This window comes from Pseudonocardia asaccharolytica DSM 44247 = NBRC 16224 (assembly GCF_000423625.1).
GTDB lineage: Bacteria > Actinomycetota > Actinomycetes > Mycobacteriales > Pseudonocardiaceae > Pseudonocardia > Pseudonocardia asaccharolytica.
Genome location: NZ_AUII01000008.1, coordinates 1 through 56,899 on the forward strand (window position 1 = coordinate 1; position 56,899 = coordinate 56,899).

Genomic DNA, 56,899 nt, shown 5'->3' on the forward strand with positions numbered 1-56,899 from the left:
ACGACCGCTTCGACCTGCTCGTCGGTGACCGTGCGCGGAGCACCGGGCCGCGGCTCGTCGGACAGGCCGTCCAGGCGCGCCTCCACGAAGCGGCGCCGCCACTTGCCCACCGTCTGCGGCCACACCCCGAGATCGGCGGCCACGTCCTGATTGGACCCACCGTCCGCGCAGGCCAACACGATGCGCGATCGCAGCGCCAGCGCCTGCGACGACTTCGCCCGCCGCGACCAGCGCACCAGAGTCGCCCGTTCGTCGTCGGTCAAGGTCACCGCGGCCACCGGCCGTCCCGTGCGTGCCACGACGCCCATACTAGACATCATCAACGAATTTCAGGCGCAAGACACTAGCGTCGCAACGCAGTCGGGCAGCGCCGCCGCGCCCGAGAACGTCCGAGTACCGCTGGGAGCATGCATGGCCGAACGGTCGTTTGCCGCTGAGGTCGGAAAGCTGCGGCACGGGGCAGGCACGACGCTGCACGTGGAGGGGATCCTCGCGGTCACGAAGGCGTTGCTGCAGTCCGGCGTCGCCTACGTGGGCGGCTATCAGGGCGCGCCGATCTCGCACCTGATGGACGTGCTCGGCGACGCCCGCGAGATCCTCGACGAGCTCGGGGTCTACTTCGAGAACAGCGCCTCGGAGGCCACCGCCGCCGCGATGCTGGCCGCCTCGGTGCACCAGCCGCTGCGCGGGGCGGTGACCTGGAAGTCGCCGGTGGGCACCAACGTCGCCTCCGACGCGCTGGCGAACCTGTCCAGCGGCGGGGTCACCGGCGGCGCGCTGGTCATCCTCGGGGAGGACTACGGCGAGGGCTCGTCCATCATGCAGGAGCGCTCGCACGCGTTCGCGATGAAGTCGCAGATGTGGCTGCTGGACCCGCGCCCGAACCTGACCGCGATCGTCGAGGCCGTCCAGGCCGGCTTCGAGCTGTCCGAGGCGAGCAACACCCCGGTGTTTTTGGAGCTGCGGCTGCGCTCGTGTCACCTGCACGGCTCGTTCGTGGCCACCGACAACCGGCGCCCGCCGCTGACCGTGGCCGAGGCCGCCGCACGGCCGGTGCGCGACGTGGACCGGATCGTGCTGCCGCCGGCCTCGTTCCGGCACGAGCGGGAGAAGCTGCAGCACCGCTGGCCGGCCGCGGTCCGGTTCATCACCGAACGTGGGCTCAACGAGGTGTTCGGTAACGGGCGGGCCGACGTCGGGATCATCGTGCAGGGCGGCCTGTACAACACGCTCAACCGCTCGCTGGAGCTGCTGGGCTGCTCGGACCCGTTCGGCCGCACCCGGGTCCCGCTGTATGTCATGAACGTGACCTACCCCGTGGTCGACTCCGAGATCCTCGAGTTTTGCCGGGACAAGCGCGCGGTCCTGATGGTCGAGGAGGGCCAGCCCGACTACCTCGAGCAGAACCTCAACGCCATCCTGCGCCGCGCGGACATGCCCACCGCCCTGCACGGCAAGGACATGCTCCCCGCCGGGGGGGGGGAGTACACCTCCCAGGCCGTCACCCGGGGTCTGCACACCTTCCTGCGCCGGTATCTGCCCGACGCGGTCACCGGCGAGCCCGCGCTGCTGCGCGACACCGACGACACCCACAGCCCGTTCGCCACGGCGGTGGAGCCGGGCGTGGTGCGGCCGCGCCCGCCCGGGCTGTGCACCGGCTGCCCGGAGCGGCCGATCTTCAGCGGTCTGAAGCTGGCCGAGCGGCAGACCGGCCGCCACCACGTCAGCGCCGACATCGGCTGCCACCTGTTCGCGATCAACGCCCCGTTCGACCTGGGGGCGACGACGATGGGCTACGGGCTCGGCTCCGCCGGTGCGGCCGCGTTGAGCTCGCCGGATTCGCAGCGGCGCACGATCGCGGTCATGGGGGACGGCGGGTTCTGGCACAACGGCCTGACCAGCGGGGTCGGCAACGCGGTGTTCAACCGCAGCGACCAGCTGCTGGTCGTGGTGGACAACGACTATGCCGCCGCCACCGGTGGCCAGGACGTCCCGTCCTCGCGCGCGGCGAGCCCGACGCGGTCGACCCGGCATCCCATCGAGACCGCGGTCCGCGGGGTCGGCGTCGAGTGGGCGCGCACCATCGACGACACCTGCGACGTCGCGGGAGTCCGGGACGCCTTCGTGCAGGCGCTGACCGACGAGGCGACCGGCCCGAAGGTGCTGGTGATGCAGAGCGAGTGCCAGCTCAACCGGCAGCGCCGGGTCAACCCCGAGCGGGCCAAGGCGATCAAGGAGGGCAAGCGGGTGGTCCGCGAGCGGTTCGGGGTCGATCCCGAGACCTGCACCGGGGACCACGCCTGCATCCGCATCTCCGGTTGCCCGTCGTTGACGATCACCGACAACCCCGATCCGATGCGCACCGATCCCATCGCGACCGTGACCGACAGCTGCGTGGGCTGCGGCGTTTGCGGGGCCAACGCGCATGCCGCCGTGCTGTGCCCGTCGTTCTACCGCACCGACGTCGTGCACAACCCCACCCGCCGCGACCGGTTCCTGGCGAAGGCCCGGTCCTGGTGGATCGGGGTCGCTGGCCGCGGCCTCGAGCGCCGCGCCGCACGCTTCGAGCCCCCAGGGGCTCAGACCGCAGGAGTCGAGCCCGCCCGCGTCGAGGTGGCCGCATGACTCGCTCGCTGACCGGCTCCGCCTCGGCCGGGCCGTCCTGGTACTCCGGGCGGCGCCCGCTGACCCTGGCGATCCTCGCGATGGGCGGGGAGGGCGGCGGCGTGCTCGCCGACTGGGTCGTGGCGCTCGCCGAGCGCGCGGGCCACCGCGCCCAGAGCACCTCGGTCGCGGGGGTGGCCCAGCGCACCGGGGCGACCGTCTACTACGTGGAGCTGTTCCCGCCCGCCGGACCCGACGACGGCCCGGCCGGCGGGCCCGCCGACCAGGGCCGGCCCGAACCTGTGCTGAGCCTGTTCCCCACCCCGGGTGAGGTGGACGTGGTCATCGCCTCCGAGCTGATGGAGGCCGGCCGGGCGGTCCAGCGCGGGTTCGCCACCCCGGACCGGACCACGCTGATCGCCTCCACCCACCGCGTCTACGCCATCGACGAGAAGATGGCCCCGGGCGACGGCCGGACCGATTCCGCGGCGCTGCTCGACGGGGCGCGACGCGGTTCGCGGCGGCTGGTCGCGGCGGACTTCGCGGACATCGCCGCGCAGGCGCGCAGCGTGATCAGCGCGGCGCTGTTCGGCGCGCTGGCCGGGGCCGGGGTGCTCCCGTTCGATCGGGAGCGGTTCGAGGCGCAGATCCGCGCGTTCGGCAAGGCCGTGGAGCCGTCGCTGCGCGCCTTCGCCGGCGGGTATGCGGCCGCCGCCGAACAGCCACCCCCGACGCCGCGCAACTCCCAGCAGGCGGTGGTGGACATCGCGATCGGGCCGCGGCCGCGCACCGCCGAGGAACGCAAGGCCGAACAGGAGGCGCGCCGCAGCCGGATCGCCGCCGCCGACCCCGCGGCGCTGGTGGGTCCGGCGCTGCGCCCGCTCGCCCGGCGGGTGGGCGAGCTGCCCGGCGCGGCCCGCTCCATGGCCCTGTACGGGCTGGTGCGCACCGCGCTCTACCAGGACCTCGGCTACGCCGAGCGGTACCTGCAGCGGGTCGCGCGGATCGCCGGGCGCGATCCCGACCCCGACGGCACCGCGGCCCTGACCACGGAGGCGGCCCGGCATGTCGGGCTGTGGATGTGCTACCAGGACACCATCCAGGTGGCCCACCAGAAGGTCCGGGCGGCGCGGATGGCCCGCATCCGGACCGAGGCGGGTGCCGAACCCGACCAGCTCGTCGCGGTCCGGGAGTTCCTGCACCCACAGATCGACGAGATCACCGACACCCTGCCGACCCGGCTGGGCGCCGCCCTGCGCCGCTCGCGGCCGTTCCAGCGGCTCGTGCGCGCCGCCACCGGCCAGGGCATGATCCTCAACACCAGCTCGATCGTCGGCTACTCGCTGCTGACGACGATGGCCCGCGCGCGGCCGCTGCGGCCCCGCTCGCTGCGGTTCGGGCGCGAGCAGGCCGCGATCGAGCAGTGGCTGGATGTGGCGGCCGCCGCCGAGCCCGACCTGGCCTGCGAGATCCTGCGCTGCCAGGGTGTGTTGAAGGGCTACGGCGCCACCTACGCGCACGGCAACGACAGCTTTGCCGCGTTGCTGCGGGCCGCGCGGGCGCTGGCCGGCACCCCGGGCGCGGCCGCAACGCTGGCCGGGCTGCGCGCGGCGGCGCTGGCCGACGAGGACGGCGCCACCCTGCGCGCCCGGCTGGCGGAGGCGGGCCTGGGCTGACTGTGAGGATGGTCAAGCCGGCCCGGTGATGGTGGGCTGGTGGTGACAGCAGCGGGTGTGACCCGTGGTCTGACTGGCGTGATGCCCTTGAGCGGACTTGTCCGCCTGCTGTTGTCGGCACCGGCCCGGCCCCGCCCCGGCCGGGATCCGATTCCCGACCCACGAACCCTCAAGGAGCCACCATGACCGTCCCCCGCACCTCCGTGCTCGGCGCCGTGCTGGACGCGGCCCGCTCCGGCGCGGTCGAGGTCATTGACCTGACCACGCCCCTGCAGGCCTCCACGCCGATCCTGCAGCTGCCCGAGCCGTTCGCGAACACCAGCCGGTTCCGGCTGGAGCAGCTGTCCCGCTTCGACGACCGCGGTCCGGGCTGGTACTGGAACGACATCCACACCGGCGAGCACACCGGCACGCACCTCGACGCGCCGGTCCACTGGATCACCGGCCGCGACGGCCTGGACGTGTCGCAGGCGCCGATGAGCACGCTGGTCTCCGCCGCGGCGGTGATCGACATGACCGCGGAGGCCGAGAAGGACCCCGACTTCGTGCTGGAGGTCGAGCACCTCCGTACCTGGGAGGCCGAGCACGGGCCGCTGCCCGCCGGCGGCTGGCTGCTCTACCGCACCGGATGGGACGCCCGCGGCGGTGACCCCACCGCGTTCGCCAACGCCGACGCCAACGGGCCGCACACCCCGGGGATCTCCCCCGAGTGCGCCCGGTGGCTGGCCGAACAGTCCCCGCTGACCGGGCTCGGGGTCGAGACCGTGGGCATCGACGCGGGCGCCGCGATGGGCTTCGAACCGCCCTTCCCCTGCCACCACTTCCTGCTGGGCGCCGGCAAGTGGGGCCTGACCAGCCTGCGCAACGTCGGCCTGCTGCCGCCCACCGGCGCCCTGCTCATCGTCTGCCCGCTGCCCATCGTCTCGGGCTCGGGCAGCCCCACCCGGGTGCTCGCGCTGGTCGAGCGGTGACCGGCCCGGCCGCGGACACCGTCGACGCGGTCGTCGTCGGCGCCGGGATCAACGGGATGGCCGCCGCCGCACGGCTGGCGAAGGCCGGATGGTCGGTCGCGCTGGTCGAGGCGCACGAGCGGATCGGCGGGTTCATCGACTCCGCGGAGCGCACGACACCCGGATACGTGCACGACACCTGGTCCTCGTGGCACCCGCTGTTCGTCACCGGCCCCGCCTACGCCGAGTTCGGGCCCGACCTGCACCGCCACGGCCTGGAGTACGCCAACTCCGACGGCCTGTTGACGGCCACGGTGTCGCGCGACGGCACCGTGACCCTCGCGCACCGCGACGTCGAGGCGACCGTCGCGGGTTTCGCCGAACCCGCCGACCGCGACGCCTACCGCGCCGCGCTGGCCCGGTTCGGCGCGCACGCCGCCCAGATCGGGGGCCTGCTGGGCGCCGAGCTGCGGTCGCGCGACGTGCTCGCGCCGCTGTGGGGCCTGGCCCGCACCGGCGGCCGCGCCGGGCTGGAGACCTACGCCCGCGACGTCGCCACGTCCGGGCGGGCCTGGCTGCGCGCGCATTTCCGCGGGCCGGAGGTGGACCGCTTGTGGGCGCCGTGGCTGCTGCACGCCGGGCTCGCGCCCGACAGCGCCTCCGGGGGACTGATGGTGCCGATCTTCGCCGCGACGTTGCACGCCGCGGGGCTGCCTGTGGTCGTGGGCGGCGCGGGGAACTTCGTCGGGGCCTGGGAGCGGCTGCTGGATGAGCTGGGCGTGCGGGTGAACACCGGTCGACGGGTCGAGCGGATCACGCTGCGCGACGGCGCGGCCGCCGGGGTGGCGGGGGAGGGCTGGAGCCTCGCCGCCGAGCGGGCGGTGCTGGCGTCGGTCACCCCGCCCGCCCTGTACGGGGAGCTGCTCCCGCCCGCGGCCGCTCCGGCGCCGGTGCGCGACGAGGCGGCGCGCTTCCGGCCGGGCCGGGCGGCGATGCAGGTGCACGTGGCGCTGTCCGGGCCGGTGCCATGGCGCGATCCCGCGCTGGCCGCGGTGCCGCTGATCCACGTGTCCGACGGGTCGGCTTCCACCGCGATCGCCTGCGCCGAGGCCGAGGCCGGGCTGCTCCCGCGGTCGCCCACCGTCGTCGTCGGCCAGCAGCACGTGCTCGATCCCTCCCGCGTCCCCCCGGGGGCGGCGGCGCTGTGGCTGCAGCTGCAGGAGGTGCCGTTCGCGCCCGTCGGCGACGCCGCCGGAGAGCTCGACACCTCCCGCGGCTGGGACGCCGCGTTGGCCACGGGCTACGCCGAGCGCGTGCTCGACAGAGTCGCCGCGCACGCGCCGGGCCTGCGCGAGCTCGTCGTGGGCCTGGACGTGATCACTCCGCGCGAGCTGGCCGAGTACAACCCCAACGCGCTCGCCGGGGACCCGTACGGCGGCTCGGCCGAGCTGGACCAGAACTTCCTGTGGCGCCCGCTGGCGGCCTCGCCCGGTCACGCGACGCCGGTGCCGCGGTTGTGGCACATCGGCGCGTCCACCCACCCCGGCCCGGGGCTGGGCGGTGCGTCCGGACACCTGGTCGCGGGCCGGTTGCTCGCACCCGCCCGCGGCGAGCGGCTGCGCCGGGTGCTGTCACGGCGCTGACCTCGCCCCAGAATGTGGACGCCCTAGAGTGAGGACGTGATCGCCGACGAGGACCAGGACGGGCCGGGCGCCGCCGCGCAGCCCGGCCGGCTGATCCTCACCGTCTACGGCCTCTACGCCCGCCGTCACGACGGCTGGCTGCCCATCGCCGGCGTCGTCCGGCTGCTGGGCGAGATCGGGGCGAACGTGCAGGCCGCGCGGTCGGCCACCCATCGGCTCAAGCGGCGCGGCCTGCTCATCGCGCAGCGCCGGGGCGAGGCGGCGGGGTATGTCCTCTCGGACGCCGCGCGCGGCATCCTCGCCGAGGGCGACGTGCGCATCTTCGGCCATCGTCGCGCCGAGGTCGACGAGGGCTGGCTGCTCGTCGTGTTCTCCGTGCCCGACGCCGAGCGGGCGAAGCGCTACCAGCTGCGCTCGACGCTGACCCGGCTGGGTTTCGGCACGGTGTCACCGGGCACGTGGATCGCACCCCGGCATCTGGAGCCGGCCGCGCGGAGGACGCTGGACCGCCTCGGGCTGACGGCCTTCACCCAGATGTTCGCCGGCCGGCACGTCGCCGGCGGCGACCCCGTGAAGCTCGTGCGCGCCTGGTGGGACCTGGAGGGTCTGCAGCGGCTCTACGCGGAGTTCCTCGACCGCTTCGGCCCCGTCGCGCGGCGCTGGGCGACCGAACCCGGGACCGAGGCGCGCGCCTTCACCGACTACGTGGAGATGCTCACCGCGTGGCGCCGACTGCCCTACGCCGACCCCGGGCTGCCGCTGGAGCTGCTGCCGGCGGGCTGGAACGGGCAGCGTGCCGAGCAGCTGTTCGCGGATCTGTCCGACCGGCTGGCCGAGCCGGCGGCCCGCTACGCCGACGCGGTGCTCGGTCCCGCGGCCGGCGTCCCGGCCGTGGATTGACCGCGATCAGATGCCACGGCGTCCGCCGGCGCGCCCGTCAGTCCCGACCGGCCGCGACGATGGCGTCGGCGAGCCGCTCCGGGGCGGTGAACATCACCTCGTGGCTTCCCGGCAGCTGCACGAGCCGGTACAGCCCGAGCCGACTCGACATCCGCGGGTGCGGGCCCCACTCACCGGGCGGCAACGCGGTGTCCTCGGTGGCGTTGATGTAGCTCTTGGGCAGTTCGAGGGCATAGAAGCGGGACAGGTCCAGCTTGTCCGCGAACGGCACCGGCAGCACCCATACCCGGTCCGATCCGTAGGCCAGCGCGAACACCGCCAGCTCGGCCCCGCCGCCCTCCTCGTGCCGGACGTGGAAGCCCCGTGGCTCGCGCGGGCGAAACAGCTCGTGCGGGCAGTAGGAGCGCGCGACCTGCTCGCACGCCGCGTCGACGTCGGCGGTGTCCACCCGGACGGTCATGTTCCAGCCGTGTCGCACGTACTCGGTCTGGCGCGGGTCGTCGAGATAGCGGCAGCCGGTCGGCCCGCATACGGCGAGCAGGCCTGGCGTGCCGTCGGGGACTTCGCAACCGTCGAGGTCGAGCACGACGGCGTGGAATCCTGGTACCACCCGCCCGGTCGCCCCGGGCCGGGCGTCGGTGTCGGCGGCGGAGATGAACACGTGCAGCATCTCGGTGCCGCCGATGCCGTCGATGAGGGCGTGCCCGACGACGTCGCGGTATTGCTCGGCAACCGACGCGGGCAGGGCCTCGCCCGCCGATACGGCCCGCCGCACGCCGCGCAGCGCGCGTCCAGCACGGCCCCGTAGGACACGACCGGCAGCCCGGGGGCAGCTCGTCGAGGAGGTGCTCGTCGCACAGCGCGACGGTGGGTCAGGCCTGATCGGCGATCTTGTCGAGTTCGTGGCGGCGCAGCAGCGGCATGGTCGCGACCGCGCCGGCCTTGAAGACGGCGAGCCAGCAGGCGGCGAGCCACGGCGTGTTGGGCCCGCGCAGTAGCACAGCGCCGTGGCGGCGTTGAGCCGGTCCGGATACCGCAGCTCGGGCAGCTCGAACACCAGCTGCGGCCACTGGTCGGCCGGGGGCAGGCGGTCGCGGCAGAACGTGTCGACGTGGGCACTGGGGGACAGGTCCGTGCTCAGCTCCGCGGCTCGGGCTCGGCGGGCTCCCCGGCCGGCGCCGGGAGTTCGGCATCGCGCCCGGTCACGACCAGCGGGGTGCGCGGCGTGGCGTCCAGGTGCAGGGAGAACACGTCGAAGCGGTTGTAGTGGCCGATGATGTCGTGCATCTGCTTGGGCTGGATGCAGCGTGCGAGGTCGATCTCGGCGTAGACGATCCCCTCGTCGTCCACCAGCGGCTCGACCACCGGGCGCCCGTCGGGGCCGAAGATCCCCGACAGCGCGTTGCGCGGGCGGGCGAGCTGGGTGCGCACCGCCGCGTCGTCGCCGGCCACCGCGTCGACGATCTCCGGTGACACCACCGAGGTGGACACCACCGAGAACACCTTGCCCTCGAACGCGTGCGCGGCGGTGCGGATGGCGATGGCGTCGGCCATGTCGTAGTCCTCCGGCGCGACCGGCAGCGCGATATAGGCCGCGACGTGCACCTGCTCGCCCTGCGCGAGCAGGGCGAACCGGGCGAGGGTGTTGGTGTTCTCCCCGCAGGCCAGCACGCCGAGCCGGCCCAGCTCGGTGTCGTGCACGCGCAGCGAGCTGCCGTCACCACCGGTCCAGGTGAGCTTCTCCGCCCAGGTCGGCACGAGCTTGCGGTGCACGCCCAGCAGCTCGCCGGACGAGGAGATCGTCAGCATGGTGTTGTAGAGCACGCCCATGCTGTGCGCGCCGCGTTCGTTCACCCCGATCACCACGGTGACCCCGTGCCGGCGGGCCGCGGCGCGCAGCGCCTCGACCTCCGGCCCGGGCACGTCGACCGCGCTGCGGTAGAGCCGCTCGAACCACGGCGAGCCGGCGACCGGGTTCATCGTCCAGTTCCAGTACGGGTAGCCGGGCACGAAGGCCTCGGGGAACGCCACCAGCGCCGCCCCGTGCCCGGCGGCCTCGGCGATGAGGTCGGTGGCCTTCGCGACGGTCTTGGCCGCGTCGAGGTAGGCGGGCGCGGCCTGCACGGCCGCGGCGGTGAAGCGGGGCAGATCGAGCATGATGGTCAGGCCTTTCCGCTGGTGACGAGGGTGGGGCGCCAGCGCCGGTGCACCGGCGCGGATTGCGGGATGGTCAGCGACAGCCGCGGCGGGACGCGGCGCCCGCTCGGTGGGGGAGCGCTGCCCGCGCGCAGGTGCTCGGGCCACTCCGCCCCCGGGCCCTCCCAGCCGGCGGCGGCCGCGGCGTGCAGCGTCCAGGCCGGGTTGTGCAGCATCGCCCGGCCGACCGCGACGAGGTCGGCGCGCCCGGCGAGCACGATCGAGGTGGCGTCGTCGGCGGTGGAGATGCCGCCGACCGCGATGGTCGCAATACCGGCGTCGTGGCGGATCCGCTCCGCGAACGGGGTCTGGTAGCTGCGTCCGTAGGCCGGTTCGGCCTCGGCGACGACCTCGCCGCTGGACACGTCGATCGCGTCGGCGCCGGCCGCGGCCAGCGCGCGGGCGATCTGCACCGCATCGGAGATCGTGTTGCCGCCCGGGGCCCAGTCGACCGCGGAGATGCGCACCAGCAGCGGCCCCTCCCACACCGCGCGCACGGCGTCGAGCACGCGTAGTGGGAACCGCAGCCGGTGGGTGAGGTCGCCAGGGTTGGTCAGCGGAGACAGATAGGTCGAGAGCAGGTGCCCGTGCCCGGCGTGCAGCTCCAGCACGTCGAACGCGGCGTCGGCGGCGCGGCGGGCGGCCGCGACGAACGCGGCGGCGATCGCGTCCTCGTCGGGGGCGGCCGGCGCGGGATCACCGGCGCGATAGGGCACCGGCGTCGGTGCGACCGGGACGAGCCCGCGGCGGCCGGCGTGGGTCAGCTGCACCCCGACCAGCGCGCCGGTCACGGTGTGGATGCGGTCGGTGATCGTCCGCCAGGCCGCGACGTGCGCGTCGGTGTAGAGGCCGCTGCTGCCCGCGTCGGCGCGGCCGTTGGCGCCGACCGCCGTCATCCCGGTGAGCACGAGCCCGGCTCCGCCCTGTGCGGCGCTCGACAGCCAGAGCATCTCCGCGTCGCCGGGCACGCCGTCGCGGGCCGAATGCGTCGCGACGGGGGCGGCGACCACGCGGTTGCGCAGCGTCGTGCCGCCGAGGCGCAGCGGGTGGAACAGCGGGGGCACCCCGTCGCTGAACCACCGGCGGACGCTCGCGGCGTACTCCGGGTCGCGCACCGCCAGGTTGTCGTGGGTGACCCGGCGGCTGCGGGTGAGCAGGCTGAACGTGAACTGCTCCGAGGCCTGCCCGGTGACGTGGTCGACGGTCTCGAACCACTCGAGGCTGGCCTGCGCGGCGCGCTGGGTGCTCTCCACCACCGGGCGGCGCTCGGCCTCGTAGGCCGCCAGCGCCGCGGGGACGTCCGGGTGCTCGTTGAGGTTGGCGGCCAGCGCCAGCGCGTCCTCCATCGCGAGCTTGGTGCCTGAGCCGATGGAGAAGTGCGCCGTGTGCGCGGCGTCGCCGAGCAGCACGAGGTTGCCGTCGTGCCAGCGGCGGTTGCGGACGGTGGTGAACCGGATCCACTTGGAGTTGTTGGCGATCAGCGCGGCGCCGCCGAGGTCCTGGCGGAAGATCTCGGCCAGTCGCGCGGTGCTCGCCTCGTCGCTGACGCCGGGTGGGAGCGTCTCCGCGTCGACGGCGTCGAAGCCCAGGCCCCGCCAGGTCGCCTCGGCCGCCTCGACGATGAATGTGCTGCGCTCGTCGGAGAACGGGTAGGCGTGCACCACCAGCGCCCCGTGCGGGGCCTCGCTGACCAGGAAGGTGAAGGCGTCGAACACCTTGTCGGTGCCCAGCCACATGTAGCGCGCGTGCCGCACATCCAGGTCGGGGCCGAAGACGTCGGCGTGCTCGGCCCGGATCGCCGACCGGGCGCCGTCGGCGGCGACCACCAGGTCGAACTGCGCGCGCAGCGACGCCACCGGCGGCGCGGTCGTCCGGAAGCGCAGGTCCACGCCCCCCTCGGCGCACCGCGCGGCCAGCAGCTCCAGCAGCACCGCCCGGTTGATCGCGGCGAACCCGTGCCCACCGGAGGTGATGGTCCGGCCGCGGTGGCGCACGTCGATGTCGGTCCAGCGGGCGAACCGGCGGGATACCCGTGCGAACAGGACCGGATCGGCCTGCTCGATGCCCTCGAGCGTCTCGTCGGAGAAGACGACGCCGAAGCCGAAGGTGTCGTCGACCGCGTTGCGCTCGTACACCACGACCTCGTGGGCCGGGTCGAGCTGGCGGGCAAGTGCGGCGAGGTAGAGGCCCCCCGGCCCCCCGCCCACGACGGCGATCCGCATGATTCCTCATCTCTTACGCAAGTTGAATATTCGCAACTGTAGTGTCTGTTGCGATGATAGAAAAGACGCTATGTTGGGGGGGTGACCTGAGACGAGGAGGCGACGTGACCATCCGAGGAGACCTGAGCGACGACGTCCTGGGGCGTGCGCGCGTCCGCGACACCGCGGAGCTCGAGGCGTACTACCGGCGCCTGGAGGCGTTGGAGACCGGTGCGCTGTGGACGATCGCGAACAAGATCGAACCCTGGTATCCGCAGCCGCAGTCGCGGCCCATGCACTGGCGGTACCGGGATCTGCGCCCGCTGGTGCTGGAGGCACTCGGGCTGGTCAACGGCGACGACGCCGGTCGGCGGGTCGTCGCCCTCTACAACCCGGACCGGCGCGACATCGGCGCCGCCTGCGGGCTGCTCTACACCGGCCTGCAGGTCATGGCGCCCGGCGAGTCGATGACCGCGCACCGCCACCAGGCCGCCGCGCTGCGGTTCGTCCTGGAGGGCAGCGGCGCCTGGACCATCGTCGACGGGCAGAAGCTCAAGGTCGGCCCGCGCGACTTCGCGATCACCCCGAACGGGGCCTGGCACGAACACGGCAACGAGGGCGTCGAGTCCGAGGGACCGGTGATCTGGCAGGACGGGCTGGACATCCCGCTGGTCAACGCCCTGGACGCGCCGTTCTACGAGGTCCATCCGGACGTCTACCAGAAGCAGCAGGGGGTGGTGAACTCCTCGCTGCTCACCTACGGGGCCGGGCAGCTGCGCCCGTTCGGCGACACCTGGAGCAAGAACCACTCGCCGCTGCTGGCCTACCCGTGGGAGCCCACCTACGAGGCGCTGTGCAACGCCGCGAAGGCGACCGACGGGTCGCCCTACGACGGCATCATCATGGAGTACTCCAACCCGCTCACCGGCGGTTCGGTGATGCCGACGATGAGTGCGCACATGCAGCTGCTGCGCCCGGGCGAGCGCACCCTCGCGCACCGCCAGGTCGGCTCGCAGATCTACACCGCGGCCAAGGGCACCGGCTACTCGATCATCAACGGGACCCGGTTCGACTGGTCCGAGGGCGACATCTTCGCCGTCCCGTCCTGGGCGTGGCACGAGCACGCCAACGCGAGCACCTCGGGCGACGCCTGCCTGTTCTCGTTCACCGACTTCCCTGTCATGCACTCGCTCGGTTTCTACCGGGAAGAGGCCTACCCCGACAACGACGGCCACCAGGCCGGCTGAGAGGCACCCATGCTGCTGGTCACCTTCTCCGTCGACGGGTCCGCGTCGAAGCCCGGCGCGCTCGTCGAGGGCGGTGTGCGCGACCTGTCCGCGCACGTCCCCGATCTGCGGTCGCTTGTCGAGGGCGGCGCCGCGGCTCTCGCGGCCCTACGCGACGCCGACGGCGCCGTGCTGCCCCGCGATGCCGTCCGCCTGCACGCCCCGCTGCGCCCCGGCAAGATCGTCGGAGTCGGGCTCAACTACGTCGAACACGTCGACGAGTCCCACCGCACCCTCGACACGGCCAAGGAGCTCCCGACTCGTCCGGTGCTGTTCGGCAAGCCCGCCACCGCCGTCGTCGGGCCCGAGGAGCCGATCCTGCACGACGGGAACCTCACCGCCCAGCTCGACTGGGAGTGCGAGCTGGCCGTGGTCATCGGCCGCACCACGCGGCGGGTCTCCCGCGAGGACGCGTTGCAGTACGTGTTCGGCTACTCGATCGTCAACGACATCTCCGCGCGCGACCAGCGCCGTTCGGGCCAGTGGTTCTTCTCCAAGGGCCAGGACTCCTACGCCCCGTTCGGCCCGGCGATCCGCACCGCCGACGAGGTGCCCGACCCGCAGGCGCTCGATCTCGGCCTGAGGGTCAACGGCGAGGTCAAGCAGAAGGGCAACACCGCCCACATGTTGTTCCCGGTCGCCGAGCTGATCGCCGACATCTCCTCCGGGATGACCCTGGAGCCGGGTGATGTGATCGCCACCGGTTCCCCGCAGGGCGTCGGGGCGGCGCAGAACCCGCCGCAGTTCCTGCGGCCCGGCGACGTCGTCGAGGCGCGGATCGAGGGCATCGGCACGCTGCGCAACCCCGTGGTCGACGTGCGGGGTGACGCGTGATGACCCGCACCTACCGCATCGGTCAGATCGTGCCCAGCTCCAACGTCACGATGGAGACCGAGATCCCCGCGTTGCTCCGGGCCCGGGAGACGGTCCTGCCGGAACGGTTCACCTTCCACTCGGCCCGGATGCGGATGACCAGGGTGACCGCCGAGGAGCTCGCCGCGATGGACGCCGAGTCCGACCGGTGCGCGGTGGAGCTGTCCGACGCCCGCGTCGACGTGCTCGGCTACGCCTGCCTGGTGGCGATCATGAGCGCCGGACCGGGCTACCACCGGAATGCCCAGCAGCGGCTGCACGGCCGCACCGCCGACAACGGCGCTCCGGCCCCCGTGGTCACGAGCGCGGTCGTGCTGTCGGCGTGCGTGCAGATGCCCTCGCTGGACGTCCTCGACGAGGTGCAGGACGCCCTGGGCAAGCCGGTGCTCTCCGCCGCCGTGGCCACCACCCACCGGATGCTGCGCGCACTGGGCCTGCCGGCCGAGGCCCCGCGCGGCGGGGCGCTGCTCGGCGGGGCCTACGCGCTGGCCGACCCGGCCGAGGCGGTGGTCGCGTGACCGACGTCGCCGCGCCCGCGGACACCCGGCCTCGGGTCACGATCAGCCGCCCGGTCGAGTGGTGCGACACCGACGCGGCCGGCCACCACCACCACGGCGCCGTGCTGCGCTGGGTGGAGGCGGCCGAGGCCGAGCTGCTGCGCCGGCACGGCCAGGCCGCGCTCTTCGGCCGCATCCCCCGGGTGCGCTACGAGGTCGATTACCGCAACCGGCTCTGGTTCGGCCAGCTCGTCCAGGTCGAGCTCGTGCTCGCCCGGCTCGGGGAGAAGTCGATCCGCTACGACTTCACGGTGCGCGGCGAGGACACCGTCGCCGCCACCGGAAGCCTGACCATCGCGTTTGCCCAGCCCGATTCGCCTCGCGCCGAGCCGTGGCCCGAGGAGGTGCGGGCCGCGTTGGGTGGGCAGGGACGGACCTGACCGCTGTTCACCCGGCCTTGGTGACGGTGTTCCAGTTCCGTCCGGTGACGACGAGCTTCCAGTGCTTCATCACGAACGCGGAGACATCGGGCGCCTGCAGGCGCGGGTCTCGGGAGGATCGATGCGACTGCTGGTGGTCGAGGACGAGACGGTGATGGCCGCACGATCGTGCTGGATCTGATGCTGCCCGGCCCGACGTCGGCTCACGCTGGTGCGGTACGGCCTGCCGCATGATCGGCGGTCGGTCGAAGGTGCGATCGGCGCCGTCCTACAGCGGCAGGGTCCTACAGCGGCAGGTCAGAGAGCTGCCGGACCACGAGCACGTAGGCCACCACCACTGCGAGCACACAGACGACGGCACCGGCGACGGCCAACGCCACCCGACCACGCTCCCGCCAGCCGCGCCGGGTGGCGGATGGGAGCCCGATGGGCATCGGCTCGGCAAGGCCGCGAAGGCGGTACCACGACTCCGCCTCGGCCAGCGCCACCAGGACATGCAGCTCCGTCGGCCTGGTGGTCCAAGCGGATCTGCTTCTGGTCATTTCTGGCCCCATCGTCCGGTCGGCACGTTACATGGTGCCAAGAGGCCGCTGAAGTAAACCTGAACCCGCCAGGTCAGCCGGCATCCAGCAGTGCGGCGAGCTTGGTGACGGTGTTCCAGTTCCGTCCGGTGACGACGAGCTTCCAGTGCTTCATCACGAACGCGGAGACGTCGGGTGCCTGCAGGAATCCGTCCGGGCACCATTGGTAGATCACTCGGCGGCCGAGGTGGATGCGCTCCGGGTCGAGGGCGGTCGGATCGTGCGCGGCCTTGAGCGCGGGATCCGGGTCGGCCGACAGGAACAGCGCCATCCTCCGGGAGCCGTTGTCGGCGACGCCCGCCAGCGGGTCACCGGCGATGACGGCGTTCATTTCGTCCCGGGTGCGGACCAGGCACCGGACGTCCATTCCCAACCGCTCGGTGAGTGCTGTCTCGATCCGGGCGGCGAGCTCCCCGGGCGGGGTGTCGGCCGTGCGGAACACCGCGTTGCCGCTGCGCAGATGGGTGCGGACGGCGTCGAAACCCAGGTCTGACAGCAGCGCCCGCAGGTCGGCCATGGCGATCGTCTTGCCGCCGACGTTGACTCCGCGCAGCAGAACCGCGTAGCTCGGCATTGTCGCAGGGTAGAGGGTGTTCGGCGAACATTTGCAATGCGCACCGGGACGCATCGGGGCCGCAGGGGTGCTTGCCGAACGATTGCAATGCGCACCGGGGCGCACCGGACGGTGCGGGGTGCGGGGTGCGATGGTGCGTCTCGGTGCGCATTGCCAAGGGCCGGCGGAAAGCATGTCGGTGACGCAGTACGAACAGCTCGTGGCGACCGTCCAGCGACGCGACGCGTGGCCGAGGCGCTGCGTCAGTGCGGGCCGAGGGCCCGGAGCCCATCCCTGAGGGCTGGAACTGCTCGAAGCGATCGCCGAGGGTTTGGTCGCGCTCGACTTGGCGGCAGAGACCGGACAGCTGGCTCGCGCACTTCTCGGCGTCGTCGGGGGAGCTGGTCGCCGTCGAACGGTCGCGGAGATGGGCAGCGCGCTGTCGGGGCGGGGGTCTGGGGTCAGAGCACCGAGGCCCATGAACCAGCCCGGCGCGTCCAGCCTCAGCACCGGCGACGCGGTGACGGCGCGCAGGTCGTCCTCCAATACCCGCACCCGGTCGTCACCGATCTCGGCCGTCCACCCGCCTCCGCAGATCGTCGAAGATCCGGCCGAACGGGCGAGACAGCCCATCCCCCGGTCGGTGAGCCGGACGAGCTTGCGGCGGGCGTCGTGCAGGTCGGGGCCGGGCTCGCCCACCCTCGGCGGCGCCGGCCAAGCGCTGTGGCGCGTCCTGATGCGCCCCGGGGCGGGGCCCGCCCACCGGATGGACCGGGAACAGCTGTGGACGGTCGTCGACGGCGGCGCGACCCTCGACCTCGAGGGACCGAGCACCGGGTGGCGCCCGGCGACACCGTCGTCCTCGCCGCCGGCTGCGTGCGCCGCATCGTCGCCGATCCGCAGACCGGCGTCTCCGCGCTGGTCACGTCCGCGGCAGGGGCGCGGGCGACGTTGCCCGACGGCACCGACCGCGGGGTGCCGGACTGGATCGCGTGATCCGCGGTCCCTCGCCGGTCGGGCTACCCCGATCGGCCGATGCCGGGGTGCCCCACTGACCGGCCCGTCCGGCATCTGTCACCCTGGACCCCGTTTGCGGTGGGGGACGCGCTCTCGGTCCTGGCCGCCAGACCAGTCGACCGGGGGAGGGGCCGCGTTCGATGGAGCTCATCGCCGCCTTCGACGCCGTCCTGCACAGCGTCTGGCTGCTGCCGGTGCTCGTCGTGCTCATCGCGCTGGACGGCCCGTTTCCGGTGCTGCCCAGCGAGACGCTGCTGATGTCGGCCTCGGCCGCCGCGTTCGGGATCGGTGACATGCCCGGGGTGGTCGGGCTGTTCCTGACCGCGCTGATCGGCTCCGCGATCGGCGACCTCGCCGTGTTCGGGCTCGGCCGCAGCTCCAAGCGGGTGGTGAGCCGGCGCATCGAGGACGAGTACGCATTCCCGAGGTGGGTGCAGCGGAACCTGTTCCGGCGCCCGGAGATCGTGCTGATCGGTGCCCGGTTCGTGCCCGGCGGGCGGCTGGTGAGCACCGCGGCGTCCGGACGCGTGCAGCTGCCGCTGCGGCGGTTCGTGCCCGGCTCGCTCGCCAGCTCGGCGCTGTGGAGCGGATACATGCTGGTGGTCGGCCTGCTGTGGGGGCCGTTCGTGGCCGGCAACGCGCTGCTGTGCATTGCCGCCGGGATCGTCATGGCGCTGCTGACGGCCGGGGTGTTCGCGCTCGCGCGCCGGCTGTGGCCCGGCCGCGGACGGGAGGCGGACGCGGACCGCGACAACGAGCCCGCGTTCGCCGGCTGACCGTACCTGATCTCTCCCGCATACTTGTCGCATGCGTACGCAGCGCTGGGTCGCCGCGGTCGGTCCCGAGAACGCTCGCTGGTTGGCCACCGAGAGTCGGACGGCGCGACTCGCCTCCGAGTACCGCCCGCGTGACCTCGGCGACGGCCGAGTCGAGCTGAGCCCGCTCGCCCTCGGCGCGTCACGCGAGCTGGGGGAGGAAGAGGACGGCTTCATCACCGATGACGCCGACGGACTGCGGGTGTGGATCGGCGACGACGCGTTCGAGCTCATCGAATCCTGACCATCGCCGGCGTTCACGGATGCTGCGTCGCGGGCGGGCCCGGCGGGTCAACCGGGTGCCGGCGGAGGCTCCCCGTTCCGCCGGCCCCGGTCATCATGAATAACGCGGCAGCCACCACCCTGGATGCGGCATCCTCCATTCTCCCGATGAACGGACCTTGATCGTCGGTGACCGGTGGACGAGCTCCGGGCCGGACGGCGGTAACCGTCGGCAGACCTTGCGGTACCGACCGTCGCCGGGACGATCGCCGGCAACCGCTCGCACGGACCGCCCCGATCTGACAGAATCCCGCCACCGGCCGCTCGGGCGCCGAATGCCGACCGCCCGCACCATCGATCGAGTTCGGACGCCCCGGCTCGGAGTCGCCGAGGACATCCGGATGTCCGTGTCGCCGGACACACATCTCGCGTGTCCGGGGACGACGACGGGCCAGCGCCATCCATCGAGGATCGAGAGCATTCCCACCCCCGCGGGTTCGAGTCCGGTGGAGGAGACGACGATGAAGGTTCGTGGGCCGGTGCTGACGCTGCTCGCGGTAGTCGGGCTGGCGCTGGTGTTGCTGGTGGTGAACACCCGCCAGGATCCGGCGCGGGCTCCCGACCAGGCCGCGCAGACCGACGCGGCGCCGCCGCCCGCGGCGCCGACAGCGGCCACGGCCCAGGCGTTCCCGGCCGAGGCCGTCTACACCGGCCGGGCCGCGGGCGACCGGATGACAGTGGCGATCGCGATCCGAGGCGGGAAGGCCGCCGCCTACCTCTGCGACGGCAATCGCGTCGAGGCCTGGCTGGAGGGTCCGGTGCAGGGTGAGGAACTGCGCCTGGAAGGCAAGGGCGGGGCCACGGTCACCGTGCGGCCCGACGGCGACGCCGTGTCCGGTCAGATCTCGGTGCAGGGCCGGCAGCTGCCCTATACGGCACAGCCCGCGGCGCCACCCGCGGGCCTGTACGAGGGCGAGGCGACCGTCGACGGAGCGCCGGCCCGGATCGGCTGGATCGTGCTGCCCGACGGCAGCCAGGTCGGCGTCGGCAAGGTCGGCGGCGATCCCGGCCCGGCCCCGGTGCTGGACCTCGGGCGCGGCGGCGCCGCGGTCGACGGCGTCTTCGTCGCCGCCAGGCCGATCCGCGGTGACGACGACGTCACCGGCTGACGACCCGGTGAAGGGAGGACGTGTGATGACGTCCGCATCCGAGACGCCGCGCGGCGGCGCATCACCGACCACGTCGCGCGCGCTCGCCGCGATCCTGGTACCGGTCGCCGTGGGCTGCGCGGTGGCGGTGGCGCTCGGCGTGTACGGCAGGCTGCACGAGCCGACCGGTTTCGCGATCAACGTCGCGGGCTTCTCCGGCACCCTGTCGGTGAAGACGTGGCTGGCGACCGCGGCGTTCGTGTTCGCCATGGTGCAGCTCGGTTCGGCGCTGGTGATGTTCGGCCGAATCCCCGGGGTGGCCGGGCCGTCGTGGCTCGGGGGGTTGCATCGCTGGTCGGGCCGGATCGCGGTGCTGCTCACCGTCCCGGTCGTGGTGCACTGCCTCTACGCGCTCGGTTTCCAGTACGGCTCGCCGCGGGTGCTCGCCCATTCGCTGCTGGGATGCCTGTTCTACGGCGCGTTCGTCACGAAGATGCTGGTGCTGATCCGCCGCGGGCTGCCCGGGTGGGTGCTTCCCGCGGTCGGTGGACTGGTTTTCGCCGGGCTGACCGGGCTGTGGCTGACCTCGGCGCTGTGGGTGTTCACCACCGTGGGGGTGGTGTTGTGAGGGCTCCGGACGGCGGCCGCCTCGACCGGCGGACCGTGGTCAAGCTCGGGATCGCGGCGGGCTGCGGCTCGCTCGTGGGCTGCGTGACCTACGGCCAGGGACAGCAGACGCCGCCGGCTCAGCCCGCCGCCGGGCAGACGCTCGTGGCCGCCGCGGACGTCCCGGTCGGCGGCGGCGTCATCCTCGCCGACCGCGGGATCGTCGTCACCCAGCCCGCTGCCGGCGAGTTCCGGGCATTCTCCTCGACCTGCACCCACCAGGGCTGCACCGTGGCGAAGGTCGGCGGCGGCACGATCGACTGTCCCTGCCACGGCAGCCGATTCGACGTCGCCAGCGGGGCACCCGTGGCGGGCCCGGCCCCCCGGCCGCTACCCCAGCAGGCGATCACCGTCGAGGGTGGATCGATCCGAGTCGCCTGATCGGCCGGGGCGTTCCCGAAAGATCGCAGGAAAGCTGCAAGAACGCCGCAAGGCCCCGGGTCCATACTGTGGGCCCCGGTGCCGGCGGCAGGTCCCGGAAAGGCCATCCGCCGGAGTCGATCGGGCCGTCACAGCCGGGCCAGGGGGTATGGGGCATGAGCGACCGGATGGCGGTTGACCGACCGGTTCCGCCGCGCCCCGCCGTGCCGGAACCGGTCGACGCCCCCCGGCCCGCACAGCGGCCGCCCGCCGTCCCGAAGGGCTCGGCGCTGCGGGTTATCAGCTGGGTGCTGCATCTCGCGATCCCCGCGGTGGCGCTGTGGATGCTGGTGGCCCGGCCCGAGCTCGACCTCTCGTGGGACCACCGCATCACGCATTTCGGCCTGGTGCTGGCGGCCGCGGGCGTCGCGGTGACACTTTCCGTGGTGATGGGCCGGGCCGCGCGGGACCGCCGCGACGCCCGGCTGTTCCTGGTGTCGCTGGCGTTCGGGATCAGCGCCGGTTTCCTCGCGGCGCACGCGCTGGCCACCCCGGGCGTTCTGCTGGCCTCCTCGAGCGCGGGGTTCGTCGCGGCCACCCCCATCGGACTGCTGCTGGGCGGTGTGGCGGCGCTGGCCTCCTCGGTCGAGTTCACCCCGGCCGGGGCCGACCGGCTACTGCGCCGGCAGCGGATGCTCGCGGCCGCCCCACTGGTGCTGCCGGCCGGATGGGTGGCGGCATCGCTCGGCGGACTGCCGCCGCTGGGAAACCCACCCCGCCCGATCGAGACCGAGACGGTGCCGATCGTCGCGGCGATCGTGGGCGGCGCGCTCTACCTCGTGGCCGCGGTGCGCTACCTGGGCATCTACCGGCGCCGCCCGTCGCCGGTGTTGCTGTCGGTGCTGACCGCCTTCGTGCTGCTGGCCCAGGCCCTTTTCGCGATCATGTTCGCGCGCAGCTGGCATCTGTCCTGGTGGGAGTGGCACGTGCTGATGGCGCTGGCGTACTGCTTCATCGGCTACGCCGCGCACGTGCAGTTCCGCCGCGAGGGCTCGGCGCGCGGGCTGTTCGACGCCGTCACGCTCGAGCGGACCGTCGCCGACCTGCGCCGCGACTACGCCGCCGCACTCGAGGCCATGGTCGACGTGCTGCAGCGCAGCGAGCGCGGCGAGGACGTCCCGCTCGGCCCGGCCGGCTCCGCGCTCGCGGCCCGGTTCGGGCTCACCGAACAGCAGGTCGCCGTGCTCGAACGCAGCGCGCACGCGCTGGGCGCCGAGCGCGAGCAGGTGCGCAAGCTCGGCGGGCTGGTCGCGGTGGGCCGCGAGACGAGCCTCATCCGGGGCGAGGACGACCTGCTGGACCGAGTGCGGGTGCACGCGGCCGCCGCGTTCCCCCGCGACGAGATCCGGATCGGGCTGGTCCGGTCCGGCGAGCTGAGCTTCCCCGAAGGGCCGGCCGGTTCGCCCGCTCGGCGGGCCGCCGAGACCGGGAAGCCGGTCACCGACGGCCCGGTCCTCGTGCTGCCGCTGAGCGTGAAGGGGCGCGCCGCCGGGGTGCTGGAGGCTCGCCCCGCCCGTGGCCGGTTCGGCGAGGCAGACACCGTGCTGCTGGGTTCGTTCGCCAGCCAGGCCTCCATCGCGTTGGAGAACGCCCGGCTCTACCAGCAGCTCGACGGGCTGTTCCGGTCCTACATGTCCCCGGCGGTGGCCACCGCGCTGATCGCCGACCCGGACCAGGCCGATCTCGGTGGCGCGGTCGCGGAGGTGAGCGTGCTGATGGCCGATCTGCGCGGTTTCACCCCGTTCGCCGAGGACACCGCTCCGGACCAGGTCGTGGCCATGCTCAACACCTACTACGGCGCGGTGGTCCCGGTGATCCTGGCCGAGGGCGGCACCGTGGTGCAGTTCGTGGGCGACGCGGTGATGGCGATCTGGGGCGCCCCGGCCCGCCAGCCCAACCACGCCCACCGCGCCGCCCGCGCCGGGCTGCACCTGCACCGCGCCGTCGAGATCGCCGCGGCCGGGCGCCGCGAATGGCCGCGTTTCCGGGTGGGGATCAACAGCGGCCCGGCGCTGGTCGGCAACGTCGGTGCCGCGCAGCTGCGCAACTTCACCGCGATCGGCGACACCACCAACCTCGCGGCCCGGTTGGAGGGGCTGGCCGAGCCGGGCCAGGTGGTGATCGGACCCGTGACGCGCGCGCAGCTGGGCTCCGCGGCCACGGTGCGTACCCGCGGGCCGGTGCGGGTGAAGGGCAGGCGGGAGCCGGTCGAGGTGTTCGTGCTGCACGACCTGGGAGAACAGGAATGAAACCGACCGATCTCCCCGCGCTACGCGCATTGGACGAGCCCGAGCGCAGCAGGCTGTTCGGCGCTGGGCGGTATCGGCGCTTCGCCCGCAGGGAGACCGTGTTCCGCGCGGGCGACCTCGGCGACTGCCTGTACCTGATCCTCAGGGGCCGGGTGGCGTTGCGCATCACCACCCCGGCCGGGGACGAGGTGACGCTCTCGCTACTGTGCCGCGGTCAGCTCTTCGGCCTGATCGCGGTGGTCGACGATACGGCCCGCAGGGTGACGACGGCGGTCGCCCTGGAACCCACGCACACGCTGTCGGTCGGGCGCGAGGTGCTGCACCGGCTGCGGCAGCAGAATCCGGGGATCGAGCACATGCTGACCGACGCACTGGCCGCACACGTCCGGCAGTTGTCGACGACGGTGCTCGACCTGCTGCATCAGCCGGTCGACAAGCGGGTCGCCCGCCGCCTCGCCGATCTCACGTTGTGCTACCGCAACGGCGCGCGGGACGTCGAGATCCCGCTGACCCAGGACGACGTGGCCAGCCTCGCCGGCACCACCCGGGCCACCGCCAACCGGGTGCTTCGGGGCCTTGAGGCCCGCGGCGTGCTCGCCCTGTCCCGCGGCCGGATCACGATCGCGGACCGCCGTCGGCTGGCGGATGCTGCGCGGTGACCGGCTAGGACCCGCCTGCGCCGTCGGCGTTGCCACCGCCGGTCTCCCCGGCAGGCGCGCCCGCGGAGTCGTTCCCGGCACCGGCCTGGCCGCCCGGCTGCGGGCTGGGGGACGCGGGTTCGCTCGTCGCGGGCGGTTCCGATGGCTCGTTCGTGGTGGACGGTTCGGGCGGGGTCGTGGTGGTCGGCTGCGCCGGGGTGGGGGTCGGGGCGGCGGGTTCGGGGGGCGGCGCGGGCGCGGGTCGCCGGTTCGCCGGAGCCGGAGCCTGCGCCGGGGCCTGCTGCTGGGGCCGCGGGGGCGGCGCCGGGTTGTCGACGACCGCCGGGCCGCCGGGGGTCTCGGCCCCGGCCTTGGAGGTCCCGGTCTCGACCGCCTGGGTGCCGACCGTGTTGGCGACGACGCCGCCGATCACGACGGCCGCCACGACCCCACCGGCCGCGAGCAGCAGGGCCACGCCGCGCCGCCGCCGGGGTGCGGGCGCCACCTGCTGCGGGGGCCGGGGCTGGCGCGGGGGCGGGCTCGGGACCTCCGGGTCGACGCGGACGTCGGTGGGCTCGAGGAGCGCGATCGGAAGGCGCTGCGTCGGCTCGCCGCCCAGGACGCCCCGGGCCGTCATCGCCGCACCCGCCGCGATGACCCCCTTCGGGTCGACGTCGACCGAGGCCGGCTGCCCGCAGGCGGCCGAGACGAGCTGCGCGACCAGCGGGATCCGCGACGAGCCGCCCACCAGCACCACCGCGGCCGTTTCGCCGGGCGTGACGCCGGCCGAGTCCAGCGCACGACCCAGCGCCGCCATGGTCTCGGCCACGGCCGGCCGGATCGCCTCCTCGAACTCGGGGCGGGTGAACCGGACCTGGGTGGAATGCCCCGGCAGCACGACGGGGATCAGCACCTCGGTATCGGCCGAGAGCGCCTCCTTGGCCTCGGTGCACTCGCGACGCAGCCGGGCGACCGCGGTGAGCGTCGCGGGATCGGAAGGGTCCAGCTCCACCCACACCGGCCCCAGGGCCGCGCGCACGTGCTCGAACACGACCTCGTCGAAGTCGATCCCGCCGAGCCCGTCGATCCCCTCGGGTGCGCCGAGCAGCTCGAACCCGCCGTCGGGCAACTTGCGGGCCACCGCGGCGTCGAAGGTTCCCCCACCGAGGTCGTACACCGCCACGACCGCGCCGGGCTCGACCCGTTCGGCGGCGGCATATCCCATCGCCGCGGCCTGCGGCTCGGTGAGCAGCATCGCCCCGCCGAGGCCGTGGGCCGCGAGCGCGGTGCGCAACGAGTCGAGCCGGTGCGGGCCCCACGATGCGGGATGGGTCACCGCGATCCCGGTGGCCGGCCCGCCCTCCCGCGCGGCGACGTCCTCGACGATCTGCGCGGCGAACCGGGCGGCGAGCTCCTCCGCCGCCACCGGCACACCGCCGACGAGCATGGGGACGCCGTCACCGATCCTCCGCTTGAACCCGCGCACCACCCGGCCGGGATCCGAAAGCGCCCGGCGCTCGGCGGCCACACCGAACAGGAGCGTGCCGCGCTCGTCCGCGAACACCGCTGACGGCACCGCGTTCGCCCGGTCGCCCAGTGCCACGACGTCCGCGCCGGGCCGATCGGGCCGGCAGACGGCGGCGGCGGAGAACGTCGTTCCCACGTCGATCCCCAGGTAGTACGACATCCGGTGCTCCCTCCTCGGCGGTGGGACCAGTGAACCGGAGGATCGGCGCTCGCAGCCCCGCTACGAGGGACGATGCGGGACAAGACCCGGGAAAATCCCTTACCGCCCCCACCCCGCGGACACCGCGATCCCGGTGCGAGACAGCCGAGGAACCGGACCCGATCCGGATGGCAGGGAGCTCGGCGCTGCCTAACTTTTTGGGCAACCGGATCGAGCGGTCCGGCGGGCACCACAGCCCCGACCCACCGAGGAGAAACCATGAGCAGCCCGTTCAACCTCAACGCCTTCCTGTCCGAGCTGAACCAGGACCTGGACCTCGACCAGGACGCGGCCCAGGAGGCCGAGTCCGCGCAGGTCGGAGAGCAGGAGAACGAGCAGAACGTCGGCCAGAACGCCGAGCAGGACCAGGACGTCATCACCGCCGTCGAGACCGAGGGCGGCCGTGGCGGCGACGGTGGCACCGCGGTCGGCGGCGACAGCGACATCGACCAGGACGGCGAGGTCAACATCAACTTCGGCGACAGCCGCGGTGGTGACGCGGACGCCAGCGGCGGCGACGGCGGCGACGCCGCCTCCATCGTCGACGTGGACGCCGACCAGGACCTCGACCAGGACGCCGACGTGGACTCCGACCAGGACCTCGACCAGGACACCGACCAGGTCCTGGCCTCGAACCAGGAAGCCGACGCCGACGCCGAGGCCGACGTCGAGGCCGAGCAGGAGCAGGAGGACTTCGACATCCCCGTCTGACGTCTGACGCACGCCGAGCAGCAGCCGGCCCCGCCCGCGGCAGGGCGGGGCCGGCTTCCGCATTCCACCCCGCCCTTTCCACCAGGAGGAGCACGACATGGCCGCCATGACCGACCTCATCGACTTCCTGCTCAAGCTGATGCGCGACCCCGACGCCCGGGCGCAGTTCGACCAGAACCCGGAGCAGGCCCTGCAACAGAACGACCTCGCGGGCGTGAGCGGCGATGACGTGCGCGACGCCCGCCTGCTGCTCGCCGACCGCGGCGACGTCCGGTCCACGAGCGATGCCTCGCCGCCGGCGCGGGGCACGGGCGATCCGGTCCGCGAGATCCAGCACACGACGACCGCCTATGAACCCGTCCGCGAGGTCGTGATGAACCAGCACACCGAGCAGATCACCAATATCACGAACAACGTCAACATCGATGACCGGGACACGATCATCGACGACCGCGACGTCATCAATATCGATGACCGCGACATCGACATCGATATCGATGACCGCGACGTCGACGTCGACATCGACAAGTCCGATGACGACATCACGGTCATCGAGGATTCCTTCAACCAGGACAACGACACCGAGGTCACCGCGATCGACGACTCGTTCAACGAGAACACCGAGGTCACGGCGATCAACGAGTCGTTCAACGAGTCCGCGGCCACGACGACGGCCGAGGACCTCGGCGGCGATCCGGGCGGCACGCTCCCCGACGACGCCGCCACGACCACGGCCGAGGACCTCGGCGGCGATCCGGTCGGTAACGAGGCCGAGGCCACCGACGACGCCGTCGAGACCGTCGTCTGATCCGGGGAGGGGCAGCAGTGGCACCCACCGCACCGGTCGAGGTTGTGGACTTCGCCCTGGCCACGATTGCCCGCTACGGCCGGCCCGACCTGGAGGCGCGGCTGTGGCAGGCGCGCGTCCGGCTGACCGACGACAGCGTCCGGGTCCTGGTCGTCGGCGAGTTCAAGCAGGGCAAGAGCATGTTGGTCAACGGCCTGGTCGGCGCCCCGGTCTGCCCGGTCGCCGACGATGTGGCCACGGCGGTGCCGACGGTCGTCCGGCACGCCGAGACGGTCACGGTGACCGTGGTCCGCGTGCTCAACCCCGAGGACGATCTGGCCGAGCAACGCACCGAGCGGGTCGAGGTGCCCGTGGAGGAGCTCGCCGACCACGTCGGTGAGGGGGGCAATCCCGGTAACCGGAAGGGGCTCGCCTGCGTCGAGGTCGGGGTGCCACGCCCGATCCTGGCCGGGGGCCTCGAGCTGGTCGACACCCCCGGGGTCGGCGGGTTGTCGTCGGTGCACGGGTCGGCAACGATGGCGGCCCTCCCGTCGGCGGACGCGATCCTGCTCGTCTCCGACGCCTCGCAGGAGTACACCGCGCCGGAGCTGACGTTCCTGCGCCAGGCGGTCGCGGTCTGCCCCAACGTGGCGTGCGTGCTGACGAAGAACGACCTCTACCCCGAGTGGCGGCGCGTCGCCGAGCTCGACGAGGCCCATCTGGCCGCGGCCGGCGTCGGCGCCCAGCTGTTCCCGGTCTCCTCCACCCTGCGCTGGCAGGCCGTGCTCGACAACGATTCCGCGCTCAACGAGGAGTCCGGCTACCCGGCGCTCGTGCGCTACCTGCGCCGCCGCGTCCTCGGTCAGGCCGACCGGCTGGGGCGCCGCTCGACGGCCCAGGACGTGCTGGCGGTCACCGGGCAGCTCGCCGAAGGCCTGCGGGCGGAGCAGGCCGCCCAGCGCGACCCGGAGTCGGTCCAGGAGCTCGTCACCCGGCTGACCGAGGCGCAGCAGCGGGCCACCGAGCTGAGGGAACGTTCCGCGCGCTGGCAGCAGACCCTCGGTGACGGCGTCGCCGACCTCAACGCCGATATCGACCACGACCTGCGCGAGCGCATGCGCGAGATCGCCCGGGTTGCCGAGGACACGCTCAGCGCAGGCGGCGATCCGACGAAGACGTGGGACGAATTCGCGCGCTGGGTGCAGCAGGAAGTGGCGGCCGCCGCCTCGGCGAACTTCGTCTGGGCCACCCAGCGGGCCCGATGGCTGGCCCGCCGGGTCGCGGAGCACTTCTCGGAGGACAGCGACCAGCTGGTGCCGACGCTGCGCGCCGAGACCATCGTCCCGCAGCGGTCGGTGCAGCCGCCGACCATGCGCGAGGTCGAGCCGTGGGGCATCGGCCAGAAGGCGTTGACCGGGCTGAAGGGCAGCTACACCGGGATGCTGATGTTCGGGATGCTCGGGACCCTCGTCGGGCTGTCGTCCATCGTCAACCCGCTCTCGATCGGCGCCGGCCTCGTGTTGGGCGGCAGGGCCATCGGCGATGAGCGCAAGCGTCTCGTCACGCGCCGCCAGAACGAGGCGAAGACCGCGGTGCGCCGCCATGTCGACGACGTGATCTTCCAGGTGGGCAAGGACTCCCGCGACCGGCTGCGCGCGGTGCAGCGTGAGCTGCGCGACCACTTCACCGAGCAGGCCGACCAGGCCAAGCGCTCGCTGCAGGAGGCGGTGCGGGCCGCCGAGACCTCGGTGAAGACCTCGAAGGCCGAACAGGAGCGCAGGCTGCGCGAGATCCCGACCGAGCTGGCGAAGCTGGAGGAGGTGCGGCGCGCCGCCAAGGCCCTGCTCCAGCAGGCCCCCGCGAAACCGGCCTCCGCGAAACCGGCCCCCGCCGAGGGCGCCGGCACCGCGGCACCGGAGCGGGTGCAGGCGGGATGAACGGCCATCCGCCGGCCCGGCCGTACGCAGCGCTGTCCGATGCCGTGCGCCAGGCTCTCCGGCACGCGATGCACGTCTACCGCGACCGTCCGCGCACCGCCGCCCTGCTGCGCGACCAGCTGGACCGGCTCGACGAGCCGTTGCGCGTCGCGATCGCCGGGAAGGTCAAGGCAGGTAAGTCGACGCTGCTCAACGCGCTGGTCGGGGAGCCGGTCGCACCCACCGACGCCGGGGAGTGCACCCGCGTGGTCACCTGGTACCGCGATGGGCACAGCCCCCGAGTGGTCATGTACCCGCGATCGGGCGCACCGGTCCCGCTGCCGGTCGTCCGCCGGGATGGGGCACTCGTCATCGACCTGAAGGGCACGCCGGCCGAGGAGCTGGACCGGCTCGTGGTCGACTGGCCCTCGCACGGCCTGCGCGGCACCACGTTGATCGACACCCCGGGGATCGCGTCGATGTCCACCCAGACCGCGCGGCGCACCCTGACCTTCATCGACCCCGAGGAGGACGACACCCCCACCGAGGCCGACGCGGTTGTCTACCTGATGCGCCACCTGCACACCACCGATATCGACCTGCTCGAGGCGTTCCGGGACCAGGGAGTGGCCAGCGCCGGGGCCGTCAACGCGATCGCGGTGATCTCGCGGGCCGACGAGATCGGCGCCGGGCGGATCGACGCGATGGTCTCGGCAAGGTCGATCGCCCAGCGCTACCGGGCCGAGCCGACCGTGCGCGGGCTCTGCCAGGATGTGGTCGCCGTCGCGGGGTTGCTCGCCGAGACCGGCCGCACCCTGCGGCACGCCGAGTTCGCCGCACTGGCCCGGCTGATCCGGATCCCGCGCGCGGAGCTGGAGGCCGCGCTGCTGTCCGTCGACCGCTTCCGCCGCGCGGAGGGGGCCGTGGCCGATGCGGTCGACGCGGGGGAGAACCGCGACGCCCTGCTGCGCCGGTTCGGCCTGTTCGGCATCAGGCTGGGCACCACCCTCATCCGGCAGGGCACGACCGACAGCCCCGCGCTGGCCGCGGAGCTCGTCGCCCGCAGCGGCCTGCCCGACCTGCAGCGGGTGCTGCACACCCAGTTCACCCAGCGGCGCGACCTGCTCAAGGCCCGCTCGGCGCTGCTGGCCCTGGAGCGCGTGCTGCGGGCCGACGGCCGCACCGAGGGCCCGCTCGTCAGGGAGGTCGAGCGGATCCTCGCTAACGCGCACGAGTTCACCGAGCTGCGGCTGCTCGGCGCGTTGCGGTCGGGTGTGGTCAGGCTGCCGCGGGAGATGGCCGGGGAGGCCGAACGGCTGCTGGGGGCAGCCGGTCCGGCCCCGCAGGTGCGTCTGGGGTTGCCCGCGGGCTCCGGGGAGGCGGAACTGCGCAATGCCGCGCTCACGACGCTGCACCGATGGCAGAACCACGCGGTGAACCCGTTGTTCGGGCGCACCGCGACGGAGGCGTGTCACGTGGTCATCCGAACCTGCGAGGGGATCATCGCCGCACTCACACCCCGGTACCCCTGAACGTTATGGCTCCTCAACGCGCAACCCTCGCCCCGCTCCCGGACGTTATGGAGCCATAACGCGCAGGGAGAGACCGCGGGAGAGACCGGGGACAACCCCCGTCCGGCGTGGGGGATGGCTCCGCGGGCCCGGGGGCACACACCATCGCTCGCGCCGGATCCCGCCGCCACGATGTGCGTGGCGGATGCGCCGACCGATGGCCGCTTCGGCGCACCAGGACGGGAGGGCCCTCGGACATGTCTGCGCACACCGCGGTCCGTGAACGTCAGGCGCATCGACCACCGGCCGTGCGCGCGGACACAGACCGTCGCGCCGGTATGGCCGAACATGGGGGCGCGACGATGAGCCGACCGGGGGGCGCGGTGATGGACATGCCGACGACAACAGCCCAGATGCACGGGGTTCACGACGATGTGACGGCCGAACCCGTCGACCTGGGTGTCGAGCGGCTCTGGCGGGACGGCGCGGTCCTCGAGGCCATCAACGCCGCGGACCAGGTCCTCTCCGGCGGCGCCGACATAGACTGCCGCGCGGCGGGTGTGGCCGCCGCGGCCGCCGCGGCCGATGGCGCCCTGCGCGACGCAGCCGTTCGCTGGCGCGGCGTCGCGGCCGCGCTCCCGGACAGCCGGGGGGCCTGGGCCCGTGGTCGGGCCGCGCTCGCGACCGCGCTCGCCGGTGACCTGGAGGCCGCCGCCGCCGACCTCATCGCCGCGCGCGACGCGCTGCCCGATCCGGCGCCCCGCGGGCTCACCGTGCTGCTCGACGGTGTCGACGCCACGGTGGAGGCCCAGCGCGGCGACCCGGCCATGGCCGCGCGCCGCCTCGCCGGGCTGGCGGCGGCGACGGTGCCCGCTGACCCACTGACCGTCGAACGCTGGGACGAGCTCGCCGTCACCATCCTCGCCGCCGCGGGCGACGACCGCACGGCGCGCGCGATGCTCGCCGCGCACGACCACCACCGGCCGTCGACCCCGCGACACCGGCTGCTCACCGCTTGGCTCGACCTGCGGGCGGGGCGGCTGGCCGAGGCCCGCAGGGGGCTGGCGGCCGCGGCCGAGACACAGGTCCTGCGGCGCAACGCCGTCCTGGCGGCCGCCGTCAGCGTCGGGTTGGTCCGGCGCTGCGGCGACGAGGCCGCGCTGGCCGCGACGTGGCATCGTGTTGCGCCGGTGGTGGTGGGGGCCGATGTGGAGCCGCTCCTGCTCGACATCTGGGGCGAGCTCGCGGCCGCGGCCGCGCAGGTATCACCCCCGGACGGCGACACCCTCACCGATGCGATGGCGGCGGCGGTTGCCAGGGCCGGCGCCCCGGCGTGGGGTGTCGCGACCGAGCAATGGTGGCGGCTGCAGCGGGCCGTCGCCGTCGGTGACCGGGCCACGGTCTCGTCGGCTGCGGAGCAGCTCGAGGTGCTGCTCGGCCCCGGCTCCGACCCCCGATCCAACTCTGTGGCGGCGATGGCCGCAGCGGCCTGGACCTGGACCGCGGTGCTGGCCGGAGACGTCGACGCTACTGCGGTGTCCGCCGTGGCTCGCGGGCTCGCCGAGGCCGGGCGGCCGCGGGAGGCGGCGGCGCTCTGCCGTGCCGCGGCCGAGCGGGCCACCGAGCCCGCCGTCGCCCGAGAGCTGCTCGCGCGGTCCCGCGGGCTGGCCGGCACGTCGTCGGGCGAGGACCGGGAACCCGCCGGAGGACTGTCCGAGCGGGAGCGCGAGGTGGGCGCTCTCGTGCTCGACGGACTCACCCAGAAGCAGATCGGTGCACGGCTGTTCATCTCGCCGAAAACGGTGGAACAGCATGTCGCGCGGCTGCGCCAGAAGCTGGGGGCGGCCAACCGCGCGCAGCTCGTCGCCGCGCTGCGGTCCCGGCTGTCGGCCGGCTCGGTCGGCGTGGTCAGCTGATCGTCTCCGTCTCCGCGACGGCGTTCTCGAGGCACCCGCAGCCACCATGCTGCGACCGGGTTGTCGCTGTATGCCAGCTGCGGCGGGGTCAGCCGGCTGCGCCGTCGGCCGGATCGTCGCCGGGTGGTCCCCCGGCCGGCATCAGCACCGTGGACAGCAGGCGCCTGACCCGGCCCGGGACGGGCGGGTTGTGCAGACGGGCGGCGACGGCCGTGCGCACCTCGGCGAGCAGCGCGTCCAGCTCGGCGTCGGTGAGCCACAGCGCCGCCTGCCGGTAGCCCACCCCGTCCTGTCGCGGGTCGACGTCGTCGCGGTCGAGGTAGCGGTCGAAGTCGGCGAGCAGACCGGCGACGAACGCGGTGAAGGCCCGCCGGTGGTCGGCCGGGGTCATGGCTGCGAGCGCGTCGTCGTCGACCTCGGCCGAGCCGTGGGGTAACCGGTAGGTCCGTTCCACCGCCCCCCGGACTCGCTGCTCCGCGACGACCGTCAGCACGCCGGCCTCGGCGAGCAGGGCCACGTGCCGGTAGAGCGTCGCCGGCGCGATATCGGGCAGGTCGCCGCGCAGATCGGACGTGGTCCGATCGCGGCCGTCGAGCAGGGCCCTCAGGATGCGCAGCCGCACCGGGTGGAGCAGCAGATCCGCCGTCGCCATCACATCACCTCGCCAAAATGCTCTCACAAATGATACTTTTCTCAAAGTAGAGAATTATGGGAGGAAGCATGGCGGTACTGCGAAGGGACGGCCAGGACCTCGTTCTGGAGCTCACCGTCGGTGAGAAGGTCTGGGGCCTGCACGGCGACGTACGGGTGCCGATGTCCGCGGTCCGGCGGGTCACGGTCGCCGACAAACCGCTGGCGGCCGTGCGGGGGTTGCGCGCGCCCGGTCTCGCCGTGCCGGGCCGGACGAAGATCGGCACCTGGCGCCGCCGCGGCGGGAAGTCGTTCGCCGTCGTGCGTTCCGGACGTCCGGCCGTGCGGGTCGCGCTGGCCGGCGCGCCGTTCGAGGAGCTGCTGGTCAGCGTCGACGAGCCGGAGCGGGTGGCGCGCGAGCTGCGCGGAGGACGTCGATGAACACGATCGACACCGCGGGCGTGCGCGAGGTGCTGATGGACGCGCACACTCCCGACGGGGTGGCGCTCGCCGGCACGCTGACCCTGCCCCCGGGCGAGGGCCCGCACCCGGCCGCCCTGTTGCTGCCCGGTTCCGGCCCGGTCGACCGCAACTCCGACGCCGGCCGGATGAAGCTGGCCCTCGGCGGCGAGCTCGCCCGGATGCTCGCCGAGCGCGGGGTGGCGTTGTTCCGTTACGACCGGCGCGGGGTCGGCGCCACGCCCGGCGACTGGAGGGCCGCGGGCTTCGCGCAGAACCGCGAGGACGCCGCGGCGGCCATGGCGGCGCTGCGCGCCCGGCCGGAGGCGCGGACCGATGCGGTGGCGGTGATCGGCCACAGCGAGGGTGCGCTGCACGCCGCGGCGCTCGGGGCGCGCGGCGGGCCCGCGACGGTCGTGCTGCTGGCCTGCCCGGCCCGGCCCGGGGAGGAGGTACTGCTGTGGCAGGCCCGGATGATCGGCGACGACCTGCCGCGGCCGGTGGCGCTACTGCTGAAGCTGCTGCGCACCGACATCCACAAACAACAGGCGGCCACGATCGCCCGGATCAAGGCCACGACGACGGACGTCGCCCGGGTTCGTGGGGCGCGGGTCAACGCCCGCTGGATGCGGGAGTTTCTTGTCCACGACCCGCGGGCCGACCTCGCCGCGATCACCGTTCCCGTGCTGGCGATCACGGGGGACAAGGATCTCCAATCCGACCCGGACGACCTCGAGGTCATCGCGCGGCTGGTGCCAGGGCCGGTCCAGGTGCGCCGGGTCCCCGACCTCACCCACCTGCTGCGCCGTGACCCGCGGCCGGCGAGCCTGCGCACCTACCGCTCGCAGCTGCGTAGCCCGGTCGATCCGGAGCTGCTCGGGGCGGTGGCCGGTTGGGTGGCCGACCATCTGGCCGAGCGGCAGGTCCATCGGGTCGACCAGGACCCGGCATGATCATCCGTTGGGCGGCGTCCTGCCCCCAACGGATGATCTGTGTTGGCTCGTCCCGGTCAGGCGATCTGCCGATCCGTCGGGTTGATCGGGCGGGGCAGCACGTCGCGGCCGGTCAGGTACCGGTCGACGCCCGCGGCGGCGGCCCGGCCCTCCGCGATCGCCCACACGATCAGTGACTGCCCCCGGCCCATGTCGCCGGCCACGAACACCCCGTCGACACTGGTCATGTAGTGCTCGTCGCGCGCGACGTTGCCGCGCTCGTCGAGCTCCACGCCCAGGTCGGCGAGCAGCTTGCCCTTCTCCGGGCCGACGAAGCCCATCGCCAGCAGCACCAGGTCGGCCGGGATCTCCCGCCCGGTGCCCGCGACGGGGGCGAACCTGCCGTCCGCACCCCTGGAGACCTCGACCAGCCGCAGCGCCTTGACCGCGCCGGTGTCGTCGTCGACGAACTCGGTGGTGTTGACCGAGTACATCCGCTCGCCGCCCTCCTCGTGCGCCGAGGAGACCCGGTAGATCATCGGGTAGGTCGGCCACGGCATGGCCTCGGTGCGGCGCTGCGGCGGCGTGGACATGATCTCCAGCTGGGTCACCGACGCGGCACCCTGGCGGTGCGCGGTGCCCAGGCAGTCGGCCCCGGTGTCCCCGCCGCCGATGATCACCACATGCTTGCCCTCAGCGGTGATCGCCGGTGCGTCGATATCACCCTGCTGCACGTGGTTCGCCAGCGGCAGGTACTCCATCGCCTGGTGGACGCCGTCGAGCTCGCGGCCGGGCACCGGGAGGTCACGCCATGCGGTGGCCCCGCCGGCGAGCACCACGGCGTCGAAGTCGTCGCGCAGCTGTTCGACGCTCACGTCGGTGCCGACGTCGACCGAGGCGCGGAACAGCGTGCCCTCGTCCCGCATCTGGACCAGGCGCCGGTCGAGCCGGGCCTTCTCCATCTTGAACTCGGGGATGCCGTAGCGCAGCAACCCACCGATCCGGTCGGCCCGCTCGAAGACCACGACCTCGTGCCCGGCCCTGGTGAGTTGCTGGGCCGCGGCCAGCCCCGCGGGCCCGGAGCCGATGACGGCGACCTTCCTGCCCGTCTTGACCTCGGGCGGCTGCGGGGTCACCCAGCCCTCGTCCCAGGCCCGGTCGACGATCTCGAGCTCGACCTGCTTGATCGTGACGGCGTCGCTGTTGATCGCCAGCACGCAGGCGGCCTCGCACGGGGCGGGACACAGCGTCCCGGTGAACTCCGGGAAGTTGTTCGTGGCGTGCAGCCGCTCGATGGCCTCGCGCCAGTCGCGCCGGTAGACGAGGTCGTTCCACTCCGGGATCAGGTTGCTGAGCGGGCAGCCCTGATGGCAGAACGGGATGCCGCAGTTCATGCAGCGCCCGGCCTGGGCCTCCAGGTGGTCGTGCGGGAAATCCTCGTAGACCTCGCGCCAGTCCATCAGGCGCAGATCGACCGGACGGCGTTTCGGAGCTTCCCGGGGGGTGGTGAGAAATCCCTTCGGGTCACCCATGTGCCGCCTCCATGATCGCCTCGTTGATGTCCCGGCCGTCCTTCTCGGCCTGCGCGCGGGCGTTCAGCACCCGCTTGAAATCCTTCGGCATCACCTTGCCGAAGCGCTCGACGGCGACGTCCCAGTCCGTCAGCAGCGCGTGTGCCACGGCGGAACCGGTCTCCGCGTGGTGCCGTTCGACCGTCGTGCGCAGGAACTCGCGGTCGTCGTCGTCGAGCGGGTCGAGGTCCACCATCTCGGTGTTGACCCGGCCGCGGGGCAGGTCGAGCACGTATGCGGTACCGCCGGACATACCGGCCGCGAAGTTGCGCCCGATCCTGCCGAGGACGACGACGCGGCCGCCGGTCATGTACTCGCAACCGTGGTCGCCGAGCCCCTCGACGACGGCCAGCGCCCCGGAGTTGCGCACACAGAAGCGTTCCCCGACGACGCCGCGGATGAACGCCTCACCCGAGGTTGCCCCATAGAGGATCACGTTGCCGGCGATGATGTTCTCCTCGGCCGCGAACGGTGCCGCCGGGTCCGGCCGCAGCGTGAGCCGCCCGCCCGACAACCCCTTGCCGAAGTAGTCGTTCGTGTCCCCGACCAGGCGCAGGGTGATGCCTCGCGGTACGAAGGCGCCGAAGGACTGCCCCGCCGAGCCGGTGAGTGTGACGTCGATGGTGTCGTCGGGTAGCCCCTCGCCGCCCCACCGCTTGGTCAGCTCGTAGCCGAGCATGGTGCCGACAGTGCGGTTGACGTTGCGCACCGGTAGGTCGAGCCGGACCCGGTCGCCCTCGGCGAGCGCGCCCTCGGCGAGCTGGATCATGGTGTTGTCCAGCGCCTTCTCCAGGCCGTGGTCCTGGGACCTGGTGCGGTGCCGGGGGGTGCCGGGGGGCAGCTGCGGGGTGTGGAAGATCGGGCGCAGGTCCAGCCCCTCGGTCTTCCAATGCGCCACCGCGGCGTCGGTGTCGAGCAGCTCCGCGTGCCCGACCGCCTCCGCCAGCGTCCGGAAACCGAGCTGGGCCAGGTACTCCCGGACCTCCTGGGCCACGAACCGCATGAAGTTGACGACGTACTCGGGCCGCCCGTCGAACCGCTTGCGCAGCTCGGGGTTCTGGGTGGCGACGCCGACCGGGCAGGTGTCGAGATGGCAGACGCGCATCATGATGCAGCCCGACACCACCAGCGGCGCGGTCGCGAAGCCGAACTCCTCGGCGCCGAGCAGTGCCGCGATGACGACGTCGCGCCCGGTCTTGAGCTGGCCGTCGGCCTGCACCACGATCCGGTCGCGCAATCCGTTGGCCAGCAACGTCTGCTGCGTCTCGGCCAGACCGAGCTCCCACGGCCCGCCCGCGTGCTTGATCGAGCTCAGCGGCGAGGCGCCGGTGCCGCCGTCATGCCCGGAGATGAGCACGACGTCGGAGTGCGCCTTCGCCACGCCCGCCGCGACCGTGCCGACGCCGACCTGGCTGACCAGCTTGACGTGCACGCGCGCGGCCGGGTTGGCGTTCTTCAGGTCGTGGATGAGCTGCTTGATGTCCTCGATCGAGTAGATGTCGTGGTGCGGCGGCGGCGAGATCAGCCCGACGCCCGGCGTGGAGTACCGGGTCTTGGCGATCCACGGGTAGACCTTGCTGCCCGGCAGCTGCCCACCCTCGCCGGGCTTGGCGCCCTGCGCGATCTTGATCTGCAGGTCGTCGGCGTTGACCAGGTACTCGCTGGTCACCCCGAAGCGGCCGGAGGCGACCTGCTTGACGGCGCTGCGCCGCGAGTCCCCGTTGGGGTCCGGGGTGAACCGCTCGGAGTTCTCTCCGCCCTCACCGGTGTTCGACTTGCCGCCGAGCCGGTTCATCGCGATCGCCAGGGTTTCGTGCATCTCCTGGGAGATCGAGCCGTAGGAGATGGCGCCGGTGGCGAACCGCTTCACGATCGACTCGACCGGCTCGACCTCGTCGATCGGGACCGGTGGGCGCACCTCGTCGCGGAACCGGAACAGCCCGCGCAGCGTCATCAGCCGCTGCGCCTGGTGGTCGACGGCGCGGGTGTACTCCTTGAAGATCTCGTAGCGGCCCGACCGCGTCGAATGCTGCAGCTTGAACACGGTGTGCGGGTTGAACAGGTGCAGTTCGCCCTCGCGGCGCCACTGGTACTCGCCGCCCGTCTCCAGGGCGCGGTGGCTGGGTCGCATCCCGTCCGCCGGGAACGCCTTGCGGTGCCGGCACAGCACCTCCTCGGCGAGCACGTCGAAGCCGACGCCGCCGAGCCGGGAGGTGGTGCCGGTGAAGCAGGAGTCGATGACCTCCTGGCCCAGCCCGATCGCCTCGAAGATCTGAGCGCCGGTGTACGACGCCACCGTCGAGACACCCATCTTGGACATGGTCTTGCGCACGCCCTTGCCCAGCGCCTTGATCAGGTTCTTGGCGGCGGTCCGGGCGTCGACGCCGGGGATGTCGCCGCGCTCGGCGAGATCCTCGACGGTAGCCATGGCGAGGAACGGGTTGACCGCGGCCGCGCCGTAGCCGATCAGCAGCGCGATGTGGTGCACCTCGCGGGCGTCGCCGGACTCGACGATGAGCCCGACGCGGGTCCGGGTCCGCTCCCGCACCAGGTGCTGATGCACGGCCCCGGTCAGCAGCAGCGACGGGATCGGCGCGTGCGCCGCGTCGACCTCGCGCTGGGACAGCACGATCAGCCGGGCGCCGTCCGCGATCGCCCGCGAGACCTCGGCCTTGATCTCGGCGAGCCTGCGGACCAGCCCGGCGCCGCCCTCGGCGACCGCGAACACGCCGCGCACGACGTGCGAGGCGAAGCCGGGGAACTCGCCGTCGTCGTTGACGTGGATGATCCGGGCGAGGTCGTCGTTGCCGAGCACCGGGAACGGCACCATCAGCCGCCGGCAGTTCGCCGGGCCGGGCGAGAGCAGGTTCTGCTCCGGGCCCAGCTGGCTCTGCAGCGAGGTGACCAGCTCCTCCCGGATCGCGTCCAGGGGCGGGTTGGTGACCTGGGCGAACAGCTGGGTGAAGTAGTCGTAGAGCTGCCGTGGGCGCTGCGAGATCGCCGCCAGCGGCGCGTCGTTACCCATCGACCCGATCGGCTCGGCACCGCATGCGGCCATCGGGCGGAGCAGGACGTTGAGCTCCTCCTCGGTGTATCCGAACGACTGCTGACGGTGCACCAGCGCGGAGTGCGCGATCGGCTCGCGGGCCCGCGGGGGCAGCTCTTCGAGCCGGACCAGACCCGCGTGCAGCCAGTCGGCGTACGGATGCGCGGCGGCGAGCTCACCCTTGATCTCGTCGTCATCGACGATCTTGCCGGCCGCGGTGTCGACGAGGAACATCCGGCCCGGTTCGAGCCTGCCCTTGCGCACCACCGTGACCGGGTCGATGTCCAGGACACCCACCTCGGAGGCCAGCACGACCAGCCCGTCCTCGGTGACCCAGTACCGGGCCGGGCGCAGCCCGTTGCGGTCCAGCACGGCGCCGATGACGGTGCCGTCGGTGAACGCGACGAGCGCCGGGCCGTCCCACGGCTCGATCAGGGTGGAGTGGTACTCGTAGAACGCCCGCCGCGCCGGGTCCATCTCGGCGTGGTTCTCCCACGCCTCGGGGATCATCATCAGCACCGCGTGCGGCAGGCTGCGCCCGCCCAGATGCAGCAGCTCCAGCACCTCGTCGAAGGTCGCCGAGTCGCTGGCGTCCGGGGTGACGACCGGGGTGAGCCGCGCCAGATCGCCCGGCAGTACGTCGGAGGCGAGCAGCGCCTCGCGGGCGGCCATCCAGTTCCGGTTGCCACGCAGGGTGTTGATCTCACCGTTGTGCGCGACGTAGCGATAGGGGTGGGCCAGCGGCCACGCCGGGAACGTGTTCGTGGAGAACCGGGAGTGCACCAGGGCCAGCGCCGTGGTCACCCGCTCGTCGGACAGGTCCGGGTAGAAGGCCTCCACCTGGGGCTCGGCGAGCATGCCCTTGTAGACGATGGTCCGCGGGGAGAGGCTGGCGAAGTACACCCCGGTGGTGTGTTCGGCCCGCTTGCGCAGGCAGAAGGTGCGCCGCTCCAGCTCGATCCCGGTCGGCGGGTTCTCCTGCTCGGCGCCTGCCAGGAACAGCTGGCGGAAGCTCGGCATCGCGGCGAGCGAGGTGGGGCCGAGGTCGGCCTCGTCCGGGTCGATGGGCAGCTCACGCCAGCCCAGCACCCGGAGTCCCTCCTCGGCGGCCAGCGCGTTGATCTTCTCCACCGCGACGTCGGCATCGGCGCGTTCGGTGGGCAGGAACGCGATACCGGCCGCGTACGCCCCCACCGGGGGCAGCTCGAAGTCGACGACCTCGCGGAAGAAGGCGTCGGGGGTCTGGATCAGGATTCCCGCGCCGTCACCGGTGTTGGCCTCCGCGCCCCGCGCCCCCCGGTGTTCCAGGCGCAGCAGCGCCGTCAGCGCTTTGCGGACGATGCCGTGGTCGCGCCGGCCCGCAAGGTCGGCGACCATCGCGACGCCGCAGGCGTCGTGTTCATGGTCGCGGGCGTAGAGGCCTTCGGTGGGACTTTTCATCACACCCCACGGGGTGCGGGCCTGGTCGCTCATCGCAGCCAACGGCTCCTCCTGTCGTCTCGGTGCACCCCGACGATCGACGCATCGGGACGACGACGTGTACACATGGCGGTCCGAGCCGGGATCCGATGCTCCTCGTAAGGGTCCGGGGGCTCGTCCGGTCGGTGCTGCCCGGAGCGGTGTGCCGCTCCGGTTGGTATTTCGGACGCACGATGTTCGGCCGACGCGATCCAAAACGTCAGCCTGCGCATCGCACAGCGCGACCGCACGCAGCGCCGGGAGCGGTCAACCAAGCTAAAGAGTCGCACGCCGCGCGGGGAATGCGCCAGTGACGAGGCGAGTGACCGCGATGACTACAGTGTGATCAGCGTCAACCCCGCCGATTCAACGTATTTCGACCATTTCGTCGCATTGATCCGATCCGCTATAACACCCGACCGAGGGCTTTCTGGAGAGACTATCCGGGTGATAGCAGCAGTGGATGTCCGAGCGGCGCTCGCCGACGTGGCCGGGTTCGGCTCCTTCTTCGAGGTGATCACCCACCCCGCCGAACGGGCGGACCCGACCTGGCGCCCCATGGCCGACCTGTATGCCGATCCCGAACCGCTGCGCGCCCGGATCGCGCACGTGCGGCGGATGCTCGACGGGGCCGACGACCGGATCGCGGCCTCCATCGCGTTTCAGGGGCTGGCCGCGCGGGTGCTCTCCGCGCCGCTCGCCGTCGTCGTCGTGCACGGGGTGCTGCCCCTGCTCACGGCGCGCTCCCTGCACTGGCGGGTGTCGGTGACCGGGCCATGGCCGCTGTGGGTCGCCGACCCCGCGGCCGGGCCGCTGCCCGACGAGCCGGCCGCGACGGCCGAGGCGTTCACCGCGCTGGTGGTCGAGGAGCATCTGGCTCCGCTGGTCGCGGCGGTGCGCGCGCAGGTGCCCATCTCCGAGCGGCTGCTGTGGGGCAACGCGGCCTCGAGCGTGGCGGCCGGGAAGCGGCTCATCGGCAGCGCCCGGCCCGGCGCGGCGGTGCGCGCCGCCCGGATCACCGACCGGGTACTCCAGCGCGGCCCGTTCGCCGGGTCGGGGGAGCGGCTGCCGCCCAGCCCGCCCGATGTCGAATGGACGTTCCGGCGCCGCTCCTGCTGTCTCTACTACCGGCTGCCGGGCGGGGGCATCTGCGGCGACTGCGTGCTCGGGGCTAGTCGAGCAGCACGTCGGTGATGGTGACGCGGACCCGGACGTCGAGCCCGGTGTAGCGGGTCAGTGCGCCGCCGACCGCCCGCTGAACCGCCACCGCGACATCCCGGCAGTTGTAGCCCAGCCGGGTGACAATCGCGAGTGCCACCTCCGCGGATCCGCCCTCGACCCGCGCGGTGGCGCCCGCGGGATGCAGCCCGGCGACCCCGGGCACCTGCCGGGCGTGCCGCGCGGCCAGCCGGGCCAGCAGCCGTTCGCCGACGTGGTACCGGACCTCGGTCACCGCAGGACTCCGGTCACCGCACGACTCCGGGCTCCGGCACGTCGAACACGTCGACGACCTCGATATCCATTCGGCGCACCGACAGCCCGAGCACCTGCTCGCCCGCGGCGATGACCAGCCGGCGCAGCCGCGCCGCCACCGCGACCAGATCCGTCCCGAACCGCGCGGTCACCGTCATCGCCACGTGCACCGCGCCCGGCTCGGGCTGCCCGATGCGGCAGCTGCGAGCCCGCACCCCGTCCATCCCGTCCACGACATGACGCAGCACCGCGGCGGCCGCGACCCGGCTCAGCGAGGCGGGTCCGTGCGGTGACTGCAGTGTCAGCTCGTCGCGCCCGGACCGCTCGATCAGCACCGCCCCGACCACCCGTTGGAGCAGCGACGGCGGCGGCACCATCGGCTCGATCGCCATCGGGCGCACCAGGCGGAGGAGGCCGCGGGCGTCCGCAACCGCCGTCGTGCAGTGCGGGCAGCCGAGCTCGTGGGCGTCCAGCCGGCCGGCCGCGGCGTGGTCCCATACCCGCGCGGCATCGCGTCCGCAGGGCAGCGGCTCGACCGGGCGCCCGGTGGGCTCGACCTCCGGCTTCGGGGTCACCGCCATGGCCGCATCACCTCCGCCAACCGGGTTCGCGCCCGGTGGATCCGTCCGCGCACCGCCTGCTCGCCCGCCCCGGTGATCTGGGCGATCTCGGCGTACCCGAGGCCCTCCAGCTCGCGCAGTATGAAGCAGACCCGCTGCTGCGTGGGCAGGTCCGCGAGCGCCGCCCGCAGCGCCACGAGGCCCGCGTCGAGCTCGGCGGCGTCCTCCGGGGAGGGGCGTCGCGCGGGCATCGGGACGATCCCGGTCCCGGCCTCGGCCACCTCGACCATCTCGGCCATCTCGGCCACCGGCAGCGCGGGCCCGCGCCTGCGCAGCAGTCCCAGACACCGGTTCGTCACGATCCGGTACATCCAGGTCGAGAAGCTGGCCTCGCCCCGGAACCGGCCGATCCGCCGCCACGCGTCCAGCAGGGCGTCCTGCAGCGCGTCCTCGGCATCGTCCCGGTTGTCCAGCACCCGGACCGCCAGCCGGTAGAGCGCCGCCTGATGGCGCCGCGCGAGGACCTCGAAGGCACGGAGATCCCCCTCCTGGGCCCGCACGACGAGCGTCGGTTCGTCGAGGTCCCGGCCGCCGGTCCGGCCCGCTCGCGGTGCGGTCGGGACGCCAGGGGGCAGATCGTGATCGTCAGCGTGTCCCGTCGTCGTCGCCGTCACCGCTCACCCCGCCGGCGCGCCGACGGGAACGAGGCCGTGCACCCCGGGAACGATCGGCCCGCGCCGGCGAGCATAGTCGCGGCGGGGCTCGCGTACCGGGCGAAACCGGTGCGGCCCCCGTACCCTGGGCGCGTGCCGGACCCAGCGGCCCCCGTCATCGACCCCGCCGACGCGGTGGCCGCCGCCGTGCTCGGCCACCCGACCGTCGCGTGTCTCGATGGGGGTCCGTTCGGCGCCATCGTCTCCTATCTTCCGGTGCGCCGCCGCGTGCTCGGGGTCCAGGTGGCTGCGCGGTCGGCGCGGGTCGGGGTGGTCGTCCGGCCCGGCGTCGCGCTGCCCCGGCTGTCCGAGGAGATCGGTGCGCTGGTTCGCGGTGTGCTCGGCCCGGTCTCTGTCGAGATCACGTTCTGCGATATCGCCGAGGAGATTCCCACCGGTACGGGCGGCGCGGCGGCGCCGGACACGCAGCGGGCGGCTGATGGCGACCATGCCGGTCTCGCCTAGACTCGCGCGAACCGGTGACGCCGTCTGATCGCTCCGGGCGATCGGCCCGACCCGCCATCTCTTACCGAGTCCGCCAGTCCGAGGAGTACCACCGTGAAGAGCACCGTCGAGCACCTCAGCCCGACGCGCGTCCGGATCAACGTCGAGGTGCCGTTCGACGAGCTCAAGCCCAACTTCGACCGCGCGTACAAGAAGATCGCCCAGCAGGTCCGCATCCCCGGTTTCCGCCCCGGCAAGGCTCCCGCGCGCATCCTCGAAGCCCGGCTGGGTCGTGGCGTCGTCCTCGACGAGGTCGTGAACGAGGCCATCCCGGCCAAGTACGGCGAGGCCGTCACCGCGTCGGAGGAGGTCAAACCGATCGGGCGCCCGGAGATCGAGCTCACCGAGCTCGCCGACGGCGACAAGCTCGCCTTCACCGCCGAGGTCGACGTCCGGCCCGAGATCACCCTCCCTGACCTGGCGAGTCTCACGGTGTCCGTCGACGACGTCGAGGTCACCGACGAGCAGGTCACCGAGCAGCTCGACCAGCTGCGGAGCCGCTTCGGCACGCTCTCGGGCGTGGAGCGGCCCGCGGCGAAGGACGACTTCGTCCAGATCGATCTGTCCGCCAGCGTCGACGGCACACCCGTCGAGGAGGCGACGACCACCGGCTTCTCCTACCAGGTGGGGCAGGGTGGTCTGATCGAGGGCATCGACGAGGCCATCACCGGCCTGTCCGCCGGCGAGTCGAAGACGTTCACCTCGAAGCTGGTCGCCGGTGAGCACGCCGACCGCGACGCCGAGGTGACCGTCACGGTCACCTCGGTCAAGGAGCGCAACCTGCCCGACGCCGACGACGAGTTCGCCCAGCTGGCCAGTGAGTTCGACACGCTCGACGAGCTCACCGCCGACTTGCGGGAGCGGCTCGGCCGGATGCGCCGGATGGAGCAGGTCGCGCAGGCCCGCGACAAGGTCCTCGAGGCCATCGTCGAGACCACCGAGGTGCCGCTGCCCGAAAGCATCGTCACCGAGGAGGTCGAGTCCCGGCTGCACGACGCCGTGCACGCCTTCGACCACGACGAGGACAAGTTCGCCGAGTTCCTCACCGGGCAGGGGCGCAGCCGCGAGGAGTTCGACGCCGAGGCGCGCGCCGAGGCCGAGAAGTCGGTCAAGACGCGGCTGGTCCTCGACGCGCTGGCCGAGGCGAAGGAGGTCTCGGTCAACGACCAGGAGCTCACCGAGCGCATCATCTTCCAGGCCCAGCAGTACGGGATGGCGCCGGAGGAGTTCGTCCAGCGCATCCAGCAGGCCGGTCAGCTCGGCGCGATCTACTCCGACGTGCGGCGCACGAAGGCCCTCATCGCGGCCGTGCGGGCGGCGACGGTCACCGACGGCTCGGGCAACGTCGTCGACATCGCCGAGCTGTTCGGCCCCGAGGACGAGTCGGCCGAGGCCGGCGAGACCGGCGAGGCCGGCGAGACCACCGAGGCCGAGAAGCCGGCGTCGAGCAGCGCCTGAGGCATCGCATGCGCGGTGCCCGCTGCGCCGACAGCGAACAACCGCGCTGGTCTCAGCCGCCGGGGCCCGAGTCCGCGTAGGGTCGGGTGCACAGATCGCGAAGTCCCCGGGTCCGGCTGGACCTCCAACGATTTCCACGCGAGCGAGCAGAAGGCAGAATGAAGTGACGCAGCAGGACATCGGCCCGCGCAGCGCGGACCGTCGCGCCGATTTCCATCGGGTGGAGATGCGTTCCGCGCCGCCGAGCATGACGCTGTCCGACTCGGTGTATGAACGGCTGCTCCAGCAACGGATCATCGTGCTCGGCCAGCAGGTCGACGACGAGATCGCCAACCGGATCGCGGCACAGATGCTGCTGCTGTCGGCAGAGGACCCGACCGCGGACATCTCGCTGTACATCAATTCGCCGGGTGGATCGGTGAACGCCGGGATGGCCATCTACGACACGATGGAGTTCATCGAGTGCGATGTGGCCACCTTCGCGATGGGGCTGGCCGCCTCGATGGGCCAGTTCCTGCTCTCGGCAGGGGCCCGTGGCAAGCGGTACGCGCTCCCGCACTGCCAGATCCTCATGCACCAGCCGTCGGCGGGCGTCGGCGGCACCGAGTCCGACATCGCCATCCAGGCGGAACTGTTCCGGCGGCACAAGCGCGAGATGGCGGAGCTGATCGCGGGGCACACCGGCCAGACGGTCGAGAAGATCATGACCGACTTCGACCGCGACCGGTGGTTCACCGCGCAGGAGGCCCTCGAGTACGGCTTCGTCGACCATGTGATCTCCCGCGCAGGTCAGCTTCCCGACGCGAACCAGAACGGGAGTGCTCGATGAGCAACTACCAGATGCCGCAGTCGCGGTACGTGCTGCCGTCGTTCGTCGAGCGCACCAGCTACGGGGTCAAGGAGTCCAACCCGTACAACAAGCTCTTCGAGGAGCGGATCATCTTCCTCGGGGTGCAGATCGACGACGCGTCGGCCAACGACGTCATGGCGCAACTGCTGTGCCTGGAGTCGGCGGACCCCGACCGCGAGATCAGCATGTACATCAACTCGCCCGGCGGCTCGTTCACGTCGCTGATGGCGATCTACGACACGATGCAGTTCATCCGCCCCGACATCCAGACGGTCTGCCTCGGGCAGGCCGCGTCGGCCGCGGCCGTGCTGCTCGCCGCGGGAACGCCGGGGCGCCGGCTCGCGGTGCCGAACGCCCGGATCCTGATCCATCAGCCGGCCACCCAGGGCGTCTACGGTCAGGTGTCCGACCTGGAGATCCAGGCGGCGGAGATCACCCGGATGCGCCGGTTGCTCGAGATCACGCTGGCCAAGCACAGCGGGCGCACGCCGGAGCAGGTGCACGACGACATCGAGCGGGACAAGATTCTCACGGCCGAGGAGGCCAAGGAGTACGGGATCATCGACGAGATCATCCAGAGCCGGAAGCTGTCCGTGGTCGGCTAGCTGGCCGACCGCCTGCCGACCCGTTCCTGATTCGGGGCCTACGTGCTCCCATCGGAGCGGGTTCGGCAGGTACCGTCACGAACACGGGCGCGTCGCCGGGCGCGCCGGAGGGACTGGGGTCTGCACTCATGGCACGCATCGGTGACGGCGGTGACCTGCTCAAGTGCTCGTTCTGCGGGAAAAGTCAGAAGCAGGTCAAGAAACTGATTGCCGGCCCTGGCGTCTACATCTGCGACGAGTGCATCGATCTCTGCAATGAGATCATCGAGGAAGAGCTTGCCGAGGCAGGCGAGGTCAAGCTCGACGAGTTGCCCAAGCCCGCCGAGATCCACGACTTCCTCGACCAGTACGTCGTGGGCCAGTCGCCGACGAAGCGAACGCTCTCGGTCGCGGTCTACAACCATTACAAGCGGATCCAGGCCGGCGACAAGGGTCGCGGCGACGGCGGCGACGGCGTCGAGCTCACCAAGTCCAACATCCTCATGCTGGGTCCCACCGGGTGCGGCAAGACCTACTTGGCGCAGACCCTGGCCAAACTGCTCAACGTTCCGTTTGCCATCGCCGACGCCACCGCGCTCACCGAGGCCGGGTATGTCGGCGAAGATGTCGAGAACATCCTGCTCAAGCTCATCCAGGCCGCCGACTACGACGTGAAGCGGGCCGAAACCGGGATCATCTACATCGACGAGGTCGACAAGATCGCCCGGAAGTCGGAGAACCCGTCGATCACCCGCGATGTCTCCGGCGAAGGCGTCCAGCAGGCGCTGCTGAAGATCCTGGAGGGCACCACGGCGAGCGTCCCGCCGCAGGGTGGGCGCAAGCATCCGCACCAGGAGTTCATCCAGATCGACACGACGAACGTGTTGTTCATCGTGGCGGGTGCATTCGCCGGGCTGGAGAAGATCATCGGTGACCGGGTGGGCCGGCGGGGGCTGGGCTTCGGTGCCGAGATCCGCTCGAAGGGCGACCTGAACGCGGCCGAGAGCTTCGCCGAGACCATGCCGGAGGACTTGATCAAGTTCGGTCTCATCCCCGAGTTCATCGGTCGGCTGCCCGTGGTGGCCTCGGTGACCTCGCTGGACAAGGACGCACTCGTCAAGATCCTCACCGAACCGCGCAACGCGCTGGTGAAGCAGTACCAGAAGCTGTTCGAGATGGACGGTGTGGAACTGGAGTTCACCGACGACGCGCTGGAGGCGGTGGCCGACCAGGCCATCCTGCGCGGCACCGGCGCCCGCGGCCTACGGGCGATCATGGAGGAGGTGCTGCAGCCGGTCATGTACGACATCCCGAGCCGCGACGACGTCGCCAAGGTTGTCGTGACCGAGCAGACCGTCCGGGAGAACGTCAACCCCACGATCGTGCCGCGTACCCCTTCGCGCCGGGAGCGGCGCGAGCGCTCGGCCTGAGCCCCGCCCCGACTCCAGCGCGTTATGGCTCCATAACGCGGATGGTGCCCAGTTGCGGACGACGTTACGGCTCCATGACGCGAACGGGGCGGGGGACGATGTGCCGGGTCAGGGTGGCGATCTCGTCCGGGGAACAGCCGAGCTCGGCGAGAACCTCGCCGGTGTGGGCGCCCAGCGCGGGCACGGCGTGTTCCCGCGGCGCGCCCCAGGCCGAGGAGTCGACGGGGGGCACCAGCATCGGGATGTCGGCGCCGCCGGGCACCGGAACCGGCCGCCAGCGGTTGCGCGCCACCAGTTGCGGGTGCTCGGGCAGTTCGGCGACGTGTCCGACGCTCGACCATGCGATATCGGCCTCGTCGAGCAGGACCCCGAGCTCCGCGGCGGTGAGCACACCGAACCGGCGGTGCAGCTCGGCGTGCAGTTCCGGGCGGTTGCGGACCCGACCGGCGACGGTGGCGAAGCGCGGGTCGGTGGCGAGCCCGGGATCGTCGAGCACGACGGCACACAGCCGGGCCCACTCCCGCTCGTTCTGCACGGCCAGATGGACCGCGGCGCCGTCCCCGCAGGTGAACGGCCCGTACGGGGCGATGGAGGGATGGTGGCCGCCGGTGCGCGCCGGCGGAGCGCCGGTCCCGAGGGCGTACAGCATCGGCTGGTGCATCCACTCGGCGAGCGCCTCGAGCAGGCTGATGCGCAGGGTCGCGCCCGCGCCGGTCCGCTGCCGGTGCAGCAGCGCGGCGAGCACGGCCGAGTGCACCTGCACTCCCGCGGCGATATCGGCGACGGAGATGCCGGCGCGCGCGGTGACGGCACCGTCGCCGGTCAGCTCCAGCAGCCCGGCCTCGGACTGGATCAGCGCGTCGTAGGCCTTGCGTCCCGACGACGGGCCGCCGTCGCCGTAGCCGGTGAGCTCGCAGGTGATGAGCTCCGGGCGGCGCGCCCGCAGCGTGTCGCCGTCGAGTCCGAGCCGCGCCGTCGCCCCGGGGCCGAGATTGGCCAGCACGACGTCGGCCCGGTCGGCGAGCTGCTGAGCGGCGGCCAGCCCACCGGGGTCCTTGAGGTCGAGCACGACCGAGCGCTTGCCGCGGTTGATCCAGGCGAAATAGGAGGAGACCTCGCCACAGGCGGTGTCGTAGGCGCGGGCGAAGTCGCCACCTGGTCGTTCGACCTTGATCACGTCGGCGCCGAGGTCGGCGAGCAGCCGGGTGGCGTAGGGGACCGATACGGCGTGTTCGAAGGAGACGACGGTGATGCCGTCGAGGGGTCGGGCGGACACGCCCCATCGTAAGGTGAAGCACCTCGCCTCCGTTTTCGGTCGGCGCGCGCAGGGCTTAGGTTGCGGCTGTGAGCGACGAATCGAAAGCGATGTCCGAGTGGGTTCTGGCCGTCTCCCGTGAGCTCGGCCTGGAGGAGGCCGTGGAGAGTGATGCCACGGTCGACATGGTGTTGGACCTCACCTCCGACGTGGCACACGGCGTGAGCCGCCCAGCCGCACCGGTGACCGCGTTCCTCATCGGCCTCGCCGCCGGGCGTGCGGCCGATCCGGCGGTCGCGGCGCGCGACTTCGCTCAGAAGATCGGCGATCTCGCCGACGGCTGGGGGAGCGACGCCGAGCGCGGCAGCGCGGCACACGACCAGCAGGCGCGCGGCTGAGCACCGTCCCGCGTCAGCCGGTGACATCCAGGTCCGCGATGACCTTGGTGGGGCGCAACCGGACCAGCAGCTCGCCGTCCTCGACGACGAACCAGACGGGCGTCACCAGCGGCTGTCCGTTGCCGGCGACGTAGCCGAGCTTGCCGGTCCGGGTACCCGCGGAGAGGGAGGCGGCGAGCTCGTCGGTCCGTTGCCCCATGCGGTGCACGATAGGACGCGGTCGGGGGTCGGATGCGCACGATATGCGGGCTCGCCGGGCCGGTTCGCCTGCTGGTCCCTCGTGGCTTCGCCGAGCGCCGGATCGGCACCGTGGTGCCCCGGGGCCATCGGTTGCTCGACGACGCCGTGGGCGACCAGTATCGCGACGGTGTCCGGCTCGACCAGGTCGACGGCACCACCTGCGGCAGCGCCGTGCTGGTGGCGCTGGCCGCCTGGGCCGATCCGGCCGAGGCGAAGCGGTTGGCGCGCAGCGGGTTCGACGAGCGGCAGCGGCAGGTACACCGGGAGACCAACCGGTTGTGGCCCCGTGCCCTGGGCACGACGCCGTGGGGGATGGTGCGCTGGCTGCACGACCATGCGCCCGACGCCGGCCGCTACGAGGTCCGGCTCGTCGACGACACCTCGGCGGCCGATGTGGCCGACCTGACCAGGGCCGTGACCGCCGCGCTGGCCGTGGACCGCCCCGTTCCACTGCTCGTCGGATCGCTGGTGCCGCGGCACTACGTGCTGGCGTTGGCCGGGAGCGACCGGGTCTGGCGGGTGTACGAGCCGTCGAGTGGTTCGGTGCGGGCCCTCCACGTGGAGCTGGTCCGGCGGCGCAGGCTCGTCCCGGTCGTCGGTTTCGACCGGCTGCACGCCGCGCTGCTCCCGGCCGGACCATGATCATCGATTCGGTGCCCCGAGCCGCGATTGGTGCAGCTCAAGCCTCCCAACCGATGATCATGGGGTCCCGGAATCCGAGGGCACCCGGCTCGTAGACTTGCGGGGTGACCGAAACCCTCCCATCGCGCACGTCCGACCTGCCCGCCAAGTGGATCCCTGGCGAGGTAGAGGCCGGCCTGTACCAGCGGTGGGTGGATCGCGGCTATTTCGAGGCCGATCCCGCGTCCGGCAAGCCCCCGTTCTGCATCGTCATCCCGCCGCCGAACGTCACGGGCAGCCTGCACCTCGGCCACGCGATGGACCACACGCTGATCGACATCCTGACCCGGCGCCGCCGGATGCAGGGCTACGACGCGCTGTGGCTGCCGGGCATGGACCACGCGGGCATCGCGACCCAGAACGTCGTCGAACGCCAGCTCGCCGTCGACGGCAAGACGCGCCACGACTTCGGCCGCGAGCTGTTCGTCGACAAGGTGTGGGACTGGAAGCGCGAGTCGGGCGGGGCGATCCTCGGCCAGATGCGCCGCCTCGGCGACGGGGTCGACTGGACCCGGGAGCGGTTCACCCTCGACGAGGGCCTTTCCCGAGCCGTCCAGACGATCTTCAAGCGGCTCTTCGACGACGACCTGATCCACCGCGCCGAGCGGATCATCAACTGGTGCCCGCGCTGCCACACCGCGCTGTCGGACATCGAGGTGGATCACCACGAGGACGAGGGCGAGCTGGTCTCCATCCGCTACGGCGACGGGGATGACGCCGTCGTCGTCGCCACCACGCGGGTCGAGACGATGCTCGGTGATACCGGCGTCGCGGTGCATCCCGACGACGAGCGCTACGCGCATCTGGTCGGCCGCGAGATCGAGCTGCCGATCGTCGGCCGGATGATCCCCGTCGTCGCCGACGAGCACGTCGACCCGAGCTTCGGCACCGGCGCGGTCAAGGTCACCCCGGCGCACGACCCCAACGACTTCGAGATCGGGCGGCGGCACGACCTGCCGATGCCCTCGATCTTCAACGAGGCCGCCGTCGTCATGAACTCCGGCACCCGCTTCGACGGGATGGACCGGTTCGTTGCGCGCGAGGCGGTGCGCGAACAGCTGCGCGCCGAGGGCCGGATCGTCGCCGAGAAGCGCCCCTACCTGCACGCCGTCGGGCACTGCAGCCGCTGCGACACGGTCGTCGAGCCGCGGTTGAGCCTTCAATGGTTCGTGAAGGTGACCCCGCTGGCACGGGCAGCCGGCGACGCCGTCCGCACAGGACGCACGACGATCCACCCGAAGGAGCTGGAGAAGCGCTTCTTCGACTGGGTCGAGAACATGCACGACTGGACGATCAGCCGGCAGCTGTGGTGGGGCCACCGGATTCCCGTCTGGTACGGCCCCGACGGCGAGGTGGTGTGCGTCGGGCCGGACGACGAGCCCCCGACCGGCGCGGGCTGGCATCAGGACGAGGACGTCCTCGACACCTGGTTCTCCTCGGGCCTGTGGCCGATCTCCACGCTGGGCTGGCCGGAGCAGACCGCCGACCTGCAGCGCTACTATCCGACATCGGTGCTGGTCACCGGCTACGACATCCTCTTCTTCTGGGTCGTCCGGATGATGATGTTCGGGCTGTACGCGATGGACGGCCGTCCGCCGTTCGAGCATGTGTTCCTGCACGGGCTGATCCGCGACCAGTTCGGCAAGAAGATGTCGAAGTCGCGCGGCAACACGATCGACCCGCTGGCGCTCATCGATGACTACGGCGCCGACGCGCTCCGGTTCACCATCGCCCGCGGATCCAACCCGGGGGCGGACATGTCGCTGTCCACCGAATGGGTCGCCGGCTCGCGGAACTTCACCACGAAGCTGTGGAACGCCGTCCGGTTCGCGCTGGGGAGCGGGGCCTCCCCGGACCTCCCGGTGCCCCCGGCCGACCGGCTCACCGACGCCGACCGATGGATCCTCGGCCGGCTGCGCGAGGTCCGGGAGCAGACCGACGCGCTGCTGGAGGACTTCCAGTTCGCCAAGGCCACCGAGGCGCTCTACCACTTCACCTGGGACGAGCTGTGCGACTGGTACATCGAGCTGGCCAAGCCGCAGCTGGCCGAGCCGGAGCTGGCCGAGGGCACCCGGGCCGTGCTCGGGCACGCGCTCGACGCGCTGCTGCGGCTGCTGCATCCGATCATCCCGTTCGTCACCGAGGCGCTCTGGACCGGGCTGACCGGCGGTGAGTCCGTCGTCATCACCCCGTGGCCGGTCGATGCGGGCGCCCCGGCCGATGCCGCGGCGACCGCGCGGGTCGAGGCGCTCCAGCGGCTGATCACCGAGCTGCGCCGGTTCCGCACCGAGCAGGGACTGCCCGACCGGCGTTCGGTCGCCGGCCGGCTCGTCGGGCTCGACGACGCCGGTCTGGCCGGGCACGAGCCCGCCATCCGGTTCCTCACCCGGCTCGACGCGCCGTCCGACGGTTTCGCGCCGACCGCGACGGTCGAGGTCGGTCTGCCCGGCAATGGCAGCGTGCACGTCGAGCTGGACCTCTCCGGCGCGATCGACGTCGCCGCCGAACGGGCGCGGCTGGGTCGCGATCTGACCGCGGCGCAGAAGGAGCTCGACCAGGCCGAGAAAAAGCTCGGAAATCCCAAGTTCACGCAGAAGGCGCCCGCGCACGTCGTCGATGGGATCCGGGCCCGCCGGGAGGCGGCGCTCGCCGATATCGAACGGGTCACGGCGCGGCTCGAGACCCTTCCGAGCTCGTGAACTCCTCCGGCGACGGGACCGAGGGCGCGGACGAGGTCCGCGTCCCCAGCAACGGTGACAAGCCCGTCGACGAGGCGGTGATCTCGCACGTCCTCGACGCGATCCGTGGTGCGGAGAGCCCCGACGTCGTCCCGGCACAGTCGAGCGTGGCCGGGTTCGCGGAGTTCCTCGCCGTCGAGGCCGAGCTGGACCGGCGCTGGCCGGAGACGGTCATGGAACCGTCCCTGGACCGCATCCGGGCCCTGGTCGACCTGATGGGCGAGCCGGAGCGCGGATATCCCGTGGTGCACCTGACCGGCACGAACGGCAAGACCTCGACGGCCCGGATGGTCGAGGCGATCCTCGGCCAGATCGGCCTGCGCACCGGCCGGTACACCAGTCCGCATCTGCTGCTGGCCACCGAACGGATCAGCCTGGACAACCGGCCGATCACCCCGGAGCGCTACGTCGAGCTCTACCGCGAGGTCGCGCCCTTCGTCGATCTGGTCGACGCCGGCCGGGGAGACCGCCCGGCGCTCAGCAAGTTCGAGGTGCTCACCGCGATGGCATTCGCGGCGTTCGCCGACGCCCCGGTCGAGGCCGCGATCATCGAGGTCGGTCTCGGCGGCCGTTGGGACGCCACCAACGTGGCCGACGCCCAGGTCGCCGTGGTCACCCCGATCGGGCTGGACCACGCGGCGTACCTCGGAAACGACCTGCTCGAGATCGCGCGGGAGAAGGCCGGGATCATCAAGCCGGGATCGGTGGCGGTGCTCGCGGCCCAGGATCCGGCGGTGGCGCAGGTGCTCCTCGAACGGGTCGCCGGGGTGGACGCGCAGGTGGCCAGGGAGGGGGCCGAGTTCGGCGTCCGGGAGCGTGAGCTGGCCGTTGGCGGGCAACGCCTTGCGCTGCAAGGACTATCCGGCCGCTACGACGAGATCGTCCTGCCGCTGCACGGCGAGCATCAGGCGTCCAACGCCGCGCTGGCGCTGGCGGCGGTGGAGGCGCTGGTCGGCGCGGGCCCGCAGCAGCCGCTCGACCCCGACGCGGTGCGCGCGGCGTTCGCCTCGGTGCAGTCGCCGGGGCGGCTGGAACGGCTGCGCGGCGGCGGCGGAGCCCCGGTCGTGCTGGCCGACGCGGCGCACAACCCGCACGGTGCTCGCGCCCTGGCCGCGGCGCTGACCTCGGAGTTTCGGTTCACCCGCCTCGTCGCGGTGCTCAGCGTGCTGACCGACAAGGACGTCCGCGGGCTGCTCGCCGAGCTGGAGCCCGCCGCGCACGAGGTCGTGATCACCGCGAACTCGTCGCCGCGCGCGATGGATCCGGACCAGCTCGCCGCGATCGCCGTCGAGGTGTTCGGCTCCGACCGGGTCAGCGTCGAACCCGTGTTCGGCGAGGCGATCGAACAGGCCGTGGAGCTGGCTGAGGAGGGCGGCGATTCCGGTGTCGGCGTCATCATCACGGGCTCGGTCGTGACCGCGGGCGAGGCGCGCAGGCTGTTCGGCAAGGAACCGTCGTGACCCCGCCGCCGGCACCCAACCCCGACCCGATGAAAGGCGTGCGGGGGGTGTTTGCCGCCACGCTCGTGCTCGAGTCGATCGTGGTGCTGCTGGGGATGCTCGTGCTGACGAAGTTCGGGGCCGGGGCGACCCCGGCCGGGGTGGCGGCGGTGCTCGGGCTCGCCGCCGCGCTGATCGTCGCCGCCGGGTTGCAGCGTCGCCCGTGGGGTCTCTGTCTTGCGCTCGCGCTGCAGGCCGTGATGATCGCCCTCGCGGTGTTCGTGCCGGTACTCGGCGCGATGGGTGTGGTGTTCGCGCTGGTCTGGAGCGGCCTGCTGCTGATGCGCCGCGACGTCGCCCGCAAGATGGAGCGCGGTGAGCTGCCCGCACAGCGGCGTGGGCCGGACAGGGGCGAATAGCCGCCTTCGGCGGGTACGATGTCGCATGGCCCGCACCACTCGCCGCCCGTTGCAGCGTCGCCCGGTCACCTGGGTGGTGGCGGCGCTCGGCGCGGTCGTGGCCGTCGCCGCGGTGGTGTGGTTCGCGCCGTGGAAGCTGTTCGTCGACCAGACCGTCGACGAGGCGGCCCCGGTCGTGGCCGGTGCGCCCGCTGGTCCCGCAGCACCGGCCGGGCCGGTGCTGCTGGCCAGGGGGGAGCTGATCAGTCACGAGCACGCCACGACGGGCACCGTGGCGGTGCTCGCGCTGCCCGACGGCTCGCGCGTGCTGCGGCTGGAGAACCTCGACACCAGCAACGGGCCCGACCTGAACGTGTGGCTCACCGACGCGCCCGTGCTGCCGGGGCGCGAGGGCTGGGGCGTGTTCGACGACGGTCGCTACGTCGACCTCGGCGACCTCAAGGGCAACCTCGGAAGCTCGAACTACCAGCTGCCCGCCGACGCCGACCTCGCCCGGCTCACCGGAGTGAGCATCTGGTGCGACCGGTTCAACGTCTCCTTCGGCGCCGCCGCCCTGCAGCCGGTGGCCGCCTGAACCGCCGATACGCTGGCGGCGTGACTGAACGTACCCTGGTCCTCGTCAAGCCCGACGGCGTCGAGCGCAAGCTCGTCGGCGAGGTCGTCGTCCGGATCGAGCGCAAGGGGCTCGATCTGGTGGCTCTCGAGATGCGCACCGTCGACCGCGAGCTGGCCGCCCAGCATTACGCCGAACACGACGGCAAGCCGTTCTTCTCCTCCCTGCTCGAGTTCATCACCTCCGGCCCGGTGGTCGCCGCGGTCGTCGAGGGTCCCCGGGCGATCGCGGCGTTCCGGCAGCTCGCCGGGGGCACCGACCCCGTCGAGAAGGCCGCCCCGGGCAGCATCCGCGGCGACTTCGGGCTGGAGACCCAGTCGAACCTGGTGCACGGTTCGGACTCGCCGGAGTCGGCCGCCCGCGAGATCAAACTGTGGTTCCCTAGCCTCTGACTCCGCGCAAAACTCCGCGCGTTCTGTCGGTGCGCCGGGTTAGCGTTCCGGCGTGTCCGATGCTCTGGTGCAGGCGCGCGATCTTCGCAAACGCTTCGGCGCATTCGAGGCGGTGCGCGGGATCGACGTCGACGTCGCGCGCGGTGAGGTGTTCGGTTTTCTCGGGCCCAACGGCGCGGGCAAGTCCTCGACGATGCGGATGATCGCCTGCGTCTCGCCGCGCTCGGGCGGATCGCTGCAGGTGCTGGGCATGGATCCGGGGTCCGACGGACCGCGGATCCGGGCCCGGATCGGGGTCGTCCCACAGCTGGACAATCTCGACACGGAGCTTTCGGTCCGGGAGAACCTGGAGATCTACGGGCGCTATTTCGGGCTGTCGCGCAGGCGCGTCCGGGCCAAGGCCGCGGAGCTGCTGGAGTTCGCGCAGCTCACCGAGCGGGCCGAGGATCCGGTGGAGCCGCTGTCCGGCGGGATGAAGCGGCGGCTGACGATCGCCCGGTCCCTGGTCAACGACCCGGAGCTGCTGCTGCTCGACGAGCCCACCACCGGGCTCGACCCGCAGGCCCGGCATCTGCTCTGGGACCGGCTCTACCGGCTCAAACGCGAGGGCGTCACCCAGATCGTCACCACCCACTACATGGACGAGGCCGAGCAACTGTGCGACCGGCTCGTCGTCATGGACGACGGGCTGATCGTCGCGGAGGGCTCGCCCGTCGAGCTGATCGAACGGTACTCCACCCGTGAGGTGCTCGAGCTGCGGTTCCTTCCGGAGCACCGGCCCGCGGCCGGCGAGCTCGCCGGGCTGGTGGAGCGGGTCGAGGAACTGCCCGACCGGTTCCTGCTCTACACCGCCGACGGCGAGCGGGCCCAGGCCGAGGTGGCCCGGTCCGGCCTGCGGCCGCTGTCGGCGTTGG

Annotated in this window: 54 protein-coding genes (1 of these 54 cut by a window edge); 38 read left to right on the forward strand and 16 right to left on the reverse strand. The window is 72.5% G+C overall.

The features are described from left to right. Nucleotides 1–299, reverse strand: a 299-nt coding sequence (locus tag G567_RS28135; RefSeq protein ID WP_154667141.1) for a helix-turn-helix domain-containing protein, incomplete at its 3' end; no start/stop codon positions are given. Nucleotides 300–411: 112 nt separating this feature from the next. Between G567_RS28135 and G567_RS28140 the strand changes: the two genes are divergently transcribed. The 5 genes from G567_RS28140 to G567_RS0111050 all read left to right on the forward strand — a co-directional run bounded on the left by G567_RS28140 (nt 412) and on the right by G567_RS0111050 (nt 7,773). Then, nucleotides 412–2,625, forward strand: coding sequence for a thiamine pyrophosphate-dependent enzyme (locus G567_RS28140; RefSeq protein ID WP_051232781.1), 2,214 nt, complete (start codon nt 412–414; stop codon nt 2,623–2,625). After that, a complete protein-coding gene (locus G567_RS0111035; protein ID WP_084796053.1) occupies nt 2,622–4,280 on the forward strand; it encodes an indolepyruvate oxidoreductase subunit beta family protein in 1,659 nt (552 codons plus the stop codon). Before G567_RS28140 ends, G567_RS0111035 begins: the two co-directional genes overlap by 4 nt. A 182-nt stretch (nt 4,281–4,462) precedes the next feature. Then, complete coding sequence (locus tag G567_RS0111040) at nt 4,463–5,251, forward strand: cyclase family protein (RefSeq protein ID WP_028930039.1); 789 nt, start codon at nt 4,463–4,465, stop codon at nt 5,249–5,251. After that, nucleotides 5,248–6,873 (forward strand): phytoene desaturase family protein, encoded by a 1,626-nt coding sequence (locus G567_RS28145; protein ID WP_037056822.1) that lies wholly within the window; start codon nt 5,248–5,250, stop codon nt 6,871–6,873. Before G567_RS0111040 ends, G567_RS28145 begins: the two co-directional genes overlap by 4 nt. Before the next feature lie 36 nt (nt 6,874–6,909). After that, nucleotides 6,910–7,773: a PaaX family transcriptional regulator gene (locus G567_RS0111050; protein ID WP_307724120.1), complete on the forward strand. Its 864-nt coding sequence runs from the start codon at nt 6,910–6,912 to the stop codon at nt 7,771–7,773. 37 nt (nt 7,774–7,810) lie between these two features. On the opposite strand, the gene G567_RS36630 is transcribed toward G567_RS0111050, so the two are convergent. The 4 genes from G567_RS36630 to G567_RS0111070 form a co-directional block, all read right to left on the reverse strand. After that, nucleotides 7,811–8,548 carry an AMP-binding protein gene (locus G567_RS36630; RefSeq protein ID WP_028930041.1) on the reverse strand — a complete coding sequence of 246 codons (738 nt, stop codon included), beginning with the start codon at nt 8,546–8,548 and terminating at the stop codon, nt 7,811–7,813. Nucleotides 8,549–8,645: 97 nt separating this feature from the next. After that, nucleotides 8,646–8,774 (reverse strand): hypothetical protein, encoded by a 129-nt coding sequence (locus G567_RS36635; RefSeq protein ID WP_261763816.1) that lies wholly within the window; start codon nt 8,772–8,774, stop codon nt 8,646–8,648. Between the two features lie 136 nt (nt 8,775–8,910). Continuing rightward, nucleotides 8,911–9,930 (reverse strand): carbon-nitrogen hydrolase family protein, encoded by a 1,020-nt coding sequence (locus G567_RS0111065; RefSeq protein ID WP_028930042.1) that lies wholly within the window; start codon nt 9,928–9,930, stop codon nt 8,911–8,913. Between the two features lie 5 nt (nt 9,931–9,935). Further along, on the reverse strand, nt 9,936–12,191 hold the full coding sequence (locus G567_RS0111070; protein ID WP_028930043.1) for an oxidoreductase: 2,256 nt from the start codon (nt 12,189–12,191) through the stop codon (nt 9,936–9,938). Nucleotides 12,192–12,295: 104 nt separating this feature from the next. On the opposite strand from G567_RS0111070, the gene G567_RS0111075 reads away from it, so the two are divergent. Genes G567_RS0111075 through G567_RS0111090 form a run of 4 tightly spaced genes read left to right on the forward strand, consistent with a single transcriptional unit; the run spans nt 12,296 to nt 15,266 of the window. Further along, nucleotides 12,296–13,417 (forward strand): cupin domain-containing protein, encoded by a 1,122-nt coding sequence (locus G567_RS0111075; RefSeq protein WP_028930044.1) that lies wholly within the window; start codon nt 12,296–12,298, stop codon nt 13,415–13,417. 9 nt (nt 13,418–13,426) lie between these two features. Next, nucleotides 13,427–14,290 carry a fumarylacetoacetate hydrolase family protein gene (locus G567_RS0111080; protein WP_028930045.1) on the forward strand — a complete coding sequence of 288 codons (864 nt, stop codon included), beginning with the start codon at nt 13,427–13,429 and terminating at the stop codon, nt 14,288–14,290. Further along, on the forward strand, nt 14,290–14,847 hold the full coding sequence (locus G567_RS28155) for a maleate cis-trans isomerase family protein (protein ID WP_037056825.1): 558 nt from the start codon (nt 14,290–14,292) through the stop codon (nt 14,845–14,847). The genes G567_RS0111080 and G567_RS28155 overlap by 1 nt, the downstream gene beginning before the upstream one ends. After that, nucleotides 14,844–15,266, forward strand: coding sequence for an acyl-CoA thioesterase (locus G567_RS0111090; RefSeq protein ID WP_051232782.1), 423 nt, complete (start codon nt 14,844–14,846; stop codon nt 15,264–15,266). The genes G567_RS28155 and G567_RS0111090 overlap by 4 nt, the downstream gene beginning before the upstream one ends. A gap of 284 nt (nt 15,267–15,550) precedes the next feature. Here G567_RS0111090 and G567_RS0111100 read toward each other — a convergent pair whose 3' ends face one another. Both G567_RS0111100 and G567_RS0111105 read right to left on the reverse strand, forming a co-directional pair. Beyond that, nucleotides 15,551–15,808 carry a hypothetical protein gene (locus G567_RS0111100; RefSeq protein WP_028930047.1) on the reverse strand — a complete coding sequence of 86 codons (258 nt, stop codon included), beginning with the start codon at nt 15,806–15,808 and terminating at the stop codon, nt 15,551–15,553. A gap of 73 nt (nt 15,809–15,881) precedes the next feature. Further along, nucleotides 15,882–16,421: a DUF1697 domain-containing protein gene (locus tag G567_RS0111105; protein ID WP_028930048.1), complete on the reverse strand. Its 540-nt coding sequence runs from the start codon at nt 16,419–16,421 to the stop codon at nt 15,882–15,884. Nucleotides 16,422–17,237: 816 nt separating this feature from the next. Here G567_RS0111105 and G567_RS34140 point away from each other — a divergent pair. The 8 genes from G567_RS34140 to G567_RS0111145 all read left to right on the forward strand — a co-directional run bounded on the left by G567_RS34140 (nt 17,238) and on the right by G567_RS0111145 (nt 23,596). Then, the gene (locus G567_RS34140; protein WP_154667142.1) at nt 17,238–17,396 is read left to right on the forward strand and encodes a hypothetical protein; all 159 of its coding nucleotides are present in this window, start codon (nt 17,238–17,240) and stop codon (nt 17,394–17,396) included. Between the two features lie 161 nt (nt 17,397–17,557). Further along, nucleotides 17,558–18,193, forward strand: a complete 636-nt coding sequence (locus tag G567_RS0111115; protein ID WP_028930049.1) for a DedA family protein — start codon at nt 17,558–17,560, stop codon at nt 18,191–18,193. A gap of 31 nt (nt 18,194–18,224) precedes the next feature. After that, on the forward strand, nt 18,225–18,476 hold the full coding sequence (locus tag G567_RS0111120) for a hypothetical protein (protein WP_028930050.1): 252 nt from the start codon (nt 18,225–18,227) through the stop codon (nt 18,474–18,476). 499 nt (nt 18,477–18,975) lie between these two features. Continuing rightward, on the forward strand, nt 18,976–19,623 hold the full coding sequence (locus G567_RS0111125; protein ID WP_028930051.1) for a hypothetical protein: 648 nt from the start codon (nt 18,976–18,978) through the stop codon (nt 19,621–19,623). 25 nt (nt 19,624–19,648) lie between these two features. Next, nucleotides 19,649–20,230: a DUF6529 family protein gene (locus G567_RS34145; protein WP_028930052.1), complete on the forward strand. Its 582-nt coding sequence runs from the start codon at nt 19,649–19,651 to the stop codon at nt 20,228–20,230. Next, the gene (locus G567_RS0111135) at nt 20,227–20,649 is read left to right on the forward strand and encodes a QcrA and Rieske domain-containing protein (protein WP_028930053.1); all 423 of its coding nucleotides are present in this window, start codon (nt 20,227–20,229) and stop codon (nt 20,647–20,649) included. The genes G567_RS34145 and G567_RS0111135 overlap by 4 nt, the downstream gene beginning before the upstream one ends. 167 nt (nt 20,650–20,816) lie before the next feature. Continuing rightward, complete coding sequence (locus G567_RS35155) at nt 20,817–22,937, forward strand: adenylate/guanylate cyclase domain-containing protein (RefSeq protein WP_211223897.1); 2,121 nt, start codon at nt 20,817–20,819, stop codon at nt 22,935–22,937. Further along, nucleotides 22,934–23,596 (forward strand): Crp/Fnr family transcriptional regulator, encoded by a 663-nt coding sequence (locus tag G567_RS0111145; RefSeq protein ID WP_037056828.1) that lies wholly within the window; start codon nt 22,934–22,936, stop codon nt 23,594–23,596. Before G567_RS35155 ends, G567_RS0111145 begins: the two co-directional genes overlap by 4 nt. Before the next feature lie 4 nt (nt 23,597–23,600). Here G567_RS0111145 and G567_RS28175 read toward each other — a convergent pair whose 3' ends face one another. Continuing rightward, entirely contained in the window at nt 23,601–25,262 is a 1,662-nt protein-coding gene (locus G567_RS28175; RefSeq protein WP_051232784.1) for an Hsp70 family protein, read from the reverse strand. 258 nt (nt 25,263–25,520) lie between these two features. Here G567_RS28175 and G567_RS0111155 point away from each other — a divergent pair, with 258 nt between their 5' ends. The 5 genes from G567_RS0111155 (at nt 25,521) to G567_RS31995 (ending at nt 32,142) form a co-directional block, all read left to right on the forward strand. Further along, complete coding sequence (locus G567_RS0111155; protein WP_028930055.1) at nt 25,521–26,012, forward strand: hypothetical protein; 492 nt, start codon at nt 25,521–25,523, stop codon at nt 26,010–26,012. Between the two features lie 97 nt (nt 26,013–26,109). After that, on the forward strand, nt 26,110–26,820 hold the full coding sequence (locus tag G567_RS0111160; protein ID WP_028930056.1) for an IniB N-terminal domain-containing protein: 711 nt from the start codon (nt 26,110–26,112) through the stop codon (nt 26,818–26,820). Between the two features lie 17 nt (nt 26,821–26,837). Beyond that, entirely contained in the window at nt 26,838–28,736 is a 1,899-nt protein-coding gene (locus G567_RS0111165; RefSeq protein WP_028930057.1) for a dynamin family protein, read from the forward strand. Further along, a complete protein-coding gene (locus tag G567_RS0111170) occupies nt 28,733–30,247 on the forward strand; it encodes a dynamin family protein (protein ID WP_051232785.1) in 1,515 nt (504 codons plus the stop codon). The genes G567_RS0111165 and G567_RS0111170 overlap by 4 nt, the downstream gene beginning before the upstream one ends. 341 nt (nt 30,248–30,588) lie before the next feature. After that, nucleotides 30,589–32,142, forward strand: coding sequence for a helix-turn-helix domain-containing protein (locus G567_RS31995; protein WP_147200916.1), 1,554 nt, complete (start codon nt 30,589–30,591; stop codon nt 32,140–32,142). A gap of 88 nt (nt 32,143–32,230) precedes the next feature. On the opposite strand, the gene G567_RS28185 is transcribed toward G567_RS31995, so the two are convergent. After that, nucleotides 32,231–32,794: a helix-turn-helix domain-containing protein gene (locus G567_RS28185; RefSeq protein ID WP_051232786.1), complete on the reverse strand. Its 564-nt coding sequence runs from the start codon at nt 32,792–32,794 to the stop codon at nt 32,231–32,233. 68 nt (nt 32,795–32,862) lie between these two features. Between G567_RS28185 and G567_RS0111185 the strand changes: the two genes are divergently transcribed. Further along, nucleotides 32,863–33,213, forward strand: coding sequence for a hypothetical protein (locus G567_RS0111185; protein ID WP_028930060.1), 351 nt, complete (start codon nt 32,863–32,865; stop codon nt 33,211–33,213). Continuing rightward, nucleotides 33,210–34,184, forward strand: coding sequence for an alpha/beta hydrolase (locus G567_RS0111190; protein WP_245585629.1), 975 nt, complete (start codon nt 33,210–33,212; stop codon nt 34,182–34,184). The genes G567_RS0111185 and G567_RS0111190 overlap by 4 nt, the downstream gene beginning before the upstream one ends. A gap of 56 nt (nt 34,185–34,240) precedes the next feature. Here the strand turns inward: G567_RS0111190 and G567_RS0111195 are convergent, their stop codons facing one another. Together G567_RS0111195 and gltB are read right to left on the reverse strand one after the other, a co-directional pair. Next, nucleotides 34,241–35,695, reverse strand: coding sequence for a glutamate synthase subunit beta (locus tag G567_RS0111195; RefSeq protein WP_028930062.1), 1,455 nt, complete (start codon nt 35,693–35,695; stop codon nt 34,241–34,243). Beyond that, entirely contained in the window at nt 35,688–40,253 is a 4,566-nt protein-coding gene (gene gltB, locus G567_RS0111200; RefSeq protein ID WP_245585630.1) for a glutamate synthase large subunit, read from the reverse strand. The genes G567_RS0111195 and gltB overlap by 8 nt, the downstream gene beginning before the upstream one ends. A gap of 432 nt (nt 40,254–40,685) precedes the next feature. Here gltB and G567_RS0111205 point away from each other — a divergent pair, with 432 nt between their 5' ends. Continuing rightward, nucleotides 40,686–41,432 carry a (2Fe-2S)-binding protein gene (locus G567_RS0111205; RefSeq protein ID WP_028930064.1) on the forward strand — a complete coding sequence of 249 codons (747 nt, stop codon included), beginning with the start codon at nt 40,686–40,688 and terminating at the stop codon, nt 41,430–41,432. On the opposite strand, the gene G567_RS0111210 is transcribed toward G567_RS0111205, so the two are convergent. From G567_RS0111210 to G567_RS0111220, 3 genes are read right to left on the reverse strand one after another with little or no spacing between them, the layout of a single operon-like run. Beyond that, nucleotides 41,410–41,691: an Asp23/Gls24 family envelope stress response protein gene (locus G567_RS0111210; RefSeq protein WP_028930065.1), complete on the reverse strand. Its 282-nt coding sequence runs from the start codon at nt 41,689–41,691 to the stop codon at nt 41,410–41,412. The two genes, G567_RS0111205 and G567_RS0111210, sit on opposite strands and share 23 nt — an antisense overlap. A 13-nt stretch (nt 41,692–41,704) precedes the next feature. Beyond that, nucleotides 41,705–42,292, reverse strand: coding sequence for an Asp23/Gls24 family envelope stress response protein (locus G567_RS0111215; protein ID WP_051232788.1), 588 nt, complete (start codon nt 42,290–42,292; stop codon nt 41,705–41,707). Beyond that, nucleotides 42,283–42,945 carry an RNA polymerase sigma factor gene (locus tag G567_RS0111220; protein ID WP_211223898.1) on the reverse strand — a complete coding sequence of 221 codons (663 nt, stop codon included), beginning with the start codon at nt 42,943–42,945 and terminating at the stop codon, nt 42,283–42,285. The genes G567_RS0111215 and G567_RS0111220 overlap by 10 nt, the downstream gene beginning before the upstream one ends. A 132-nt stretch (nt 42,946–43,077) precedes the next feature. Between G567_RS0111220 and G567_RS28190 the strand changes: the two genes are divergently transcribed. The 5 genes from G567_RS28190 to clpX all read left to right on the forward strand — a co-directional run bounded on the left by G567_RS28190 (nt 43,078) and on the right by clpX (nt 47,810). Further along, entirely contained in the window at nt 43,078–43,449 is a 372-nt protein-coding gene (locus tag G567_RS28190; protein ID WP_051232789.1) for a hypothetical protein, read from the forward strand. Nucleotides 43,450–43,542: 93 nt separating this feature from the next. Next, nucleotides 43,543–44,946 carry a trigger factor gene (gene tig, locus G567_RS0111230; RefSeq protein WP_028930068.1) on the forward strand — a complete coding sequence of 468 codons (1,404 nt, stop codon included), beginning with the start codon at nt 43,543–43,545 and terminating at the stop codon, nt 44,944–44,946. A gap of 226 nt (nt 44,947–45,172) precedes the next feature. Beyond that, the gene (locus G567_RS28195) at nt 45,173–45,775 is read left to right on the forward strand and encodes a ClpP family protease (RefSeq protein ID WP_051232834.1); all 603 of its coding nucleotides are present in this window, start codon (nt 45,173–45,175) and stop codon (nt 45,773–45,775) included. Then, nucleotides 45,772–46,401 (forward strand): ATP-dependent Clp protease proteolytic subunit, encoded by a 630-nt coding sequence (locus G567_RS0111240; RefSeq protein ID WP_028930069.1) that lies wholly within the window; start codon nt 45,772–45,774, stop codon nt 46,399–46,401. The genes G567_RS28195 and G567_RS0111240 overlap by 4 nt, the downstream gene beginning before the upstream one ends. Before the next feature lie 128 nt (nt 46,402–46,529). Next, on the forward strand, nt 46,530–47,810 hold the full coding sequence (clpX, locus tag G567_RS0111245) for an ATP-dependent Clp protease ATP-binding subunit ClpX (protein WP_028930070.1): 1,281 nt from the start codon (nt 46,530–46,532) through the stop codon (nt 47,808–47,810). Nucleotides 47,811–47,874: 64 nt separating this feature from the next. Here clpX and G567_RS0111250 read toward each other — a convergent pair whose 3' ends face one another. After that, the gene (locus tag G567_RS0111250) at nt 47,875–49,086 is read right to left on the reverse strand and encodes a CaiB/BaiF CoA transferase family protein (protein ID WP_028930071.1); all 1,212 of its coding nucleotides are present in this window, start codon (nt 49,084–49,086) and stop codon (nt 47,875–47,877) included. 89 nt (nt 49,087–49,175) lie between these two features. Here G567_RS0111250 and G567_RS28200 point away from each other — a divergent pair, with 89 nt between their 5' ends. Continuing rightward, the gene (locus G567_RS28200) at nt 49,176–49,463 is read left to right on the forward strand and encodes a DUF6457 domain-containing protein (protein WP_037056832.1); all 288 of its coding nucleotides are present in this window, start codon (nt 49,176–49,178) and stop codon (nt 49,461–49,463) included. Between the two features lie 13 nt (nt 49,464–49,476). Here G567_RS28200 and G567_RS34155 read toward each other — a convergent pair whose 3' ends face one another. Beyond that, nucleotides 49,477–49,662 (reverse strand): pyridoxamine 5'-phosphate oxidase family protein, encoded by a 186-nt coding sequence (locus tag G567_RS34155; protein ID WP_028930072.1) that lies wholly within the window; start codon nt 49,660–49,662, stop codon nt 49,477–49,479. A gap of 32 nt (nt 49,663–49,694) precedes the next feature. Here G567_RS34155 and G567_RS0111265 point away from each other — a divergent pair, with 32 nt between their 5' ends. The 7 genes from G567_RS0111265 to G567_RS0111295 form a co-directional block, all read left to right on the forward strand. Continuing rightward, complete coding sequence (locus G567_RS0111265; RefSeq protein WP_084796057.1) at nt 49,695–50,345, forward strand: hypothetical protein; 651 nt, start codon at nt 49,695–49,697, stop codon at nt 50,343–50,345. Nucleotides 50,346–50,449: 104 nt separating this feature from the next. Then, nucleotides 50,450–53,083, forward strand: a complete 2,634-nt coding sequence (locus G567_RS0111270) for a valine--tRNA ligase (RefSeq protein WP_028930074.1) — start codon at nt 50,450–50,452, stop codon at nt 53,081–53,083. Between the two features lie 146 nt (nt 53,084–53,229). Beyond that, on the forward strand, nt 53,230–54,582 hold the full coding sequence (locus G567_RS0111275) for a bifunctional folylpolyglutamate synthase/dihydrofolate synthase (RefSeq protein ID WP_028930075.1): 1,353 nt from the start codon (nt 53,230–53,232) through the stop codon (nt 54,580–54,582). Then, nucleotides 54,579–54,980, forward strand: coding sequence for a DUF4233 domain-containing protein (locus G567_RS28210; RefSeq protein WP_037056834.1), 402 nt, complete (start codon nt 54,579–54,581; stop codon nt 54,978–54,980). Before G567_RS0111275 ends, G567_RS28210 begins: the two co-directional genes overlap by 4 nt. Nucleotides 54,981–55,005: 25 nt before the next feature. Then, nucleotides 55,006–55,554 carry a DM13 domain-containing protein gene (locus G567_RS0111285; RefSeq protein WP_028930076.1) on the forward strand — a complete coding sequence of 183 codons (549 nt, stop codon included), beginning with the start codon at nt 55,006–55,008 and terminating at the stop codon, nt 55,552–55,554. A gap of 20 nt (nt 55,555–55,574) precedes the next feature. Continuing rightward, nucleotides 55,575–55,985, forward strand: coding sequence for a nucleoside-diphosphate kinase (gene ndk, locus G567_RS0111290; protein ID WP_028930077.1), 411 nt, complete (start codon nt 55,575–55,577; stop codon nt 55,983–55,985). 52 nt (nt 55,986–56,037) lie between these two features. After that, nucleotides 56,038–56,899, forward strand: the 5' portion of a protein-coding gene (locus tag G567_RS0111295; protein ID WP_028930078.1) for an ABC transporter ATP-binding protein. 62 nt of this gene lie beyond the right edge of the window; the window shows 862 of its 924 coding nt (coding positions 1–862); it begins with the start codon at nt 56,038–56,040; the stop codon falls past the right edge of the window.

Bases quoted from the DNA above. Each gene is read 5' to 3' on its own strand.
- G567_RS0111195 (WP_028930062.1), bottom strand. From the start codon at position 35,695: ATGGGTGACCCGAAGGGATTTCTCACCACCCCCCGGGAAGCTCCGAAA.
- G567_RS0111265 (WP_084796057.1), top strand. From the start codon at position 49,695: ATGCGCACGATATGCGGGCTCGCCGGGCCGGTTCGCCTGCTGGTCCCT.
- G567_RS28195 (WP_051232834.1), top strand. From the start codon at position 45,173: ATGCGTTCCGCGCCGCCGAGCATGACGCTGTCCGACTCGGTGTATGAA.
- G567_RS0111160 (WP_028930056.1), top strand. From the start codon at position 26,110: ATGGCCGCCATGACCGACCTCATCGACTTCCTGCTCAAGCTGATGCGC.
- G567_RS0111190 (WP_245585629.1), top strand. From the start codon at position 33,210: ATGAACACGATCGACACCGCGGGCGTGCGCGAGGTGCTGATGGACGCG.
- G567_RS0111115 (WP_028930049.1), top strand. From the start codon at position 17,558: ATGGAGCTCATCGCCGCCTTCGACGCCGTCCTGCACAGCGTCTGGCTG.
- G567_RS28140 (WP_051232781.1), top strand. From the start codon at position 412: ATGGCCGAACGGTCGTTTGCCGCTGAGGTCGGAAAGCTGCGGCACGGG.
- G567_RS0111285 (WP_028930076.1), top strand. From the start codon at position 55,006: ATGGCCCGCACCACTCGCCGCCCGTTGCAGCGTCGCCCGGTCACCTGG.
- G567_RS0111035 (WP_084796053.1), top strand. From the start codon at position 2,622: ATGACTCGCTCGCTGACCGGCTCCGCCTCGGCCGGGCCGTCCTGGTAC.
- G567_RS0111185 (WP_028930060.1), top strand. From the start codon at position 32,863: ATGGCGGTACTGCGAAGGGACGGCCAGGACCTCGTTCTGGAGCTCACC.
- G567_RS0111080 (WP_028930045.1), top strand. From the start codon at position 13,427: ATGCTGCTGGTCACCTTCTCCGTCGACGGGTCCGCGTCGAAGCCCGGC.
- G567_RS0111120 (WP_028930050.1), top strand. From the start codon at position 18,225: ATGCGTACGCAGCGCTGGGTCGCCGCGGTCGGTCCCGAGAACGCTCGC.
- G567_RS0111215 (WP_051232788.1), bottom strand. From the start codon at position 42,292: ATGGCGGTGACCCCGAAGCCGGAGGTCGAGCCCACCGGGCGCCCGGTC.
- clpX (WP_028930070.1), top strand. From the start codon at position 46,530: ATGGCACGCATCGGTGACGGCGGTGACCTGCTCAAGTGCTCGTTCTGC.
- G567_RS0111065 (WP_028930042.1), bottom strand. From the start codon at position 9,930: ATGCTCGATCTGCCCCGCTTCACCGCCGCGGCCGTGCAGGCCGCGCCC.
- G567_RS35155 (WP_211223897.1), top strand. From the start codon at position 20,817: ATGGCGGTTGACCGACCGGTTCCGCCGCGCCCCGCCGTGCCGGAACCG.
- G567_RS0111155 (WP_028930055.1), top strand. From the start codon at position 25,521: ATGAGCAGCCCGTTCAACCTCAACGCCTTCCTGTCCGAGCTGAACCAG.
- G567_RS0111070 (WP_028930043.1), bottom strand. From the start codon at position 12,191: ATGCGGATCGCCGTCGTGGGCGGGGGGCCGGGGGGCCTCTACCTCGCC.
- G567_RS0111145 (WP_037056828.1), top strand. From the start codon at position 22,934: ATGAAACCGACCGATCTCCCCGCGCTACGCGCATTGGACGAGCCCGAG.
- G567_RS34145 (WP_028930052.1), top strand. From the start codon at position 19,649: ATGACGTCCGCATCCGAGACGCCGCGCGGCGGCGCATCACCGACCACG.
- G567_RS34155 (WP_028930072.1), bottom strand. From the start codon at position 49,662: ATGGGGCAACGGACCGACGAGCTCGCCGCCTCCCTCTCCGCGGGTACC.
- G567_RS0111170 (WP_051232785.1), top strand. From the start codon at position 28,733: ATGAACGGCCATCCGCCGGCCCGGCCGTACGCAGCGCTGTCCGATGCC.
- G567_RS28200 (WP_037056832.1), top strand. From the start codon at position 49,176: ATGTCCGAGTGGGTTCTGGCCGTCTCCCGTGAGCTCGGCCTGGAGGAG.
- G567_RS0111040 (WP_028930039.1), top strand. From the start codon at position 4,463: ATGACCGTCCCCCGCACCTCCGTGCTCGGCGCCGTGCTGGACGCGGCC.
- G567_RS0111240 (WP_028930069.1), top strand. From the start codon at position 45,772: ATGAGCAACTACCAGATGCCGCAGTCGCGGTACGTGCTGCCGTCGTTC.
- G567_RS31995 (WP_147200916.1), top strand. From the start codon at position 30,589: ATGAGCCGACCGGGGGGCGCGGTGATGGACATGCCGACGACAACAGCC.
- G567_RS28175 (WP_051232784.1), bottom strand. From the start codon at position 25,262: ATGTCGTACTACCTGGGGATCGACGTGGGAACGACGTTCTCCGCCGCC.
- G567_RS0111125 (WP_028930051.1), top strand. From the start codon at position 18,976: ATGAAGGTTCGTGGGCCGGTGCTGACGCTGCTCGCGGTAGTCGGGCTG.
- G567_RS0111105 (WP_028930048.1), bottom strand. From the start codon at position 16,421: ATGCCGAGCTACGCGGTTCTGCTGCGCGGAGTCAACGTCGGCGGCAAG.
- G567_RS28185 (WP_051232786.1), bottom strand. From the start codon at position 32,794: ATGGCGACGGCGGATCTGCTGCTCCACCCGGTGCGGCTGCGCATCCTG.
- G567_RS0111100 (WP_028930047.1), bottom strand. From the start codon at position 15,808: ATGACCAGAAGCAGATCCGCTTGGACCACCAGGCCGACGGAGCTGCAT.
- gltB (WP_245585630.1), bottom strand. From the start codon at position 40,253: ATGAGCGACCAGGCCCGCACCCCGTGGGGTGTGATGAAAAGTCCCACC.
- G567_RS28155 (WP_037056825.1), top strand. From the start codon at position 14,290: ATGACCCGCACCTACCGCATCGGTCAGATCGTGCCCAGCTCCAACGTC.